Raw genomic sequence first — 57671 nt, 5'->3', positions numbered from 1 at the left:
ATGTGCTTTAACTTTAAAAGCATCTTATGCAGACAGAAAACTGGATAAAATTTCCTTTTTTAGAAAAGGTAAAAAGTTAATCGAAACTGCTATTGAGGCCGAACCCAATAATATTGAGCTCAGAATGATAAGATTGAGCGTGCAAACCAGTGCTCCCAAGATCACTAGATATTATAAAGATATAGATGAAGACAAGGATTTTTTGACTAATAATGTGGAAAAAATATCATCTCCTAAATTAAAAAAATTCATCAAGGGTTTTATGTCCACTTCCAGCGTTTTTAAGAAATGATTCAAATAAAAAAGTAGGGTTTTTTATGGGTTCAGTGTTTTAGTTTATAGATACTAATCATAACTAAAACATAAATGAAGAAAACGCCCTTTCTGATTATTGCTACTTTAAGCTGTTGTTTATTAACGGCTCAAAATTGGAGAAATTCACCGTCTCATGATGAGAGTAATTATTTTGATATTGTTCGTGAGAAACGACAAGAATATAGTTCTATAAATAAAAGCAGGACAAGAGTTGATAGAAAAAAAATAAAACAATTTGAGCGTTGGGCTTATTATTGGGAAAGACGTATAAATGAAGATGGCACTTTTCCAGACCCAATGAAAACTTATAATGAATGGGATAAGTATCAAGAAAATAATCCGATTCAAAAAAATACAAATAATGCTAACTGGACACTAGTAGGTCCCAAGGTTATTCCAGATTCTGAAACTACTTTTTATGCAGGAATGGGAAGGCTAAATGTAGTTACGTTCAATCCTAATGATTTAGATGAAATATGGGTAGGTTCTCCTGGAGGAGGAGTTTGGAGATCTAATGATTTTGGAAATAATTGGATGCCTAAAGGGGATAATATCCCTAATCTTGGAGTTTCTGATATCGTTTTTGATCCTACCAATAGCGATATAATGTATTTGGCAACTGGAGATTTTGATGGATTTCAGAACAATTCTATTGGAGTATTGAAATCCACTGATCATGGAGAATCTTGGCAAACAACAGGACTTAATTATGAGGTTAAAAGAACACGACAAATCGCACATTTATTAATTGACCCTAATAATACGAATACGATTTTTGCAACTACGGATAGAGGTATTTATAAGTCTACAGATGCAGGAGCTAATTGGGTTGTTAAAACAGCTACAGCTCGTTTTAATGATATTATGTACAAAGAAGGATCTACGTCTACGTTATTTGCAACGAACGGTTCGAGTACCAACTTTTATATTTCTACTGATAATGGAGAAACTTGGACAACATCATCTACAGGACTAACAAATGGAGGACGTTTTGATATTGCCACAACAGCAAGTAATCCAGAGTTTTTGATGGGAATGAATAATGGAACTATTTATAGATCTACAGATGGAGGAACATCTTGGTCTACAGTATCGTCACCAGCCACATTGAGTACACAAGGAGGATATAATCAAACAATTTTGATTGCACCAGATGATGCTAATCTCGTTATTGTTGGTGGAGTAGATGGATGGAGAAGCACTGATGGAGGTTCTAGTTGGGAAAAATATTTAGATGGATATTGGGTGCCTGGAACACCATTTTTTTATGTGCATTCTGATCATCATGATTTAGAATTTTTACCAGGAAGTAGTACTGAGGTGTTTTCAGCAAATGATGGAGGGTTATTCGTAGGTAATATAAGAACTAATGATCCTTGGTTAGATTTATCTTCTGGATTGTCAATTACACAATATTATAAAGTTGCTGGGACTCCGCAGAATGCCGATTTTTTATTAGCAGGAGCGCAAGACAATGATATAACACAGTATAATGGAATTGATTGGATTAACAGAAATTATGGAAGTGATGGTGTAGAAGCATTATGGAATTACAGTGATTCAAATGTAGCATATACTTGTAGTCAAGTGGGGTATGTAGAACGTACTACAGATGGTTGGGCAACTAGAACTACAGCACTTAATACACCTAGAGGAGCACGTTTTGTTTGGCCTTTAGAAATTGATCCTACGGATCCCAATACAATTTATGGAGGATTCGGAAATATTTATAGTTCTTCTAATTCGGGAGATGATTGGACAAATATGAATTCTCCTGGAGGTGCTCCAACGGCAATTACGATTGCACCTTCTAATAATCAGGTGCTTTATGTAACTGATGGAAATGGAGTTTACACTACAGCTAACGGAGGAACAGATTGGAATACATTAACACTACCTGTAGCGGGTAATGTAACCAGTATTGCGGTAAACTCAACGGATCCTACAGAACTTTATATTTGCTACGGTAGATATAATGACGGTAATAAGGTTTTTAGATCGAATAATTCCGGAACTACTTGGGAAAATATTTCTGGCACTTTGCCCAATGTTCCAATGCATAAAATTTTATTTTTAACAGGAGGAGATGGTGATCTTTTTCTTGGGTCTGATATTGGAGTTTTTCATAGAAATAATACTGGTACAGATTGGCAAATTTATGGTCAAGGTTTACCAAATGTAATATCTAATGATTTAGAAGTACATTACGGAACAGATAAGTTACGGGTGGCTACTTATGGACGCGGTGTATGGGAGGTTTCTATTGCATCTAATCAATTAGGAATTGGAGAGTTCGAAGACCCTAATGTGCTAACGATATTTCCTAATCCTTCTAATGGTGTATTTACACTAAAACTAGTGGATTTTAATAATGAGTCTGAAATTACCATATACAATATTATTGGAGGAGTTGTAAAAAGCTTTAAAACAAATGAAATTACAAATACTGTTGATTTATCGTCTTATAGCGCAGGTGTTTATCTTGTTGATATGAGAAACAATAATAAGAGGATAGTAAAACGAGTAATCCTTAAATAGTTTAAAATAAATAATTTTTAACCGGTACGAAATGTCTATTTTCGTACCGGTTATTAATATTTGTAAAAATAAAAATGAAGTATATTTATATAATACTAGGGGTAATTATATGTTTTTCAACAATATCTTGTAAAAAAGAAATCTCTCTTATTTCATCAGTAAAGGAAACGGTTATACGAGGTGTACCTTCAAAGCATCCTTATATTCAGTATAAGCTAGAGTTTGAAGTCTTACAAGAAGACGCTCAAATAAAAATACAGCAGATTACTTTTCCTCTTTTAGGAATTCAAAATGATGAATTGAAATATGATATTATGGATTTGAAATCCAACCTTATTGTTTCTGAAATTAATGGAAAGGGGAGATATGTAATAAACATTATTCCTAAAAGTAGTGCGCAAGGTATTGTTCGTACCAAGAAATTGGATGAAATAGAGATATCTTGGTTATTAAATAATGTTTTGAAAAAAACAAAAATTTCTTCTTTTGTTGAAAAAACGAAGAGAATTAGATAAGATTTATAGCAGTTTAATAGCAGCATGTCCTATTTTTGCAACTGAAAAAATAGCACTGTGACTGAAACTACTTTATATGATACTCGTTTCGAGACACTAAATTGTTGTGTTTTCATACCCACATATAACAATCAGAATACTTTGGATAGAGTTATCCAAGGAGTAATGAAATACACGGATCGTATCATTATAATTAATGATGGTGCTACAGATAATACTTCTCGTATTTTAGAAAATTACCAGAATCAATTTACTATTATAACTTTTCCAGAAAATAAAGGAAAGGGGATGGCGCTTAGAGAAGGGTTTAAGCAAGCGAGTAAATCGGGGTATGCTTATATGATTACTATAGATAGTGATGGACAACATTTTCCTAGCGATTTACCACTGTTTTTAGATCAATTAGAGAAACAGGATAAAAACAGTTCTTTGCTGTTAATAGGATCAAGAGATATGGATGATCCTTCAGTGCCAGGGAAAAGCAGTTTTGGAAATAAATTTTCTAATTTTTGGTATTATATAGAGACGGGCATAAAACTGAAGGATACACAGTCTGGATATCGATTGTATCCAATTAAAGAGATTGCTAAGCTTAAACTTTTCACTACAAAATTCGAATTAGAGATAGAAGTAATCGTTAAGTTGGCTTGGAGAAATGTAGAAGTTCGTAATATACCAGTGCAGGTGTTATACGATGAAACCGAAAGAGTATCTCACTTTAGACCATTTAAAGATTTTACGCGTATTAGTATTCTTAATACATGGTTGGTTACTTTGACCTTGTTTTTTTATTTACCAAAACGGCTTATTAATAGAGTAAAAAAAAAAGGATTTAAGCAATATTGGAGAGAAAATGTTTTAAGGAGTGATGATCCGCCAATAAAAAAATCAAGTGCAATAGCTTTGGGTCTTTTTATTGGGATAGCACCTTTGTGGGGTTTTCAAACGATTTTAGTCATATCGCTTGCTATCGCTCTTAAATTAAATAGAACTATTGCCTTTTTGTTTTCTAATATTAGTATTCCTCCATTGATTCCTTTTATTATCTATGGTAGTTATCAGATAGGAGCAGTTGCAATGGGTAAAGAAATGGATGCAACTTTAAATATTGAAGATATAAAATCAGGAACCGATGTTTTTAAAAGTTTAGGTCAATATGTCTTAGGAAGTTTTATTTTGGCAACATTAGTTTCATCAATTTCAGGAGTCATTGCGTATTTGTATTTTAGCTCTCGGAAATCTAAAAGCAATGCAATAGATGCATAAATTATTTCTCTCATTATATCAATATATAAAACAGAATAGATTAGTTGCTTGGCCAATAATTATAGGCTGTATTACAATATTTGCCTTTCTGGCAAGCCGTATAGGTTTTGAGGAAGATATTACTAGATTAATTCCTAACAGTGATAAATCAGAGGTTACACAAAAAGTTTTAAAAACGGTCTCGTTCTCCGATAAAATTGTAGTCAATATTGCTAACAAAGGGGAGAATCCTGATGATCTTACAGAATACGCTACGACCTTTATTGATTCTATAAACACGCATCTTTCTAAATATGTAAAAAAAATACAAGGCAAAGTAGGGGATGATAATGTGATGGAATTATACGATTTTGTATACGATCACCTTCCCTTTTTTCTTACTAAAGATGATTATGACAATTTAGATAAAAAGGTTAACCCAGATTCTATTGCTAGGGTTATAGAGAGTAATTATAAATCTGTGATTTCTCCAGCAGGTGTTGTTACTAGGAAGTATATTGTGAAAGATCCTTTATCGTTAACACCTATAGGACTCCAAAAGCTTGCACAACTTCAGTTAGGAGATAATTATGATCTATACAATGGTTTTTTAATTACTAAAGACAGGAAAAATTTGTTGTTATTTCTTACTCCTGCTTTAGCAACAAATGAGACAGGAGAGAATACTATTTTTGTAGAGAAGTTAAAAAAAATCACTAACAACCTTAATGAGAAGCATTCCGAAACAACCAATGCTACTTTGTTTGGAGCTACGTTGTATGCAGTAGCTAATGCTAAACAGATAAAAGGCGACATACAACTCACAGTTAGTATTGCTATGACGATACTGTTGTTGATACTAATTTTCTTTTATCGTAAGTTAGCAGTACCACTTATTATTTTTGCACCTACTATATTTGGTGCTACTGTAGCTATTGCTTTATTATACTTGATCAAAGGAAAAATTTCCGCTATATCCTTAGGTATAGGTTCTGTTTTGTTGGGAATTACACTGGATTATTCCTTGCATATTCTTACACATTTTAGGAATAATAATAATGTGAAAGAATTGTATAAAGATGTTTCTATGCCCGTAATAATGAGTAGTCTTACTACAGCAGTTGCATTTTTATGTTTAATTTTTGTAAAATCCGAAGCGTTAAATGATCTTGGGATTTTTGCAGCAATAAGTGTAGTTGGGGCATCTGTTTTTGCATTAATTTTTATACCACAGGTATATCGTTTTTCAGAAAGTAAAAAGACAAATAGAAAAACTTTTATAGATAAAATATCTCAAATAGATTTTCATAAAAATAAAGTTTTAATTTCCATTATAAGTATTGTGTTTATTGTCGGATTATTTCTTTTTCATAAAGTTGGCTTTAATACAGATTTGAGTACCATGAATTATCAACCGGAAGAGTTGGTGGCTGCAGAGGAAGACCTGGATAGAATAAACAATAACAAAGCAAAATCAATTTATCTAGTTTCTTATGGTTCTTCATTAAATGAAGCTTTAAACGCAAATAATAAATTATTTGAAACTCTTGATCAAAAGAAATCAAATAATGAATTAATAAACTTTAGCTCCGTTGGAGGAATTGTGTTATCTAAGGAAGCTCAAATAGAGAAAATAGCTCTTTGGAATGAGTTTTGGACAAAAAAACGTAAAGATTCTTTAACCAATTTATTAATAGAAAAAGGGAAGGTTCTTGGTTTTAAACCAGAGACATTCACTCAATTTTATACAGCATTAAATAAAGAAATTAACCCAATTGGTTTTAACGAATATCAAAATATTAAAGAACTGTACCTCGATGAATTTGTAACTAGTGAAAAGGATTTTTCTACTGTTGTTTCGGCAATTAAAGTTGATCATCAAAAAGCTGATGAGATTAATGCCTCACTTAATAAGATTCCCAACACCGTAGTTATTGATAGGAAACAGTTGAATGAGAATTTGTTAGGGAATCTAAAGAATGATTTTAATTCATTGATTGGGTATTCCTTAATAGCTGTAGTCCTATTACTGTTGTTGTTTTATAAAGACCCAATGCTTGCTTTGGTTACTGCATTACCTATTGCTATTACGTGGGTAATTACATTGGGAGTAATGAAAATGCTAGGAATTGATTTTAATATTTTTAATGTAATCATTTCTACATTTATTTTTGGATTGGGTGTAGATTACAGCATTTTTATAACGAACGGACTTATAAAGGAATATACGTATGGGGTTAAGGAACTTTCGACCTATAAGACCTCTATTTTGTTATCCGTAATTACTACTATTTTAGGAGTTGGGGTTTTGATCTTTGCAAAACATCCTGCTTTACGTTCTATATCTACGGTATCCTTAATTGGTATTCTATCGGCAGTGTTGGTTTCATTTACTATCCAGCCAATGTTATTTAGAGCGTTTATTACTAATCGAGCAAGAAAAGGATTAACTCCGCTTAGAATTCGTCAAACATTATGGTCAATATTTAGTTTTGGGTATTTTATTATTGGCGGATTTATAGTTTCCGTAGTGAGTAGCCTTATTATTCCGTGGTTTCCGGTGAGCAAGAAAAAGAAAATGGCTGTTTTTCATAAAGTGGTTTCTAAGTTAATGGGATCTGTATTATATTCTAATCCTTTTGTAAAAAAACGTATATATAATCCGGAAAACGAAGATTTTAGTAAGCAATGTATTATTATAGCAAACCATTCATCTTTCTTAGATATCATTTCTATAGGGATGTTATACCCTAAGTTGATCTATTTAGTGAAAGATTGGGTTTATGATAATCCAGTTTTTGGTAGGGCTGCAAAATTAGCTGGATTTTACCCAGTTTCTTCTGGTATAGAAGGAGGGGTTGAACACTTAAGAGAAAAAGTCAAACAAGGATATTCTTTAATTGCATTTCCCGAAGGAAGCAGAACAGAAACCGCTAAAATGAGTAGATTTCATAAAGGATCCTTCTATCTAGCTCAAGAGCTAAATTTAGATATACTACCAGTTGTTATTCATGGCAATTCACAGGTTTCTCCTAAGGGGGATTTTATTATTCACGATGGAGCTATTCAATTAAAAATATTACCAAGAATTCAATTAGATAATAAAGAGTTTGGAGATGGGTATACAGACAGAACTAAAAAAATAAGTTCGTATTTTAAAGAGCAATATGCCACTTTACAAAATGATCTGGAAGGAATTGATTATTATAAAAAAGCATTATTAAATAACTATAGATACAAGAGTTGTTTTGGAGAAGTAAAAATTGATTACTTAGCAAATAAGGAACAATATTATAAAACAGCGAGTTTTATAGAGCAAAAAGATCGTGTGATTTGTTATAGTGATGATTATGGTCAATTTCTTTTACACCTAGCTTTTAAAAGGCCGTATGCTAAATTAAAAGGAATTTTAACTAAACCTCAGAAATTGAGTGTGGCAAAAAACTGTTATACAACGGTTAGGAATAAAATAGAATTTGTGGCTGATGAAGATTTGACATCGACAAAATTTGATGTACTTTTGTTACATACAACTACACCATTACAACCACAACATTTAAAGAATTTAGTGTCAGAGGATATTACAAGAATTATTGTTACCTCTGAAGATAATTTGTTTTTCGAATCATTGAAAACTACATTTAAGGTAGTTGTTCAAGAGTTTGGATTAACAGTTTTGAATAGAATATAGCACATGCAAGAAAAATTTGATGTCATTATCATTGGGAGTGGATTAGGTGGATTGGTTTCTGCAAACATTCTTGCTAAAGAAGGTAAGAAAGTATGTGTATTAGAAAAGAACAATCAATTCGGAGGAAACTTACAGACTTTTGTTAGAGATAAAAGTATTTTCGATACAGGAATTCATTATATAGGCGGTTTAGATAAAGGCCAGAATCTATATCAGTATTTTAAGTATTTAGATATTATGGATGATCTAAAACTTAAAAGAATGGATATCGATGCGTATGATGTCATTACTTTTGATGATGACGAATTTGAATACCCACATGCACAGGGATATGATAATTTTGTAAAACAGCTAGTAAAGTTTTTTCCAGAAGAAAAAAAAGGGATTCAAGAGTATGTAGATAAGGTAAAAGATACTTGTTATAGATTTCCATTGTATAATTTAAATGAAGGAGATCGATATTATGGAGAAGATCTATTAACACTAAAGGCCAAGGATTATATAAATAGTATTATTAAAGATCCAAAATTAAGAGCTGTACTCGCTGGTTCTAATTTGTTATATGCAGGAGACCCAGAAAAAACACCATTTTATGTTCATGCATTATCGGTTAATTCATATATGGAAAGTGCTTGGAGATGTATTCAGGGAGGAAGTCAGATAGCTAAGTTATTAGTAAAAAGATTTAGAGCACTTGGAGGTAAAATTTACAAATACCAAGAAGTAAATAAATTTAATTTCGAAGAAGATCAATTAGTTTCTGTATCCACTACCAAAGGAGATACTTTTTATGCAGATAATTTTGTCTCTAATGTAGATCCAAAACTTACATTACAGATTGTTGGTAAAGAAAGATTTAGAAAATTATATTATAAGAGAATTCAGAATACAGAAAGTATAATTTCTTCTTTCAGTTTATATATAGTTTTCGAAAAAGGAACATTTCCTTATATCAATAAAAACTACTACCATACTAAAACATTTGATCAAGTATGGACCACTCAGGATTATGCCGAAGAGAATTGGCCAGAAGCATATATGTTTACGACCAATGAAGATCTCAAAAACCCAGGTTATGCAGAAAATTTGACTTCAATTGCTTATATGCGATTCGATGAAATGGAACCTTGGAGTCATACCTTTAATACTGTTGCAGAAAAGAATGATAGAGGAGAAGATTATGAAGCATTTAAGCAACGCAAAATTGAAGCTTATTTAAAAGAAATTGAAAAAAAATACCCAAATATCAGATCCTGCATTAAATCTATTCATACTTCTACACCACTTTCTTATAGAGATTATATAGGCTGTTATGAGGGTTCTATGTATGGTTTTGTAAAGGATGCAGATAATCCAATGAAATCCTTTTTATCACCAAGAACTCGGATTCCTAATTTGTTATTTACTGGTCAAGGATTAAATATGCACGGAGTGCTGGGAGTAACGATAAGCGCAGTAGTTACTTGTGGAGAATTAGTGGGTAAAGAACATTTATTACAAAGAATAAAAGATACTTTGGCAGAAAAAGAATTATCCGAGTCATAATGAAAAATATTTGCTATCATATTTTCTTTATATCTATTGTCATCTTGTTTTCTTCCTGTGGTGTTAAGAAATCATTGGCTGCAAAACCAGATATTTCTGGAATAGAAAATGTCGATACTACTCGGATAAAACACAGTGAAACTTTTTTTACATTAAACAATAATCTGCTTAGAAAGAATAAACAAGGATTATGGGAAATGTATTTAGAAGGTAAGCCACTCGAACGAGGAGTTGCAGCAGGAAGTTTGAGTCGAGAATTGATTAAAATTCAAGAAGATGCTTTTATCGGCAAAATAACTGAATTGATTCCTTCAGAAAGTTACCTTAAATTCTTGAGTAAAATTGTAGCTTGGTATAATCGAAAGTTACATTTGAATGTTCCAGAAGAGTACAAAACAGAAATTTATGGAGTTTCCAGATATGCATCGAATGATTATAATGATTTTGCGGAACCTTATGTAAGAATGTTATATGCGCACGGAGCGCATGATATCGGGCACGCATTACAAGATTTGATGTTAGTCGGTTGTACGTCTTTTGCCGCTTGGGATGACAAAACAGTTGATGGAAAATTGTTAATAGGACGTAATTTTGATTTCTATGCGGGAGATGACTTTTCTAAAGAAAAGTTAGTGACTTTTATGAACCCTTCTGAGGGTTATAAATTTATGACTTATGGATGGGCCGGAATGATGGGAGCACTATCAGGAATGAATGAAGAAGGACTAACGGTTACTATTAATGCAGGTAAATCTAAAATTCCATTGATAGCAAAGACCCCAATATCGATTCTAACAAGAGAGATTTTACAATATGCGTCTACTATCGATGAAGCTATCGAAATAGCAAAGAAAAGAGAAGTGTTTGTTTCAGAATCTATTATGATTGGTAGTGCTAAGGATAAAAGGGCCGCACTGATAGAAGTTTCTCCTGATAATTTTGGAGTGTATAAGGTACCAAATACAAACCAATTGATTTGTTCTAATCATTTTCAGAGTGATTCTTATACACAAGATAAACGCAATCAAAAAGCTATAGAAGAGAGCCATTCTTTTTATAGATATCAGCGAATGACAGAGTTACTATCCGAAAATGATAAGTTAACTCCTGAAAAAGCAGTAGCAATATTGAGAAATAGAGATGGTCTTGATGATAAATTGATAGGATACGGTAATGAAAAGGCATTGAATCAGATGCTAGCACACCACGGTATTGTTTTTCAACCTGAAGAACGTAAAGTATGGGTTTCTACCAATCCATATCAGATGGGAGAATTTGTAGCCTATGATCTTGATGATGTTTTTGGAAGAATGAAACAACAAAAAGAAGAAATAGTGATTGCTACAGAATCTTTAAATGTTCCCGAAGATCAGTTTATTTATACTAAAACATATGCCAATTACGAAGCATTTAGAATATTAAGTAGAAAAATTGAAAGCGCTATTGATAATGAAGAAAAGATTTCAGAAGACGAACTTTTAAGATTTCAAAGCTTAAACTCTAATTATTGGGCGACGTATTATATACTAGGAGAATATTATTATGTGCAAAAAAAATATAAGAAAGCTTTGATAGCTTTTAAACAAGCACAGAAAAGAGAGGTAACTACAGTTCCTGATGTAAAGAATATAGAGAAATACATTAGGAAGTGTGAACGAAAAATATAAGTTAATGACTCAACATATAGAACAATCTACACCAGCGGAAATATCGAATCTTCAGAATGAAAAACTTCTTGAGTTAATCGATTTTGTTATTCAGTATTCTCCGTATTATAAAAGATTGTTTGCTAATCTAGGTATTTCTAAAGAAGATATCCAAACCGTTGATGATCTTAAAAAACTTCCTATTACTACTAAGGATGATTTACAGGCGTATAACGATGATTTTTTATGTGTTCCTAAATCAGAAATTGTAGATTATGTAACTACTTCTGGAACCTTAGGGAAGCCGGTTACGTTTGCACTAACGGAGAAAGATCTACAAAGATTAGCGTATAATGAAGCAACTTCTTTCGAAACAGCAGGAGTAACCAAAACAGATGTGGTGCAGTTGACTACTACTTTGGACAGAAGATTTATGGCGGGTCTTGCATACTTTTTGGGAACCAGAAAGTTAGGAGCAGCAATGGTTCGTGTAGGATCAGGAATTCCAGAATTACAATGGGATTCTATAGAGCGTTTTCAGTCTACTTATTTAGTGGTAGTGCCTTCTTTTTTACTAAAGTTAATTTCCTATGCGGAAGCCCACGGGATTGATTATCAAAATTCTTCGGTTAAAGCTGCGATTTGTATCGGAGAACCTTTAAGAGATCAGGATTTTAATTTAAATACTTTAGGCAGTAAGATTAAAGAGAAGTGGGACATAGATTTATATTCTACTTATGCATCTACAGAAATGAGTACTGCATTTACTGAATGTGCAGAACATAGAGGAGGACATCATCGCCCAGAGCTTATTATCGCAGAGATTTTAGATGAAGATGGTAATGCAGTAGAAGAAGGTGAAGTAGGAGAGTTAGCGATTACTACCTTAGGTATTGAAGCGATGCCTTTATTACGATATACTACTGGTGATATGGTACAAGCACATCATGAGCCTTGTAACTGTGGTAGAACAACCATGCGTTTAAGTCCAGTTTTGGGTAGAAAGAAGCATATGATTAAGTATAAAGGGACTACTTTATATCCGCAAAGTGTGATCGAGGTACTCACAAGTTTTGAAGGATTGGGAATGTATATAATTGAAGTAGTTATTGGCGACTTAGGAACCGATAAATTATTGATTCATATTTCAGATTCTCTAAGTGCTTTACGACAAAAAGAGTTAAAAGAACATTTACGAGCAAACCTTAGAGTAGTACCAGATCTGGTATTGAACTCTAAAGAAGCATTAAAAGCTAAAAAATTCCCAGAGATGAGTCGTAAACCAATTTCTTTTATAGATTCTAGAGAAACTACCCATAGTTCCTGAAAGTTATTGTTATTTATTTGATTTTCAGTTAGAAGAAGGGTTTTGTTATATGAAGTAAATAATTTTTTCATATTTACTTCACGATTTAAGTTGTATTTATTATAAATTTAGGGACATTTAATTTAAATCTATTTTATTAGAGTTATCTACTAAAAGATTTTGTTAGATGTTTATTTACATACCCATACTCCATATTTTGTAAGCTTATTTTAATCATATTACTAATTTAAAAGGAAAACAAAAATGAATTCTGATTTACAAAACACAGTAACACTTGAAACTGCAAAAGAATGGACAACCGCTTGGAGAGAAAAGTACCAAGATCCTAAAAATCCACAAGTAAATCCGTGTAATGCTTTTTTAATGCCCGCAGTCGATTTGATAGAGGTTCTAAACGAAATGGGATTGCTAAGTGATAAAGTAGCAAAAAAAGCGCAGCAAAAGGCTTGTCTTAACGGTAGGAAAGTAAGAGCTTATATGGCAATTGGTAATGATAGTCCAGATGAAACTCCTGAAGAAAAGTTATTAGTTGTAGGAACTAAGTACAATCGAAAAACAAGAGTATATCAAGATATCATTAATGAAGAAATTGATGGGGATAAGGTAAAATTAAACTTTTTTGGAGATCCTATTATTAGTAGTGGAATTTATGATTTCACGAGCCCGTGTCCACCAGATTGTGATGTTGAGAGTCCTTTAAATTAAATGCCTTAGAAATTTAATTTTATTATTAATTTAAATCAATAACAAAATGAATCAAGATAACGAAAATACAATCTCTAAAGATACTGGAACACAGTGGACTGCTAATTGGAGATCTCAGCACCCCAATACAGTAAATGCTTTTTTGATACCTGCTGTAGATTTTGTAGAAGTATTAAATGAAATTGGTGTATTAGATGATGCCGCGGCTGCTCAAGCTCAAACAAATGCTAATAATTTAAATTCTAAAATAAGAGGATATTTAGCGATTGATGATAGTAATACAGAAAAAATAATTTTTGTTGGAACTGAAAATGTAGATGGAATAAATAGAGATATTATAGATGGTACTATTGATGGTACTACTCCTACTACATTAAAATCATCGGCGTCAAACTCTTCTACAAGCGGAGTATATGATTTCACTAGTCCTTGTCCGCCAGATTGTGATGAAAATAGTCCTTTAAATTAACTGTTCGATAAGAATGGATTATTTCTTGATACTTAATATATTGACTATAATTTTTCTAATGGTTAATACAATTTTATATTTTAAGAGCTTTGTACCTAGGTACAAAGCTCTTAAAATATTTACAATTTACTTACTAGTAATCTTAATAATACAAGTAAGTTCAATATTAATGGGTAAAGTGTTTCATAGACCAAATCTGTTTTTATCTCATTTTTATTTCATAATTCAATTTGTAGTATTATCATTTTTTTATGTTGAATTATTAAAAAATAAATTCATAACGTATCTATTGATACCAATCCTTTGTTTTTTAACTTATCAATATATAGATGATCCAAGTCTATTTTACAGGTATAATGCAATTGGTATATCAATAACTCAGAGTATTTTAATTATTTACTCTATAATCTATTTGTATAAGTGTTTGCAAGAACAAACTACATTTTTAATTATAAATGTAGGATTGTTTTTGTATTTGATTTCCAGCACTTTAATATTTGCTTCAGGTAATTTGATTTTTGATTTGGATATTTCTGAGTCAATGAACTATTTATTGATTAATACAAATCGTATATTATACTTTTTATTTCAAATCCTAATCTTTATTGAATGGAGAAAGAATTACTACAAGAAGATTCACAGATCATAGTGGTTATTTTGATTGCGATTATGGTATTATTATTAATGGCGGTGTCATTAGTGCTTTTCTTTTTCTTTTCTCGTAAAAAAATAGTTGCAGCAGAGCTAGAAAAAGCCAATATGGCAATCTCTTATCAAAGAGATTTAATCCACGGTACTATAGAAACCCAAGAAGAAGAGCGTAAACGTATTGCGCAGGACTTGCATGACGCTATTAGTGCCAAACTAAATGTGGTTAGTCTTAGTACCAATGTCTTAATAGATGGCAAATTAAATAAAGAAGAACAGGAACAAACATTACAGCATATATTATCAGTTACTACAAAAACTCTAGAAAGTTCAAGAAGATTAGCACATAATTTATTACCTCCAATTTTAGAAAATTTTGGATTGCAAGCTGCAATAGAAGAGCTTTGTGATGAATTTATTAGCAGCAAAAAATTAAAAGTAAATTACACTGTTGTATACCATGATTTTTTTTCTAAAAACAATGAATTGCATATTTTCAGGATTATTCAGGAGTTATTAAATAATTCAGTTCGACACGGTGAGGCGGCTAATGTAGTTTTAAATATTAATGAAGACGATAAAGAACTAATTATAGAATACTCTGATGATGGGAAAGGATTTGATATACAATCCATAAATATAAACAAGGGAATTGGACTTAAGAATATAGAAAGTAGAGTAGAAATACTCAATGGGATACTTTCTTACCAGAGTGAAGTCGGTAATGGAGCAACGTTTACTATTAGCACTAAAAAACCTAAGAAATGAAGAAAGACATTATAAAATTGGCTATTGCTGATGACGAAACATTATTTAGACAAGGGATTACTTTTATTCTGGATAAAGAGAATAATATAGAAATTTGCATACAAGCAGAAAATGGAAATGATTTAGTGAAACAATTAAATCTTTCCAAAGAATTACCAGAGGTCATTTTGATGGATTTAAAAATGCCCGATCTTAATGGAGTAGAAACAACTAAAATTGTTAAAAAGAAATTCCCAGAAATTAAGATCATCGCGCTAACAAGTTATTATAGCAAGCCATTTATCATTAACATGATACAACAGGGAGCTGTTGCTTACCTTGCCAAAAATGCAACACCTACAGAAGTTATAAATACTATAAATCAAGTGGCTATTAAAGGATTCTATTATGATGATAATGTAATGAGCATTTTAGAAGAAGCTTCTTTAAAATCAAAAAAGAAAACCAGAGATAGTGAGTATTTGACCAGCAGAGAAAGGGAAGTTCTAAAGTTGATATGTGAGCAGAAAACAACTACAGAAATTGCAGAACAATTATTTATTAGCCCACGAACGGTAGAAGGACATCGTAATAATTTATTAGTAAAAACAGGATCTAAGAATATTGCTGGTTTGGTAATTCACGCAATAGAGAATCAAATATTTGTGCGTAATGCAGAGCTTTAGTTTAGACTAAATTTTATACTTTTTTACATTTTAAAACTATTTTTTCTTCATTACAATTCGTTGTAAAAAATAGATAGATGTCTCCACCATCTTTAATTTTAAATTTTTTACGAATTTCGGAAACAGTTTCTGGAAAGTTACGTGTAGTAATATTAGCTTTTGTAATTTTTTCCTTCTTCAGTATTTTTTTTTGATAAGGGAACACAGAAAGTATTTCAAAACTCCTTCCAGGAAAATTAATAAGATTATCAGAAGTATATAAATGCGAATGTTGATGGAGTTTTTCTAGGTCAAAACTTTTTGAAACATTATAAAACCCTCCTGATTTCATAATGGCAGCATTAGGCTCATACACGTACTTTTTTGGATTAGAAAATTTAGGTAAAGTATTATTTCCTTCTTTTAATGAAAAATCGAATATCTGATTTTCATTCTTATTGATTTGTATAGTTTTAATTAGGGTATCAGTTTCGATATTTTTCTCTAATACCCAAAGCAACTCTTTTACTTCATTGTTTACCGCAATAACATGAATTTCCTTTACAAATTGTAATGATTTTAATCCAGAATGAATATCGAGTAGAGGAGAAGTTTTGATTAATATGCGATCACTTTTAGAAAATAATAGGTCTAAATTAGATGGAACATCTGGTAAACAATCTTCTAAGAAAAATACTTTTCCTTTGCTATCATGTCTTCTAGATGGATCAATGTAAATCCAATCTACAAACTCTAGTTTTTTTAAAATTTCTAACCCATCACCAGAGTGAGTTTCTATATTGTGAGCATTCAGAGCTCTAAAGTTGTGAGCTGCTATTTCGCTTAAATCTGTATTTAATTCACAATGAATAACTTGCTTTACCTTTTTAGAAAAATAATAGTCATCGATTCCAAAACCTCCAGTAAGATCTATTAAGCTATTGCCGGTAACTAAATTGCTTTTATAAAGTGCCGTGACTTCTGATGAAGTTTGTTCTAAATTAAGGGTAGGAGGATAATAGATATCCTTTGTTTTATACCATAGTGGTAACTTGTCTTTTGTCTTTTGTCTACCATTAATCTGCTGGGCTAATTCTTGTACGCTTATAGTATCATAAGGACTACCGGATAATATAAACTTAGTCAGATCTATTGGTTCGTTGGATTTTTTATAGATAAAATCCTGTACTTCCTTATGTAATACGTTGTTATTCAATCGTTACAATTCTTTAGTTAATTGCTTAACAATTTTATACTCAGATAAAAATTCTTTTGCAATTACCTTAATAGCTGTATAAAAAGGCACAGCTACAATTAGACCTCCAATTCCAAATAATGCACCAAAAATAAGTATAGCAAGGAAAATCTCTAAAGGATGTGATTTTACACTGTTCCCGAAAATCAAAGGCTGATTTAAGAAATTATCAATTAGCTGTATTACGATATATCCTATTAAAATATAGGTTAATTTAGGAAGAATAACGGATTGAAAATCGTATCCCAAATTACTTGTCGCGGCCAAGATTAATACCAAAGCTCCACCAAATAATGGGCCTACGTAAGGTATTAAGTTGAAAATAGCCGCAATTAAAGCAACTGCAATCGCATTGTGAACCCCAAAAATCAATAATAAAATAGTATATAAAACGAATAGTATAAATATCTGTAGTAGCAAGCCAACGAAGTATCTAGATAATAAATCTTTGATTTTATTAAACGCACGCATAAACCTAGTTTCATCTTCTTTTTTGGCAAAAACCATCAAACTTTTTTCCAATAACTTACTGTCTTTTAATAGAAAAAAAGAAATAAATAAGACAGAAAACAACCCGATTAATAAGGCTCCGAAACCACTTAAAAAGGTATTGATAGCATCAGGAATCGCTTTTAAGTCAAAGAACTCCATTAAATCAGTTTGCTTAATTAATTCTATAAAGTTCAGTTTTTCTACGTTAAAATAATCGCTGATCTCCTGGTTTAAACGATCTAGGTCATCTCCAACTTCATTTATATCAATTTCTCCGATCAATTGTCCTTGTTCTGTAATGATAGGCACAAACAAGAGAAATAAACTAAGAAAGAGACCAATGGTGATAAAAAGTGTAAATATTACGGCAAGTGAGTTATTGAATTTTAATCGTCTTTTTAGGAATAACACAAACGGTCTTCCCATTAAAGAAATTACCGCAGCAAAAGTAACATAGAGAAGAATAGATTGTATTTTATATAAAAACCAAAGTAAAATGACTACTCCGACAACGATTCCTAGGGCTCTTAAAATCCCATATGCGATTGTTTTTGAATTCATAATTATATTTTTAAACAAACTTTAGTTAATTGATAAACATATGATCATTTATAACTATTGATCATCAATCATCAATTGTTTTGTAATTTCATACAGTGCAATACCGGTAGCTGTAGCAACGTTCATACTGCTGTTGGTACCATACATATTGATATGTATACTTTTCATCAATTTTGTTAGTACATCTTTAGAAATTCCTGATTTCTCTTCGCCAATAACAAGTGCAATTTTATCATTCACAGAAAATAATTTTGTCGAAACCGGTACACTGTTTTCTGTAATTTCTAAACCAACAACTTTGTATCCTTCTAATTTTAAGTTGTCTATGAGCGGTAGAATATGCTCGTGATGTTGGTAAGGAATTGTTTTGTACGTTGATCTTGCAGTTCGTTCCATTCTTTTACTAACAATAGTTATGTTTTGGCCACAGAAGTAAATTTGTTCCACACCAAAACTATCTGCAATTCTAAAAATACTGCCGATATTAGCAGGAGAATTTACGCTATCGCAGATCAAAGTAATTGGGAATTGTTTTTTGATAAAAACTGTGGTTTCGTGAGTTAGTTGCGTTGGCATTTAATTAATTTTCAAAAGCATATTTGATAATATTAGCACCCATTTTTAGTGCTTTCTGACGAACTTCTTCGGAGTCATTGTGAATTTCTGGATTTTCCCAACCATCTCCAAGATCACTTTCAAAGGTAAATAATAATACAAGTCTACCTTCATAGGTAATTCCCAATGCTTGAGGCCTTTCTCCATCGTGTTCGTGTATTTTAGGGAGTCCTTGTGGAAATTTATATTTAGCAGAAAATATCGGATGTGATACAGGTAATTCTACTAATTCTTGATCCGGAAAAACTTTAATAAGTTCTTTCCTTATGTAAGGCTCCATTCCATAATTATCATCAATATGTAAAAAGCCACCACTCAATAAATAGTTTCTTATATTTTCCGCATCTTGTTCTGTAAAGAAAACATTTCCATGACCAGTCATATGGATATATGGATATTGGTAAATATCAACACTTTCTGGTTTTACCGTTTTAGGTTTGGCACTCATTGCGGTTTGAATATTCTGATTACAAAAACTAATCAAATTCGGTAATGCGGTAGGATTACTATACCAGTCACCACCTCCATTGTATTGTAATACAGCAATATCCTGTGCTAAAACAACTCCAGAGAATGCCACTAGAAAAAGAAAACTTGTAAGTTTTTTGGTCATCATCGTCTAAATAATAGAATCTAAAAGTACTAAAATAAACAAGATGAAGAGAAACCTTTTGATACTATTAACGCTCATAATTACTACAGTGGTTCAGGCACAGAGTGATAACAACTCAATTGTGGTTATGGAACTGTTTACTTCTCAAGGATGCAGCAGTTGTCCTCCTGCAGATGAATTATTAGATATGATTAATGAAAAATACGAGAATGATAATGTATTTGTTCTTTCTTATCATGTGGATTATTGGAATCGATTAGGATGGAAAGATCCTTTTAGTACAGAAGCGTTTAGTGATTATCAAAGGGATTATGCACAACAGTTTAATAGTAGATCTATATATACTCCTCAATTAGTTGTTAATGGTAGTGAACATTTCACTGGATCTAATAGCTCCAAGGCGTTGGCTGCAATACGTAATTATTCTAAATCAAAAACAACTAATGTAATTAAGTTTACTAATGTAGAACGAGATACTAATACGCTAAAAATTGATTATGGAGTCCAAGGTGATTCATTTGATCAGGTAACATTTGCATTGGTTGTGTCCGAGAGAACCACTGAGATTGGTAGAGGAGAGAATCGAAATAGAAGTTTGAAAAACACAAATATAGTTGCTAGTCGTTTGGTGAAACAGGATATCTCTGGATCTGTTACATTGTCGATTCCGGATTGGATAGCAGATAAAGATGAGTTATCGGTTATAGCATATACTCAGGATAATAAATTGGCGACTACTGGTGCAGCTAGGATAAATATTTAATAATTTACGAGCATAATATTTAAAAGCTATAACAATGAATGTTATAGCTTTTACTGTATACTGTAACAAAGTTGTTTCGTAAACGTCTGTTTTAAAACAGCCAAATGAAAACACGAGATGCCTCATTGTTAGCTTTTATAGTGTCATTAGCTATATCCGGATACAGTCAAAATTTACCAAGTCTATTAACTGATAAGAATATCAATGCTACTTTTTCTATTCTAGCTTATGACAAGAAAGCTAAAGAATATGGAATTGCTGTTGCAACCAATAATATATATGTTGGAAACTCTACGGTTTATATTGACCCAGCGATTGGAGCTTTTTCAGTTATTGCCGAAACTGAACCTCTGTACGCCATAGAAGGTTTTAAAAACTTAAAAGCTGGTAAATCAATAAAACAAGCCATTCTAGAGGTTAAAGAAAACGATAAAGGGTCGCACTATAGACAAGTATCTGGTATGGATGTAGAAGGAAATGTGTATGCTTTTACAGGAGAATCCTTAAAGTATTGGAATGGAGAAGCATCAGAGGTGTTAGGTGAGAATTTTGTAGTTATAGGTAATCAATTAGATAGAGAAGTACTTTCGCAAATGTCTAAAGCATTTAAAAATACCGAAGGAACATTGGCAGAACGACTTTTACAAAGCTTAATTGCTGGACAAAATGCTGGTGGACAAATTTCTGGAAAACAATCTGCTGCAATTGTTGTAAAGGGAGTTGATAATGCGTGGTATAACCAAATTGATTTGCGAGTAGATAATTCTAAAAAACCTATTAAAGAATTACAAATATTAATGAAGTATCATTATGGACGAATTAGGCTTAATCAGGCATTATATGCACATAGAGAAGGAAATATAAAAAGAGCTAAACAAAAATTATTAGAAGCAGAATCAATGCTTGACGGATGGGATGGTATTTATACTCGAATTGCAAAAACTAATTTTATTTTGGGTGATGAATACAAAGCGATCAAATGGATCAAAAAAGGGCTGTCAGAAAATCCAAAATGGTCGGTAAATATTCCTGCATTTTATTTTCTACGAAATAATCCAGAAATGAAATCAATTATTAAACCAGATTCATTTAACATAAATGATTGGGAGAATGCGATACAGATGCTTAGTAGTTTAGGGAGAGAACTAGAAGTTATTACCTTGGCTCAGGAACTGTTGGATAAAAAAATAGAATCCTCATATTTAAACTTTTTGTTAGGAAGAAGTTATTTCTATGAGAAAGAAGAGGATAGAGCAATTGAGTTTTTAGAAAAGGCGTTAATCCTAGATGAAGAAAATATCGAAGCAAGAATTTTACTTAGTAAAATCAAGTAAAATTTTATAAATTAATTACCATTACCAATCACTCGCGGAAAAGGATGTATAGTAAATATTGAATGTTTGTATTAACAGGTAATTTCTTACTCTAACATTTACTACCTTAGCATTAACAATATAGTATCAATCAATCAAATTCACATAAATCACTTATCATGGCAAAGAAACGCACTTGGAAATTTTGGACTTCAAGAACCTTATTAATTATTCTAGCATTAGGGGTACTCTGGTTAGTTAATCTTATCTGGTTTAAACCATTTAGCATTAATCATTTTTATGACAAAGTATTTGTAGAATTAGCTTTAGAAAGCCCTGAATTAACAACTTCGATGGGAATTCCCGTAATCTATGACTGGTCAAAAGATGAGTTAGACGATATCTCTGATAAAAAACAGTGGGAATCTTTTAATAAAATGAAAGAAGATTATGAAACTTTACAGAGTTATAATTTTGAGAATCAATCCGACGCAAACAAACTAAATACCAAGATATTAGGTTTTTATTTGGAAAGTTTAATGGAAGGGGAACAGTTTTTCTATCATGACTATCCAGTAAATCAAATGGGAGGAATACAAAGTTCTTTGCCAAGTCTAATGGAAAACTCTCATAAACTTAGGGATAAGAGCGATGCAGAAGCTTACATTACTCGTTTAACTAAATTTGAAACTAAGTTTGATCAGTTAATTGAAAATCTCAAAATAAGGGAAGATAAGGGAATTATACCTCCTAAATTCGTAATGGATCGTGTTATCGATGAAATGAATGGTTTTGTAGGAGCAAATTCGAATGAAGACTCTGCAGTAAAATCAAATATTCTTTACACTAATTTTCAAACTAAAATAGATGAGTTAGAAGATTTATCTGATGAAGAAAAAGATGATTTAAAGAAACAAGTTGAAGATAAAGTACAAACTAGTGTTTTTGGAGCATATAAAAAATTAATAGAATATTTTAAACAATTAAAAAATAAAGCTACTACAGATGATGGGGTTTGGAAACTACCAAATGGAGAAGCTTTTTATAGATATCAGTTAAAGCAAAGAACCACCACAGATTTAGATCCAGAAGAGGTACATAAAATTGGATTGTCAGAGGTCGCTAGAATAAAAGATGAAATGCATCAAATCCTTTCTGCAGAAGGATATGTAGATTCTACAAAAACATTAGGAGCGATTATTCAAGAATTAAATAAGGAAGAGCGTTTTCTTTTTCCAAATAATGATGAAGGAAGAAAAATGGTAATAGATGAGTATGATCGCATATTATCTGAGATCAGTGCAGGTTTAGATGATGCTTTTGATGTGAGACCAAAAGCAGGTTTAGAGGTTAAGAGAGTTCCAGAATTTAAGGAAGAAGGATCAGCAGGAGCTTATTATACAAGACCAGCTATGGATGGCTCACGTGGAGGTGTTTTTTATGCAAACCTTAGAAATGTCCATGAATCTGTTAAGTTCGGAATGAAAACGTTAGCCTATCATGAAGGGGTGCCTGGACATCATTTTCAGATCGCTATTCAATCAGAGTTAGAAGGAGTTCCAATTTTTAGGACTATTGGTCTTTTTACATCATATATTGAAGGTTGGGCATTATACTCAGAACAATTAGCTTGGGAGTTAGGTTTTTATGAAAATGATCCTTTTGGAAATTTAGGTAGATTACAAGCAGAAATGTTTAGAGCCGTTCGTTTGGTAGTAGATACTGGTATTCATCATAAAAAATGGACTAGAGAACAAGCTATTGATTACATGGTACAAAACACAGGAATGACTACTACAGAGGTAACAACAGAAATAGAACGTTACATTGTTTGGCCAGGACAAGCTTGTGCATATAAAATAGGAATGCTTAAAATTCTTGAGCTAAGAGAAAAAGCTAAACAACAATTAGGAGACAAATTTGATTTAAGAGATTTTCATAATGCAGTTTTAAAAAATGGAGCAGTTCCTTTAGATGTTTTAGAAGAGATAATAGATAGCTATATAAAGGATGCTAAATAAAAGAAATCGTAATTGATTTTGTTTAAAAAAACAAGTATAATTATAGAGTATGAATCTAGAGGAAAATAAAAAAAATGCTATTGCTTTTTATAAAATGGCTTATGAAGGTAAACCTAAAGAAGCCGTGGAGAAATATCTTGGTAATGAATATATTCAGCATAATCCTGATGTGGCAGATGGAACAGAGGGGTTTATATCTTATTTTGAAAGAATGCAACAAGAATATCCTAATAAATCCATAGAGTTTGTAAGATGTATTGCTGAAGGAGATCTAGTATCGCTTCATACACACCAAACTTGGCCGGGAAATGATGAATATGTAACGATGGACTTTTTTCGTTTTGACAAAAATGGAAAAATATGTGAACATTGGGACTCAATACAGCAAATTCCAAAAAAGTCAGCGAATCCAAATACAATGTATTAAGAATTTTCAATAACAATAGAATTAATTTGATAACATACCTTAAGTATTCTGATTTAGATAGCTCTCTAATAAAACAGTATAAATCTGCTATCACCGAAGCCTTTCCAGAAATTATTTTAAGATCTAGGGTTACAGAAGAATATTGGAGTAGGCTGGAAAATTATTTTCCTCACACTCAGGTTTTCATGGTTGATTCTAATAATGATCTTTTGGGTTTTATGAATGCAATCCCCATATTTTGGGACCAAATGTTGGAAGATTTACCTCAGGAAGGATGGGATTGGCTTCTTAGAAAAGGGATTTCAGATTTTGAGGATAATGTACTACCCAATATTTTAGGAGGTCTGCAGATTATTGTAACAAAAAAATATCAAGGTCAAGGATATAGTAAGTTATTAATATCTAAAGGAAAAGAAATTAGAAAGAGTCTTGGGTTAGATAAACTCATAATTCCGATACGACCAATTTTAAAGCATAATCATCCACAATTATTGATGAAAGATTATATCGACTTAAAGAAGAACAATAAAGTCTATGATCCTTGGATAAGAACTCATTTAGAAAGTGGAGCAACTCTTATTAAGGTTTGTGAAAACTCTATGAATGTTAGAGGTAATATAAGTTTCTGGGAAGAATTATTAGGTAAAAAAATTACTGAATCAGGTAGTTATAAAATAGATGGAGCTCTAAATTTGGTAGCGGTAGATCTAGAAGAGAACTATGGAGAATATAGAGAGGAAAATATTTGGATATATTATGATTAGTATTGGTTTTATTAATAAAGTTTAAAAATATAAAGGGCATTATCCGGATAGATAATGCCCTTTATATTATATCAGTTATATGTATTATACTATTCTATCACAAGCTTTTTCGTAACAGAACCACTGGTTTGATCCAATCTAATTAGATAAATGCCAGCATTGAGATTAGATACGTTAAGAAGATTGTTATTTAAAGTTTCAGAAATAACTTGCTTACCTAACATATCAAATACGCTAACAGTAGTAGCTGAATTTGATGTAGTTGTGATATTAACAAAACCTGTATTTGTTGGATTAGGAAACATATTAAAGTTTTCTAATTTTTCATCAAAATCATCAACAGATAAAGTACTAGCATTATCATTAGCATCACCTGGTGTACCGAGGTCACCACTACCAAAGGCTGTAACCGCCTCTGCCCAGTTAGCTCCATCATCATTAGCAACGCTATTTAGGTCATTGATTGATAATTCCATACTAGCTCCAGTAGGATCAGGGAAGGTAGCTCCATTATCCCAGATTACCTGATCAATAACTGTAGAACCACATTCTATAATAATACCATCTGTACTGTTTCCTAAAGAAATGTCATTTGCATATGTATAGTCAGGAGTAATTCCTCCATTTGGAGTCGCTGCATTTGTAATCAAAACGTATCCCATTGGAGGTACAATTAACGAAGATCCTATAACATGAGTTTCACCAGCTTGATTATCATCTTTAATAATCCAGCTTTGTATATCAATTGCGCTTCCAGTTGTATTGTATACTTCAAAATATTCCCCATTAGGATCATTCCCAGCGGCTGAAGGGTTTTGCATGATTTCAGTAATGATGATATCACCAACATTTGCACAAACTGCGACAGGAGAAACTGTTCCATTTAGAGAAATTGTTTCATCTGTTACACTCGGAGATGATACTGTAATGTCTCCAGTATAAGAATTTGCCGTTAATCCAGATGCCATTCGTACAAAAATTTCAGTACTATTTACAGTTCCTGTGGTTGGCGCTATACTAACAGAAGAACCAAAGCCAGTTCCTGTAGTAAGAGATACTTCAAAATTAGTAGGAGCGGTTATTGTTATATCTCCAGTAAGAAATAAACCTTCTACATTAAAGCTATCTTCAGTAGATGGACCAGATCCTTCGAAATATGAAAAGTCTCCAATAAAACCAGATACAGTGAATTGGGGATCAGCAGGAGAAACAGTTCCACTTAACATTACTGTTTGATCTGTTGCCCCAGTAGAAGAAACTGTGGCATCACCAGTGTAAGAGTTAGAAGTTAACCCGGCTACTAATCTAGTATAAATAGTAGTAGTGGCGATTGTACCCATTGCAGGAGTTATAGCAACAGAAGATGCAAAACCACTTCCTGTAGTAAGAGAAACCTCAAAATTTGCTGGCGCCGTTATTGTAAGATCGGTAGTAAGGTTTAATCCAGATACAGTAAATGTACCTTCATTAGAAGGGCCATTCGCTTCAAAATAATCTAATCCAGAAACCGCACCACTTACATTTATTGTAGGTGTTGTAGATACTGTAGTAGAATATGTACCTATACCACCTATAAGAGTTTCAAAAGTATCTGTTCCACCTTGACATGTGCCTAAATTGTTTAAGGTTCCAGATCCAGGAATGGTCCAGTTTACTTCTGTAAAACCAGCATCAGGTCCAGTTCCGTCTACACGCTTGGCATAAGAATCAGTATATTCCCATGTTGTTCCACTTCCATCAGTATTATCAACACCATATTGATCAACAGTCGCACCAGAGCTATTTAATATAATTCTGATTCTATCATCACCATTAACATTAATAGTGTTTGATGCTAAAACTGTGGCTGATGCTAAAGAAGGAAATTCAGATCCGAGTGTACTAGGATTACCATTGGTTCCATCAATACTTCCTGAAGTAGATATATATACAAATCCATCTGTAACTATTCCTAATGTAGAAAGGTCTTGGGTGTTTCCCCAAGTTGTACTGTTATTTGTTTGATTCTCTAGAGAGTATAAAGAGAAGTCGACCATACCATCGGCATAAATTTCTAAAAGTTTCGGTAGTCCTCCAGAACAGTCTCCATCAACTATAGCTGTAATAACAGGAGTTTGCCCATAAGAAGCTAGAGAAAGAGTAATAGTAAAAAATAAAAAATAAAGTTTTTTCATAATAGTAATTATAATTGAGTGAAAATAGTTTAGCAATATACAAAGAAATGGGTATCGTAAAACCATCATTTGGAACAAACTATGTATTCTTAATTATAACTTAACACTACTATTGAATAGTGATAGTTAAAAGTAAAAACATCTTAAGTTTATGTTATCAAGGAATTATTTTAAAAAGAATTACTTGATTTAGTTGCGGTAAGAAGGCATTAAAATTGTTATCAGAAATAACAATCAGAGATTTACTTCCATCAGAAAATAGAGGGCCAAAAGTTATTCCTTCAATATTATCCACAGTATTATTAGTCAATTCACTACGGATACTGTTAAATTCAAACAAAAGTGTTTTAGTCGCTTTTGTTACTGTTTCTGATAAAAGAGGACCAGTATTTAATGTATTGCTCGCGTTGGTAGCGTCAACATTATAAATTTTTACAGTGTTACCTCCATCCAAATATCCTGAAGAAAATGATCTTTCTAGAAAAAGAAATTGATTTTCATCATATTCTAAAATTTCAACCAGTCCGTTAATGCTAAATGTTGTTCCTAAAGCAGGTTCGCGATCAACAGCATCCAGCTCATATACAAACTGTCTTTCTGGTGTGCCATTTGTTTTATTAATTCGAGTAATACGAACTGGAGATTCTGTTTCTGTAGTTGTTGGTTCTGGTCCATCCTCAATTAATGGAAGTTCCATGCCAATCCAATATGCATTGGAATCAAAACTAATACACAATGATTCTAATGTACCATTATGTCTTGGTCCGGATTGATCATTTGTTGTATTGGCATTTAAATTTTCTGGTAGTACGAAACTGCGTAATTGAGTGCCATTAGGTTCTATCTCTAATAGGGCTGGATCAACGTTGTTGCTAATAGAACCTTCACTGGTATAAATGATATTACCTGTGTCAATATCGAATCTAATAGCCTCAGGGTTTATTTCATTTTCTGGAATGGAAGTTCCTATTTCATCCTTAATTTCTATTAGCGAACTGATGGAGGCATTTGAGAAACCTTCTTGGTTAAAGGCAATGTTGGCTATGTAACATCTGATAGGGTTTGATCCGTCACTTATTATGTACCAAGTATCGTTTTTATAATCAATACCAGAAAAGCCTCCTGTAGGAACATGATCAATAGGGTCATTAGTAATTATTATTTCATCGATATATTCTAAACTACTAATTGTATTGAGTGAGGGATCCGGAGAATCAGAACCTGTACTGGAATTGTCATTCGATGAACAACTTGCAAAAAAAACAATAACACAGATGGATATTCTAATTTTTACAATCATAATCTTGGTTATTAGATTTTGTAAAGATATTAATTATTTAAACTACGAATTTAAAAAAGCGACACTATGCGTTGCAACAATAGCAGCGGTTTCTGTTCTTAATCTTGTTTCTCCTAAAGTAACAGGGATAACTCCTTTTTTTAAAGCGCTCTCAATTTCTTTGGTAGAAAAATCTCCTTCGGGACCTATTAATAATGTAGTGGCACTATGTAATTTAAGAATATCCTTTAAAGATTGTTTCTTAGTTTCTTCACAATGTGCAATAAGTAACTGGTCCGAAGTATCTTTTTTTAAAAATTCCTTAAAAGAAATAGCTTTGTTTAATATAGGCAAATACGATTGAAGTGATTGTTTCATAGCACTTTGTAATATACGTTCAAATCGTTCTGGTTTGATTATTTTTCGTTCACTGTGATCACAAATAATTGGAGTAATTTCATCAACGCCAATTTCTGTAGCTTTTTCTAAAAACCATTCATAGCGATCATTCATTTTAGTAGGAGCAACTGCAAGATGTAATCTATAATCCTTAGACGGTTGATGATGTCTTTCTTCTAATTGAATAATACATTTATTAGGGCTTGAAAATGTAATAACCCCTTTACATAATAGACCTAACCCATTGGTGATTTGTACTAAATCACCTTCTTTTTTTCGTAAAACTTTAGTGATGTGTTTGCTTTCTTCTCTTGAAAATTGAAATTCTTGAGTGGTTTCTGTAATATCCTTATTATAGAATAACTGCATAAGTGAAAAATTAAAACTTAATTCGGGCTTTAGCAACAATACTCATATCAGTAAAATCCTTTTTTAAATATTTTAGATAACCAACAATACCGATCATGGCTGCATTGTCTGTAGTGTATTCAAATTTTGGGACAAAAGTTTTCCATCCGTATTTATGTTCCCCTTCTTTTAATGCTTTTCGTATTCCAGAGTTCGCAGAAACTCCTCCACCAATGGCAATGGCCTTTATTCCTGTTTCTTTAGAAGCTTTCTTTAATTTGTCAATAAGAATATTAATAATTGTATATTGAATTGAAGCACAAACATCTTCAAGATTCTCTTTTATGAAATCAGGGTTCTCTTTAACTTGTTTTTGAACAAAGTATAATACAGCAGTTTTGAGACCGCTAAAACTAAAGTTTAAACCATCGACTCTAGGTTTTGTAAAAGGAAACGCTTTTGGATTTCCTGACTGCGCTTTTTTATCAATTAAAGGGCCTCCTGGATAAGGAAGTCCTAATATTTTTGCACTTTTATCAAAAGCTTCTCCAACTGCATCATCGATTGTTTCACCAATAATTTTCATATCAAAATGATCAGTAACTTTTACAATCTGTGTGTGCCCTCCACTAATAGTTAAAGCAAGAAATGGAAACTCTGGTTTATCAAAATCCTCTTCATCAATAAAATGTGCTAGTATATGAGCTTGCATATGATTAACATCAATAAGTGGAATTTCTAGCGAAAGTGCTAATGACTTAGCAAAAGAAGTGCCTACCAATAATGATCCCATTAGACCAGGACCTCTGGTAAAAGCAATTGCACTAAGATCGGATTTATTGATGTTCGCCTGTTTTATGGCTTGATCAACAACAGGAACAATATTTTGCTGGTGCGCCCTAGAAGCTAATTCTGGGACAACACCACCATATTGTTCGTGAATTTTTTGTGATGCTACAACATTTGATAGCACGCGACCGTTGCATAATATAGAAGCAGAGGTGTCATCGCAAGAAGACTCAATACCTAGGATGTATACATTTTGTGAGCTCATTATGAGGAAAAGGGCATAGAAATTGTTAATATTGTCAGCAAAGTTAAAACAATAAAACGTATCAAAAAATTCGGGAAAATATTGAAAAGGATATTCCTTATCCTTATTTCGCTATTTGTGCTATTAGTGATACTATTTTCCATTCCTGCAGTTCAAACTTTTTTAGGTAAAAAAATCACTAATTATCTTAATGATGAGTATGATGTAGATATCAATGTGGGTAGAGTAGGTTTGACTTATTCAGGAGATGTAAATTTAAAAGAAGTTTTTGTAAAAGATCATCATAAGGATACATTAATATATGCTAAAAATATCGCCACTTCAATTCTGAATATAAGAGAGATTTCCAAAGGACAACCGGAATTAGGAAGTGTTTCTATTGATGATTTAACCTTTAGAATGAAAATGTATAAAGGTGAGCGTAGCGACAACCTTATGACTTTTATTAGAAAATTTAATACAGGTAAGACTTCCACATCTAATACTAAGTTTTTACTCACTACAGGAAATGTGACTATGGAGAATAGTAAATATAGTTACATTGATGAAAATCTTAGTTCTCCAAGAATAGTTGTGATAAGGGATATTTTATTAGATGCAGAAAGTTTAAAAGTTGATGGAGAAGATTTTTATATAACCACAGATTTGTTGTCATTTAAAGATCATAGAGGATTAAATGTTTCTAATTTAAAAACGGGTTTTTCCATTACTCCTACAGAAATGCGTTTTCGAGAGTTATTATTGGAAACTATTGATTCTAAAGTAGAGGGAGAGATAGTATTCTCATATGAACGCGGTGGATTGGTTGATTTCGAAAACAGCGTTAATATCTCGGCTAATTTTAATAAAGCTACTGTTTCTACGAATGATTTAATTCCTTTTTATAAGGAGTTTGGTAATGACGAAGATTTGATTTTAAAAAACACCAAACTAAAAGGTAAGCTAAACGATTTCGAAATACTAGATTCAGATATTTCAGGATTAGATCGGTCGATCATTCAAGGAGATATTAGAATTAGAAATGCGGTAACAAATGTTTCTAAGTTTAGATTAGATGGTGATCTAAAGAATTTGACTACGAACTATTATGACTTGGTCAATTTATTACCTAACATCTTGGGAGAATCATTACCAAAGCAACTTTATCAATTAGGAAGTGTAAAAGGTGTGGGTCAAACAATAGTAACGATTAAAGATGTTGATGTCGATATGGACTTCTTTTCTCAGTTAGGAAAAATTAATGTTTTTGTTTTATTAGGTGATCTAGATAATGTAAAAAACGCCACTTATAATGGAAATGTAATTTCTAATAATTTTAATGTAGGTCAATTATTGAGTAAGAAAAATCTTGGAAATGCAGCATTCGATATACATGTAGACGGAAGAGGTTTTACGTTAGATAATCTTGATACTAAATTAGAAGGAGATATCAGGAAATTCGAATTTAACGGGTATACATATACCGATTTGAATGTATTTGGGAACCTAAAAGATCCTGTTTTCGACGGAAAATTAGTTTCCGACGATCCAAATATGAAGTTTAGTTTTAATGGTGTAGCGGATATATCTAAGGAAATTAATAATTATGATTTTACTGCCAATGTGGATCATATAGATTTACATCGCTTGAACTTTTTTACCAGAGATAGTATTTCTGTTTTCAACGGAGATGTAAAAATGAAAATGAAAGGAACGGGTATTAACGATGCTTTTGGTACCATTTCATTTGAGAAGACATTATATAAAAATCAAAATGCTAGTTATTACTTTGATGATTTTGATATTACTTCAAGTTTTGATGATAAGAATGTACGAACAATTACCGTAAATAGTCCTGATATTATAGAAGGTAATGTAAAAGGGATATTTAGATTTGAAAATGTATATGACTTATTTAGAAATTCTATAGGAAGTCTATATGCTAATTTTGAACCTACAGAGATTACGGACAATGAATTTATGGAATTCAATTTTAAAATTTATAATAAAATTGTAGATGTCTTTTTTCCAGAAATTGAATTTGCTCCAAATACCTCGATAAAAGGGAAAGTAGAAAGTAATGATTCCGAATTTAAATTAACATTTAAGTCACCATCTATTAAGGCGTTTGATAATTTAATGAAAGAAGTGGATATTCAGGTAGATAATAAAAACCCATTATTTAACACCTATGTGGCTATCGATAGTATAGATACGAAGTATTATGATGTATCTAAGTTTAGTTTGATTAATGTAACACTTAATGATACATTGTTTATGCGCTCAGAATTTAAAGGAGGTAAAAATAATGTAGATGATTATAACTTAGAATTTTACCATACTATTAATGAAGATAATAATTCGGTTTTAGGGTTTAAGAAATCTGATTTTACCTTTAAGGGATATACTTGGTATGCTAATCGAAATAAGAGTAAAAGTAGTAATAAAATAATTTTTGATAATAATTTTCAGAATATAGACATTAGAGCTATTCGGTTAAGTCACGAAGGGGAGGAGATAAATGTTTCTGGAACTGTTACCGGTAAGGATAATAAGGATATTAAAGCTACTTTTAAAGATGTAGATCTTAATAAAATTACGCCTTATATAGAAAATTTAAAGCTATCAGGAGTAGTAGATGGCGATCTTAAGGTGTTTCAAGACAAAGGAGTGTATTTTCCAAGTTCTACTGTAATAATTGATAAGTTAGCAGTAAATGATTCAAAATTAGGGGAACTCCGAATGAATGCTTCTGGAAACGAATCGTTGACCGAGTTTACTGTAAATACGAGGTTGGTAAATGAAGAAAATGTAAAAATACTTTCTGCAATAGGATCAATTGATGTTTCTGGTAAGGATCCGGATATGAATATAGATGTAGATTTAGAGCGATTCAATATGTCTGGGTTTAGTCAATTAGGAGGAATTGTAATATCTGATCTTAGAGGTTTCGTAAGTGGTAGTGCTAAGGTTACTGGGGATTATGTGAATCCATCGATTGATGGTTTACTAAGGCTTAACGAAGCAGGTTTAAAAGTACCGTATTTAAATGTTGATCTTGATTTTGATGATGATTCTAGAATTGTACTCAGTAAGCAACGTTTTAATTTTGATGATGTCTCTATTACAGATACTAAATATAAAACCAAAGGTGTCTTAGGAGGGTATATTGGTCATCAACGTTTTTCTAAATGGGATTTGGGTCTTACGTTAAATGCAAGTGAGCGATTGTTGGTTTTGGATACCGAAGAGGATGAAGAATCTTTGTATTACGGAACTGGTTTTATCAGTGGAGATGCAACCATTGAAGGTCCTACGGATGGTTTGGTCATTAATGTGAATGCAACTACAGAAGAGGGAACGATATTTAAAATACCCTTAAATGAATCCGAATCGATCGGGGATAACTCATATATTCATTTCTTGAGCCCAGAAGAAAAACAAGCACGTTTAGCCGGGAAAGAAATTATATTAGAAGAGATAAAAGGTTTAGAACTTAATTTTGATCTTGATGTTAATAATAATGCATTAGTAGAAGTTGTTGTCGATAAAAAAACAGGAAGTTCTTTAAAGGGGAGAGGAGCCGGAACCTTACTTATAGAAATTAATACAAATGGAAAATTTAATATGTGGGGGGATTTTGTGGCTTATGAAGGAAGTTATAATTTTAGATATGGAGCTTTAGTTGGTAAAGATTTTACTGTAAGATCTGGAGGTAGTATAAACTGGGATGGTAGCCCAACACGAGCTAAACTTAATCTTAGTGCAGTATATAAAACGGAAGCAAATCCAGCGGTGCTATTAGAGAATGCAACCATTAATCGTAAAATACCAGTAGAGGTAGTAGTAGATCTTAATGGAGAATTAATACAACCTGATCTTAATTTTAATATAGAATTACCTAATTTAAGTTCCGTTGCAAAAAGTGAGTTAGAGTATCAATTAGAAGATCAAGCAACGAAAGAATTACAAGCACTGTCCTTAGTAACACAAGGACAATTTTATAGCGGAAACTTAGATCCAACCTTTATTACAGGGAATTTGGTAGAACGTGCAGCTGGATTGGTAAATGGTATCTTTTCTGGTGATGATGATAAATTTACAGTCGGTGTAAATTATGTTCAAGGAAATAGAAATGTTGATCAAGAAGCTGCTGATCAATTTGGAGTAACAGTTTCTACTCAGATTAATAATAGAATCTTAATTAATGGACGAGTGGGAGTTCCAATAGGAGGCGTAAGTGAATCCGTAGTAACTGGAGATGTGGAAGTAGAATACCTTTTTAATGAGGATGGAACTTTAAAAGGAAAGATATTTAATCGACAAAATGAAATTCAGTACATAGGAGAATCCCAAGGCTATAAGCAAGGATTGGGACTTTCTTATTCAGTAGATTTTAATAATTTTGGAGAACTTTGGGATAAAGTATTTAAGTCTAAAAAAGTAAAGGATTCTTTGTCTCAAAAAACAAAAGATACTATTGATATAGAGAAACCAGAATTTATTAATTTTACAGATAAGAACAAGTAATCGGATCTAATTTATACACAATAAATGGCTAAACAAATTAAAACTATTGGGGTAATGACATCAGGAGGAGATTCTCCTGGAATGAATGCTGCTATTAGGGCAGTAGCACGTGCTTGCTCTTATTATAATGTAAAATGTATTGGTTTTTATAGGGGCTATCAAGGAATGATAGAAAATGATTATTGTGAAATGAATGCCCGTAGCGTTCGTAATATTATTAGTGCGGGAGGTACCATTCTTAAGTCCGCTCGCTCTGCAGAATTTAAAACTCCTGAAGGAAGAAAAAAAGCTGCAGAAAACCTTAAAAAGGCTGAGGTGGATGCGATGATATTGATTGGAGGAGATGGAACTTTTAAAGGAGGAAAGATCTTTAGTGAAGAACATGATATACCTGTTATCGGAGTTCCAGGAACTATAGACAATGATATTGCAGGAACTAACTTTACAATAGGATATGATACGGCTTTAAATACGGTAGTTGATGCGATAGATAAAATTAGAGATACAGCAAGTTCGCATGATCGATTATTTTTTATTGAAGTAATGGGGCGGGATGCAGGTTTTATAGCATTAAATAGTGGAGTAGGAGCTGGAGCAGAAGAAATCTTAATCCCTGAAGAAAATTTAGGATTAGATAGAATGCTAGAATCATTAAAAAGAAGTAAAAGATCCGGAAAATCTTCAAGTATAGTCGTAGTCTGTGAAGGTGATAAAATTGGAAAAAATGTGTATGAACTTGCGGATTATGTAACGGAAAACATGCCAGATTACGATGTAAGGGTTACGGTTTTGGGGCATATGCAGCGAGGAGGTTCTCCTTCTTGTTTTGATAGAACACTGGCAAGTAGGCTTTGTGTTAAAGCAGTTGAACTGCTGTTAGACGGAGAACAAAATGTGATGGTTGGATTACTTAATAATAAGATTGTAGCTACCGATTTTGATAATGGTTTAAAAGAAGATCATAGTATCAATAAAGAACTTCTTCGTATTTCGGATATCCTTTCAGTATAATTACAATGATTACAATAGCAATTATAGCACACGATGGTAAAAAAGCAGAAATGGTTCAATTTCTGAATGAACATCAAGAAATCTTACAATCTAAAAATGTATCGCTTATATCTACGGGTACCACTGGAGAGAAAGCAAAGCGCGCAGGTTTTGATGTAGAAGCATTATTATCTGGTCCTCTTGGAGGTGATGCACAAATTGCCGCTGGTGTTGCAGAAAAAAGAGTGGATATGGTTATTTTCTTTAGAGACCCTTTGGCAAAACATCCTCATGAGCCTGATATTTTTATGTTGATGAGGTTATGCGATGTGTATGACGTTCCGTTGGCTACAAATCCTGCTACTGCACAGTTATTACTAAAGGGACTATAAATTATTGGGATAAATTTCGGATACATTGCTCTCTAATTCCCCAGATTTTATCAAATGAAAAATTTAATTCTTCTTCAATAATCCAAGATTTGATATACTCTTGGTGATAATGGATTTTAAAATCTCCTACTTGAAGAGGTTTTATGTTTTTTTCAACTATTACGTCATTTTCGATTTTGTAAAAATCCGATATACTAGATGTCGCATCTATAGTTTGATTTTTGTACCGTAAATAGGTGTGAGCTTCAGGAATGTAGTTTAAGTTATTTTCTAAAAGGATGTTTCCAATATTGGGAGTATTTATACTATTCATTCTATAAATGCCAATAATAAGATCTATATCATTTCTTCCATTTAAATTAGCTACTCGTTTCAATAATGCGTGTTTAGAACTACAAGTACCCTTTTGTTCTAAGATAACCAATTTAGAGTCTATTCTATTGGCATTTCGACCATAGGGGAGATCTTTGATAAATTGGATTAGTTGAACCCAAGAGCTAATACCTTTTCTTATAATAAGATTAGATAATTCATCATTAGAGGTAATTTCGAAATCGGTCATATTTAAAAATAGAAAAACTCAAACAAATTTTGCTTGAGCTTTTAATATATTTTTTGAAATGGATATTATTTCACCGCAATTACCGAAATTTCTACATTTACAAATTTTGGTAACGCAGCAACAGCTACAGTTTCTCTGGCTGGAGCAGTATCTTCATTAAAATAGCTTCCATAAACTTCGTTTACCTGAGAAAAATTATTCATATCACTTAAGAAAATAGTAGTTTTTATAACGTGTTCAAATGTCATACCTACTTCATCTAGAATTCCTTTAAGGTTTTTCATTACCATTTTTGCCTCAGTTTTAATATCATCCATAACCAGTTTTCCAGTTTCAGGATTGATAGCTATTTGACCAGAAGTGTAAAGTGTATTACCATTAAGAATAGCTTGGCTGTAAGGGCCTATCGGAGCAGGAGCATTAGTAGTAGTTATTATTTTTTTCATAATGTGTGTTGTGTTATTGTTTGTTTTGATTTTATAAACCTAGTATAACTTAAGTATACAGATTTAAGATACTAACTTAACTTATAATTGTCTGTCCGGTTCACGTCTTTTATCATACTTAATATCACTAAGAACAGAGGATTTGATACCTATAAAGAAGTTCCATGATGTTCTTTCACTAAAAGGAATCCAATTAAAACTCAAATTCCAACTGTCTAAGTCTCTTTGGAACCTTAAATTGGTATATGTGAATCCAGGGTTTTTAAGATCATACCCAGAGGATACTCCAACCGACCATTTAGGAGCTAGTTCTACATCTCCAGAGAACATAATTGAGTGTGATGAAATTTCATTTTGCCTAGCATTATTACTGTAATTGACGGTATATGATAGGCGTAAGGACCAAGGGATTTTGTAATTATAGTTCTTGATATCCCTTTTTTCTTTATTGTCATTAGTTGGACGATTTGACTGGTCATCTCTAAAATCTGTTCCACCACCAAATAAATTATCGGGTCGTCCACCATTTTGTAAAGTTTGATTGGATAAAGGATCTTCATTAGACTGGCCTTTTTCAAAATCTTTACTAGAAAAGGAATATCCAAAATTAGCACTGGCTCTAGTTAATCTAAATAGACTACCTCCGTTATCAATGTTCCAAACATCTATTTTGCGATTGTTGTTATCTAATGCATAAGGATCTAACTCTGCACTAAAGTTAATGTCTAGTTTGTTCTCTATTATAGGAATATTTCCGGTAATAGATAGTGGGCTCAATTGCAGAGAATCACCAGCAATATTATATGCGGTTCTAAAATTTAAGTTATTTAATAAAACCACCTTTCGGGGTTCTAAATCAGTGGTATCCTTACTCTTTACCTTAGCTTCAAGGTTATTGCTTAAAGAAAAGCCAATGCTACTAGAAAAAGTATTACTTGGGGCACCGAAGAACCCACCTTCGAATCTAGAGTATTCAACTACTTCTGTTTCGTCAATATCTAATGTATTCGGGTCATCGGTTATTGTATATTCATCATAGAATTGATCAAAAGCCGGATTGATACTATAACTAATTGATGGTCTCATAGTATGACGTATTGCCTGGATTTTCTTATCTTTCTTAAAGTTAAAAGTTCCATATATAGTAGTTCCTAAACTTGTTGAAAAATTATAAGTTCTATAAGCATCAAAACCAGCAATGGTATCTCTAACAACTTCTCCTGCACCGTCGTTAGCATCTGGATCATAACTCTGATCAATAGTTTCAAAAACCCAATTTTCCTGAAAACTTGTACCCATAGTGGCACTTAAGTACTTAAAGATCTTAAAATTCGTGCTAATAGGTATGGAATGCTGCATACCGATTCTTGCATCGTTGAACATATCTCCTGTAAAAAGATCATCATCGGTAGTAGTAATTCTGTTTTCTCCTCTAAAGTTGTACTGCGTATTAATATTTTGTATGATTCCTTTCTTAACACCTACTTTTGGAGCAAAAGGAAATATTCTAGAAACACTAGCATTTACATTAGGAAGCGATAAATTCACTTCTTGCGTATTGGTATTGGAGTTGTGATTGGCAGCTACATTTAGGTTTACTTGTGGATCTCCTTGAAAAGTTTTCGAATAAGAAATTGAAGAACTAAGTTGATTATTTAAGAAGTTACCAGTATTAAGTTGATTTGTTGACTGCTGGAAAAAATCACTACTACCAAAATTCACAGAAGCAGAAAATCTTGAATTAGGATTTGCTTTTGCATCCTGAGAATGAGTCCATTGTATGTTGTAAGTAGTTCTCTGAGCAAAATCAGGGAATCCTCTTTCACTAGTTAAATTATTTTCGAATCTAAAACGGAGATTTCCTCTATATCGATATCTTACGGCATATGCGGATTCAGTAAGAAGGGTATAACTACCATTGGTATAGTAATCCCCTGTAATTGTTAAATCGGCATAATCACTTACTGCAAAGTAATAACCACCATTTTGTAAAAAGTATCCTCTGTTATTTTCTTCTCCATAACTAGGGATAATAAAACCAGAAGTTCTTTTATCTTGCAAAGGGAAATAACCAAATGGTAATCCAAGAGGAGTTGGTACATCTGCGATAAACATATTTACCAAACCAGTGACAATTTTTTTCTTAGGTACTAGTTTTATTCTACGAGCGTAAAAATAGTAATCAGCGTTATCTACATCTTCTGCAGTTGTAAATTTTACATTACTCATATAGATTACAGAGTCATTTACCCTTTTAGAGACTTCTCCTTTAACATTCATTTCCCCTTGTTTCGTTCGGGAATTATATATTAAAGCTTTTTCTGTATCAAAATTAAATCTAATAGAATCTGGCTCCACTACATTTTGAGCTTGTTTAAAAACAGGTGTTTGAGTATAATCTCCCACAGAATCTTTAATACCGTAGGCATACACTTCATTTTTAGCATTGTCTACTATGATAAGCCCTGCGTTTATTTGCATTTCGCCATATATAATTTCAGCTTCATTATAGAGATACATTTTATTTTCTCTACGGCTTAGTCTCATATAGTCTTTAGACTTATATTTGACCTTATCAGTTAATAATTGTGGCGGAGCAACTGTGGTATCCTTCTTTGTTGTGTCTTGATCTTTTTCGTTTTCCAGTAACTCAGTTTTAGATTCGGAACCTTTTTTTGGTAAAGAAATAGAATCCTTTTGCGCTGGAATAGGTTTTTTGGTCGTTTTATCGAACTCTTGTGCAGTTGTATAACAAATACAAAATAGTGAAAAACTTAGTGAATAAAGTATGTTACGTACCGTTGTTTGCAATGGTTTATATCCTATTTTTGTAAAACTATGGCTTAGTTTTTGAAGTGCCAAAATTACATATATTTTTTATGTAGAGATTGTAATTGGTAAAAAAATAAATATTTATATCAAATACTTTGCTCTAACGTTATTTTTAAATGAAACCTGTATTCTAATTTCTAAGGTCATAACCATATGATTTTAGAATTATTATACTAAATACGGAAACAATTTGGTAATGTTTCAAGCTAAGTGATAATTTTGCATAATTATGAAAAAGAAAATAATATACAGTTCACTTTTAATTGCATCGGTTTTTATCCTATCAGCATTTACATTATCTGTTGTGAGTGAGAGTAATAAAGAGAAGTTTGTGGTGGTTTTAGATGCCGGGCATGGCGGGCATGATCCTGGAAATAGGGGAAATGGTTACAAGGAAAAAGATATTGCTCTTAAAGTAGTTTTAGCAGTTGGTACGGCCTTAGAGAAAGATGATCGTTTTAAAGTGGTTTATACCAGAAGTACGGATAAGTTTATAGAATTACATGAAAGAGGGAAAATAGCAAATAAAGCTAAAGCGGATTTATTTGTGTCCGTACACTGTAATTCTCACCGTTCACAAGCATATGGAACTGAGACTTTTGTATTGGGATTACATGCGAATAATGAGAATTTTAATGTTGCTAAAAATGAAAACTCAGTTATTTTATTAGAAGATAATTATGAAGCGAACTATGATGGGTTTGATCCAAATTCTCCAGAATCAATAATAGGATTAACTTTAATGCAAGAAGAATATCTAGATCAAAGTCTTACTTTGGCTAGTTTCGTTCAGAATGGATTTAATAAAAGCTTAAAACGAAAAAGTAGAGGAGTAAAACAAGCCGGTTTTGTTGTTTTACATCAAACCTATATGCCTAGTGTGTTAATAGAACTAGGATTTCTTACCAATAATAAAGAAGGTAAATACCTCAATTCTAAAAAGGGTCAGGATGAGATGGCAAAATCTATTATTTCTTCTATTATAGATTATAAAGAGAGTCTAGATGCGATATATTATGTTCCTGATGCTCCTGAACCAGAAGTTCCGGAAGTGGTAGATAGCGATTCTATAACAAAGGTTGTAGGACAAAAAATGTATGATGGAATAACGTTCAAGGTACAAATAGCAGCAGGATCTAATGACATAGAACTTGAGCCGAAAAACTTTAATGGATTAGATCAATTATCAAAGATTCAGTTTGAAGGATTGTATAAGTATTATTTCGGAAGTACTTCTAATTATAATTTAATCAAGGAGTTGAGAGGTGTAGCTGTTGATAAAGGATATACTTCATGTTTCGTTGTAGCATTTAAGGATAATGATTTAATTCCTCTTACAGAGGCTTTAAAAACTGATGCTACATCGAACTAATCTAAATAAATACTAATAAATCGTTCGTTAATAATCTTTGGAAGTATATTTTTTATTCTAAATTTGTGTCCTAAACATATGCTATTTTGAAATTTACTCGCGAAGTTAAAACAGGAATTTTAGCACTGTCTGCTATAGCACTTTTAATTTTTGGATATAGTTTTCTAAAAGGTAAAAATCTTTTAGAAAGTGACCGAACTTTTTATGCTGTGTATGATAACGTAGAAGGTTTGATACCTTCATCACCAGTTACTATAAATGGTTTGGTAGTAGGAAAGGTAGTTTCGATCAAGTTTGCTGACTCTAAAGGAAATCTTGTAGTGGAATTTAATGTTAGTAGTGATTTTACTTTTTCTAAAAACAGCGAAGCCATGGTATATGGTGGAGATTTAATTGGAGGAAAGTCATTGGCAATTAATCCAATATATGAAGCTGGTTTAGAAGCAAAGGACAAAGATACATTGCCGGGGAGAGTTAAAGCTGGTTTATTAGAATTAGTAAATGAACAATTAACTCCGCTGCAGTTAAAATTAGAATCTGCTATTAAAGATGCTGATACTTTATTGACTTCTGTAAACGGAATTTTGTCCGTTGATAACAAAAATAATTTAAATTCCATTTTTGCAGATCTTAGTGTTACTGTTCGAAACTTTAAAGGTGCATCAGGGTCTTTAAATAATATTTTATCGGGTAATGAAAAAAAATTAAATACTACGCTTTCTAACCTTGATGAAATGTCTACGAATCTTAATCAGTTTTCGGATTCATTATCAAAGGTTAATATAGGTAAACTAGTAAAAGACCTAGATGGGGTTTTGGCTAATTTTGAGAAAATCTCTAAAGATTTAGAAGTAGGAAAAGGAACGGCAGGTAAATTATTAAAAGATGATAAGCTTTATAATAATCTAGAGGATGCTAGTAAAGAATTAGAATTACTACTTCAGGATCTTAGATTAAATCCTACGAGATATGTAAATATTTCGGTTTTTGGAAAAAAGAACAAGCCATACGTAAAGCCTACAGATTCAATAAACTAACTACTTCAAATGATGCAATATATTCCTAATATCATATTTATAATTGCTTTAATAGCAGGAATTGGATATTTCACAAAAAACATTCGTAAAGTCATTCGAAATATTCGATTGGGTAAAGATGTAGATCGAACGGATAACAAAAAAGAACGTTTTAATAATATGATGATGATTGCTTTTGGGCAATCAAAAATGGTAAGAAGACCTATTGCAGGGATATTACACGTGGTCGTATATATAGGTTTTGTTATTATTAATATCGAAGTGCTAGAGATTATTATTGATGGTATTTTCGGAACGCATAGAATTTTTGCATTCTTAGGAGGGTTATATGATTTCTTAATCGGTTCTTTTGAAATTCTTGCGCTTTTAGTTTTGGTAAGTGTGTTTATCTTCTGGATCAGAAGAAATATTGTTAACATTAGGCGTTTTAAAACCTTAAAAGGTTGGCCTAAAAATGATGGTAATATTATTCTTTATTTTGAGGTTGTGTTGATGACACTATTCCTTACTATGAATGCTGCCGATTTACAATTACAAAATTTAGGAGCTGAACACTATATAAAAGCGGGATCTTACCCTGTTAGTCAGTTTATAACTCCTTTGTTTAATGGGATGTCGGAAGGAGCACTAATTATTCTTGAGCGTAGCGCTTGGTGGATGCACATTATTGGGATTTTAATATTCTTGAATTACTTATATTTTTCAAAACATTTACATATCCTATTAGCTTTTCCAAACACTTATTACGGAGATTTAAGGCCTAAAGGACAGATGGACAACCTAGAATCTGTTACTAAGGAAGTAATGTTGATGATGGACCCTAATGCTGATCCATTTGCTGCACCAGCAGAAGACGAAACCGAAGGAGAACCAGAAAAGTTTGGGGCTTCTGACGTTACTGATTTAAATTGGGTGCAATTGCTTAATTCTTATACTTGTACAGAGTGTGGGCGTTGTACCAGTGAATGTCCTGCAAACCAGACAGGCAAGAAGTTATCACCTCGAAAGATAATGATGGATACCAGAGATCGTCTTCAGGAAGTGGGAGATAATATAGATAAGAATGGTAGTTTCGTAGATGATGGAAAGCAATTGTTAAATGATTATATAACACAAGAAGAATTATGGGCTTGTACAAGTTGTAATGCCTGTGTAGAAGCTTGTCCAGTTAGTATAAGTCCGTTGTCTATTATTTTAGATATGAGAAGATATTTAGTAATGGAGCAAAGTGCTGCACCAACAGATCTAAATAATATGATGTCTAACATAGAGAATAACGGAGCTCCTTGGCCATTTAACCAGATGGACAGACTAAACTGGAATAAAGAATAAAATTTGATAATATTAACCATAACTATTAACCATAAACTTTTAAAAATTAAGAGAATTTAGAAATTATGAAGAAGGAAGAAGTAGAGAAATTATTGCATGATAAGGTAGAAGAAGGGGAACACATTAGTCCAGTATTACCAGAAGGTATTAAGAATTACCTTATTGATATTGATGGTACGATTACAGAAGATGTTCCTAATGAAGAGCCAGAAAGAATGGTTACATGTGAACCATTTCCAGATGCTTTAGTTACATTAAATAAATGGTACGATGAAGGACATATTATTTGCTTCTTTACATCAAGAACAGAGGAACATAGAGAAGTTACTGAAACTTGGTTAAAAACCCACGGATTCAATTATCATAGTCTTTTAATGGGAAAACCAAGAGGAGGGAATTATCATTGGATAGATAATCACTTGGTAAAAGCAACTCGTTATACTGGTAAATTTACAGAATTAGTAGAGAGAGTTGTAACTATCGAAGTTTTTGATGACGGTAAACACGATTAAATAAGTTTTTGTTCGAGATTTTTTCTAACAAAAACCAAGGATATAAATAGTATAAACATATGAATGAAGCAATAAAGGTGCCTACAATGGCAGAGTATATGGCTGAAGGTAAAATGCCAGAAATATTATTTTGGGTAGGATGTGCTGGAAGTTTTGATGATAGAGCTAAGAAAATCACAAAAGCCTTTGTGAAGCTTCTTCATAGTTCTAAAGTAGACTTTGCTGTATTAGGAACCGAAGAAAGTTGTACAGGAGATCCAGCTAAAAGATCTGGGAATGAATTTTTGTTTCAGATGCAAGCAGTTACCAATATTGAGGTAATGAATGCATACGAGATTAAAAAAGTTGTTACCGCCTGTCCTCATTGTTTTAATACATTAAAAAATGAATATCCTGCTTTGGGAGGGAATTATGAAGTAATGCATCATACACAATTCCTTAAATCACTTTTAGATGAAGGAAGATTAACAGTAGAAGGTGGTAAGTTTAAAGGTAAGAGAATTACTTTTCACGATCCTTGTTATCTAGGTAGAGCTAATAATGTATATGAAGCGCCAAGAGATCTTCTAAGAAAATTAGAAGTAGAACTTACAGAAATGAAACGTAGCAAACGTAATGGATTATGTTGTGGAGCTGGTGGAGCACAGATGTTTAAGGAACCAGAACCAGGTAATAAAGATGTAAATATTGAGCGAACGGAAGATGCTTTAGAAACAAAACCAGATATTATTGCTGCGGGTTGTCCATTTTGTAATACAATGATGACTGATGGTGTGAAAAATAAGGAAAAAGAAGATAGTATTGATGTGATGGATGTAGCAGAACTGATTGCAAATGCTCAAGATTTGTAAAAAAAGATTTTAAAGATTAAGCAGACTAATAAAAGAGTTGATATGTTTGTTCATATTAACTCTTTTTTGTTGCAACAATTAGGAATACTTTTTGTTATTTTAGAAAATAAAAAGAAAGAGGATGTTAGTAGATTTTAAAGAACTCCCGGATACGTCAAGAATTTGGATCTATCAAGCCAATAGATCATTTACTTTAGAGGAGTTGGATGAGATAAAGAATAAATTAGAAACTTTTATAACACAATGGACTGCACATGGATCGGATCTAAAGGCAGGATATGATATAAAGTATAAAAGATTTATAACAATTGCGTTAGATCAAGATATGAATCAAGCAACAGGTTGTTCAATAGACGCTTCTGTTCGTTTCATACAACAGTTAGAAACGGATTATAAGGTTGATTTAATGGATAAAATGAATGTTTCCTATAAACAAGGGGAATTTGTTGCGTATAAAACACTTACAGATTTTAGAAAAATGGCCAAGAATAGATCTGTTTCTCCAAACACGATAGTGTTTAATAATTTGGTTACTAATATTGCTGAGTATAAAACTGATTGGGAAGTTCCTGCTAAGGATAGTTGGCATAACCGTTTTTTAAATTAGTTTTTGTGCGATATATTTTTTCTAAATACTTTTCTTATATAATTTTTGTTTTTACGCTATCAGGTCTTTCTCAAGAGTCTGATACTTTAAATATTAAAGATTCTATTGTTGGAATTCAGGTTGATTCTCTTGTAGAGCAGTTAGCCGAAAATAAAGCACCATTAAGTCCACTGATTGTTAAAGATGAGTATGATATTCAAAGATTATGGGTAGATAGTATTTATAACAAAATGACTTTAAAAGAAAAAGTCGGACAGTTATTTATGGTAGATGTTTTCTCTTCTAAACCAAAGAAAGAAACAGATAAAATAAAAAGGCTTATAGAAGAATATCATATTGGAGGAATTATTTTTTCTAAGGGTGGACCGCAACGCCAAGCAAAACTTAATAATGAATATCAAGAAATTTCTAAAATACCATTATTAATTGGTATGGATGCAGAGTGGGGATTAGCTATGCGATTAGATTCTACCAAAGCATTTCCTTGGAATATGACGTTAGGAGCTATTCAGAATAATGATCTTATAGAAGAGACAGGGCGGCAAATAGCGAAACACTGTAAACGACTTGGGGTTCATATTAATTTTGCTCCAGTTGTGGATATGAATACCAATCCCAAAAATCCAATTATAGGAAATCGTTCTTTTGGAGAAGATAAAGATAATGTTACGGAAAAGGCATTAGCTTTTATGAAAGGAATGCAAAAAGAAGGTGTTTTAGCAAGTGCAAAACATTTTCCCGGACATGGTGATACAGATAGTGATTCTCATAAAACCTTGCCTACCATTAATTTTGATGAAAAAAGAATTGATAGTATTGAGTTATATCCCTACCGTAGGTTAATAGCTGATGGATTATCTAGTGTTATGGTGGCTCATCTTAATATCCCTAGTTTAGAACCGAGATCTGGATACCCTTCTTCAATATCAAAAAATGTTGTCACGAATATATTACAAGATAGTTTAGGTTTTGAAGGGTTGGTTATTACTGATGCTTTAAACATGAAAGGTGCATCAGATTTTAAAGCTCCTGGAGACATTGATCTTGCAGCATTAAAAGCGGGTAATGATATTCTTTTAATTTCAGAAGATGTTCCCTTAGCATCCCAGAAAATTGTTTCTGCTTATTACTCCGGTGAGATCACAGAACAACGTTTAGCACATTCGGTTAAAAAAATATTATTCGCTAAATATAAAGCAGGTCTTCATAAATATGAACCTGTAAAGACAGAATATCTTTTTGAAGAGCTTAATAGTACTGCTAATGAAGTGTTACATCATAAACTAGTAGAAAATTCACTTACGTTAGTTAAAAATGATAGAGCAATTCTACCTGTTAAAAACTTAGATCTTAAAAAAGTAGCTTATGTGTCATTGGGAGATGATTCTGGAGAAGTGTTTTTAGAAGAACTAAATAAATATACGAAGGTGGATTGGGTAAAAGGAAACCAACTTCCTGAAATATTAGATCAATTAAGGAACTATAATTATGTAATCGTAGGATTGCATAAATCAAATAACAATCCTTGGAAAGATTATAAGTTTAAGGATAAAGAATTAGTTTGGTTATATGAGATAGCTAGACTTAATAATACAGTTTTAAGTGTTTTTTCTAGACCTTATGCTATGCTGGATCTTCAAACGACTACCAATTTCGAGGGAATCTTAATGGCTTATCAAAACAGTCCTGTTGCGCAGCAAAAAGCTGCTCAATTATTATTTGGTGCTATTGAGGCAAAAGGAAAACTTCCGGTAAGCCTAGGAGTTGATTTTCCTTTAGGAACAGGTCAAGAAACAAGATCTTTAAAACGATTAGCTTATGGAATACCAGAAACAGTTGGTATGAATTCTCATAAACTAGAAAGGATTGATTCTATTGTTAATATAGCAATAAGAGAAAATATGACTCCTGGCCTACAATTAATTGTAGCAAGAAAAGGGAAAGTAGTCTACAATAAGAATTATGGATATCACACCTATGCTAAATCAAGGAAAGTAAAAGGTTCTGATATTTATGATCTAGCATCGTTGACAAAAATTCTTTCAACTTTGCCTTTAACTATGGAGCTAAAAGATAAAGGGATTTTATCATTAGATACTCGAGTAGGAGAGATGTTACCATCATTTAAGGAATCTAACAAGAAAGATATTACAATTAGATCTATGCTCTCTCATTATGCTCGATTAAGAGCTTGGATTCCATTTTATTTAAAGACTTTAGATACTGTAACATCTAGGCCAGATAAAAAATATTATAGAACTAAACGTACTGATGATTTCAATATTAGGGTAACGGGCAATTTATATCTGCGAAGTGATATGAAAGATTCGTTGATGTTACGAATTAAGGATAGTGAATTAAGAAGTAGACTTAGTTATAAATACAGTGATTTACCTTATTATTTGATGAAATCTTTTATCGAAGGGCATTATGGGAATGATTTAGATGCATTGACCCAGCAGCATATTTACAAAGCCATGGGAGCGAGCAATATGGGGTATTTGCCTTTAAATAAATTTGATAAGAAACGTATTGTGCCTACAGAAAATGATCAGGCCTATAGGAAGGAGATCATTCATGGATATGTTCATGATCAAGGTGCAGCTATGTTTGGAGGTATTGGCGGGCATGCAGGTTTATTTGCTAATGCAAATGATGTTGCTAAGATGATGCAGATGTATCTTAATGGAGGATATTATGGAGGTAAACAATTTATAAGTAGTCAAACAATTGATGAATTTAATACGTGTACATATTGCAATAAGAGGGTTAGAAGAGGAGTAGGTTTTGATAAACCTCAACTTGGAGATGTTGGACCTACCTGTGGTTGTATATCTATGAACAGCTATGGGCATAGTGGTTTTACGGGAACATTTACTTGGGCAGATCCTGATGAAGAGATTATTTATGTTTTCTTAAGTAATCGGACGTTTCCCGATTCTGCGAATCGAAAATTGATTTCTAATGATATTCGATCAGAGATTCAGAGATTAATATATGAAGCAATAAATTACTAATATTGGTTTAAAAATTTAAATTAAATGAATATCAAAATATCAGAAAAGGGACCTTTGTTTTCTAGAATAGTTGCTGGATGTATGAATTGGGGCGAATGGGGTGCAAATCTAACAACTGATGAGTCACAGAAATTAATTGAAGACTGTTTAGAGATTGGAGTAACGACGTTTGATCATGCTGATATTTATGGACATTATACAACAGAATCATTGTTTGGTAATGCTATAAAAGGTAAGAGTTCATTAAGAGAACAAATGCAATTGGTTACCAAGTGTGGCATTCGATTAATAACTCCTAATCGACCGGATAATCAAATTAAATCTTATAAAACTACCAAAAAGTATATTATAGAATCTGTAGAGCAATCACTAGTGAATTTACAAACAGATTTTATCGATATGCTATTAATTCATAGACCTAGTCCGTTAATGAATCCTTTGGAGATTGCAGAAGCTTTTGAAACCTTAAAATCTAGTGGTAAAGTGTTGCATTTCGGAGTTTCTAATTTTACTCCTTCTCAATTTGATATGTTGAATGATGTTTTTCCTCTACAAACCAATCAAATAGAAATTTCACCATTACGATTAACACCATTTATTGATGGTTCTTTAGATCAGTGCATAAAACATGCTATCAAACCTATGGCTTATTCTACTCTTGCTGGAGGAAAGTTTTTTTCAAAGCAACCAAATGAAAAAGTTGTTAGAATTAACGAAGTAATAAATCCTTTAATCCAAAAATATGAAGTTCCTGCTGATCAAATATTAACCGCTTGGTTACTAAAACATCCTTCTGGAATATTACCGATAATGGGTTCTACAAAAATTACTCGTATTCAATCTGCAGTAAATTCTTTATCCATCGAAATTACAGATGAAGAGTGGTTTAGAGTATGGGAGGCTTCTACGGGAACAGAAGTTGCATAATTTTTTATTTAAATATTCTAATAGTATATATTTCTAAGTGTCAAATAAACAAAAGATTAGTCTTAGTTATAGTATTTGTTTTTCGATTCTAGTTAAGTTTTCTTTCAAAAAAAATAAAAAAATACAAGAAAGTGGGGTAACATATTTCCTTCTAATGACACTTATGTATAGTGAAAGTTTGGTTTATTAAATAAGGTAGGCACTTAATTAAACAAACAATTACTGAGAAATCAATGGCTACGGTTTCATAGGGGTATGTGTACCGTAGTCAGATTTTGTAAATTTAAAAACATAAAAGCTACTTCATAAGAGGTGGCTTTTTATATATATATTAGAATCTATTCTATCTTCCAACTATGCTCCAAATGCTTTATTGTATTTAAAAACTTCGCAATTAGATTTTAGTGCATAGCTAAAGTTTAATAATGTTAGTAAAGTTATTGTTTTCTAATCTTTTTATATTCTTTGGTTCTTTATAAATTGTGAATAACTATGCGTGCATTGTTAATAAATTATTGCTAAACTGTTTTTGTATTAAATTTTTATGTACATTTAGCAGGCTTAACGATTGGACCCTAATATGATTTATTTCACATAATAATTAGAAATTGGTCATAATGTATAAAGAAAACATATCAAATCACGCGAATATTAAAACTCATTACCCCCTATAATGAACAACTACAAACTCACTATTATCGGATTTGCAATATCCGCATTCCTGTATTTTTCATCGATTTTTTTAGAACTTGATCTTTTCGAACTGGTATTAGCTTTTTTAGCGAGTATTGAGAAATTTAATTTTGGCGAATTTATTCTACCACTTATCATATTTTCAATCTTTTTAATTTTTGATATGCGTAGGCGTGTTAAGAAAATTAAATTAGAAAATGCAAAATTAAAGATTTACAAAGCTATGTTGTCTTCTAGTCATCATATCCTAAATAATTTTATTTATCAGATGGATATCTTTAAAATTACGGCAGAGGATACACCCGGTTTTGATGCAAGAACATTGGCTTATTATGAAGATATTATAAGTAATACCTCTAGTCAGATTCATTCACTTAGTAACCTCTCTAGTATTGATGAGTATTCTATCAGAACTTCGGTAATGACTGGATAATTTATGATATGTTATTTACCCAATAACACTACTTAATCTAAACATTGGTAAATACATTGCTATAAGTATAACTCCAACAATAATACCAACAAGAATTGTAAGTAAAGGGTTAAGCACATTGGATATAACTTGTGATTGATGTTTTACCTGTTGATTGTATTGCTCATTAAGCTTTTGGAATATAAATTCTGTTTGATTGGTCTCTTCTGCTACTCGAATCATTGCTATTAATTTTTTATCAAAAATAGAGCTTTTTGCAAATGAAGTACTTAATTTATCTCCAGCAATAACGGCTTCGTTAGTTTTTTGTAGACCTTGTTGAAGTGGATAAAAATTAATCATATTTTTTACCAAGTCGATACTATCTACCATAGGAACTTTAGCATACGTTAATAAAGAAAGTGCCTGCGTAAACTGCGCCATGTAAATTCTTCTAAAGTAATTACCAAGTATAGGAATCTTAAGTTGTAGCTTCCCTAAAAATTTTCGGTACCATTTCTTTTTGGACACTAAAGAAACACCGATTAGTGTTAAAATGATGCATCCTAAAATAAGAAAGCCATGTTCTCCTGTGAAATTAGAAAAGCTAATAATAGCTTCCGTAATACCTGGAAGATCTACTTTATTTTGCTTAAATATATCCACAAACATGGGCACTACGTACCGTAGCATAAAAAAGATAACAATTAGAGCAGTGAGTAATACTATAATAGGGTATGTAAGTGCAGAAATAATTTCTCGTTTTAGATCATTTTTTCTTTTATAAAATTCACTGAGTTCTAGTGTGATCTGGGCTAATTGACCCGTTTGTTCACCAATTTTGACTGCATAATACTCGTAATCAGTAAAATTTTTATCTGCTTTTAGAATTTCAGAAAAAGCATTACCATCGATTAATTTTAATAACATGCTGCTCATTAACTTTTGATCTTTTTCTTTTTTCTGTGTTTCTGATAACAGTTCTAAACCGCTTTTTAAATCAATTCCAGATTTTAATAAAACACTAAGTTCCGCATACCACTGTTCCTTTTTTTTGCTATTAAAAGCATTTCCGAACAAGGTGATTTCTTTTGTTAATATTTCTGAAATATCAAAAGAAGTATTCTCCTGCTTTGCCTTTTTAGTATTTTCAATTTTGATTCCCATATTCAGAAATAGATTGTCGGATCATTATGTTTATAAACAAAAATACGATGTAAATCGGTAGTGTTATCAAATGTGAGTTTGATAGCATCAATAGTTCCAGAGGTTACTTCTTTACCTTCGAAATAATATTTTATAGCTTTGGTTTTTAATATAAATGAATTAATACTAGTATAGATACTATCAGAATTGAAATTATAGATTTTTTCTTCATTCGGAGAAGAGCACAGTAAAGTATTATCTTTTGGGTTCCACTGTAGTTTTGGATATCTATTAAAATCTATCGTCAAAGCAACCTCTAAAGATTGTATTTGAGATTGGTGATTATAATTAGCCTCGATACCTCTCATGTTTTTTTGGACAATACCAAGAATTGTAAATGCTAAACCAACAACTATAGCAGAAATTACTATTACCACCATCATCTCGGTCAGCGTAAACGCTTTTATTTTATGAGAAACATTATTCATGTATACTTAGTTGTTTTTCATGACTGATATTACCATTGTTATACATAATGATATTGCGGTTGTTCTTAGTAATGATTTCAATTTCCCAAGAATCAAAATCTTCAGCATATGGTATCTTTAGCTTAGCATGAATTACAAGATATTCTAGTTCTTTTACTCTGTTTTCTATTGCACCTTGATCTCTTTTGATATGATTTGTAAAAATGTTATTAAAACTTAAGCTGGCGATCATAAATACGATTATGAGCAGTACCGAAGCTGTTAGCGTTTCGATTAATGTAGCAGCACGTATTTTTTTTAATATAACCATGTCGCTATATTTTTTTTTACATTCTTAAAAGGTAATCCTGCATATTTAGGAATAGGGTTCACAAGGATTTTACCATTATACAAATGATTCATATATACGGACCCTGATTGATTAGCAATGAATTGTTGTGTATATAATGAACCTTTTATAGTTCCCATAAATTCAATATTCCCTTGGCAATATATTTCTCCAATGACCTCTGTTCCAATTGCTATGTTTAAGTTCGTTTTTATACGGTTTTTAGTAGCTGACTCGTTTTTTAAATACACTATAGAACCTTGGATAACAGTATTTTTATCTATGCTAAAATCTGGATTTCTGTTTTGTGATGTATTTCCTGTATTTGATCTAGAGATATTTTTTTTATCTAAAAGTGTCGCAGACGAAGGGTAGGAGAGGTAACAGTTTTTTCCAATTTCAATTTTTTTGCTAGCAATAAGCTGAAATCTACCCTTTACATAATCTTCAACAATTATTATTGGTGCAATAACCACCACATCGGTTAATTGAGAAGCAGAAGTAATTGTAATTTTTGATGATGATTGTATAACAACGTTCCCAGATATTTTTTCGTTCCCAAGAACTATTGATTCATTTGTATAGATAATTTTTGCGGTATCATAAAATGAGTTTTTTACCTCTTTAGCAATAGGAATTGTGCGTGCTTCATCAATATAACCTCCTTTAATAATAGATTCTATATAGGAAATCCATTGATTATCTAATTCAGGAATTGTTGCCTTACTTTCTATAACACTACCATAGTATAGACTGCTACCTTGATAATAATTACCTGATATATTACCAGCTTTAATGCCTTGTTCCGGAAGATAGCTGTTGCCTTCTAGTCTTGTATTACCTACAACCACCAAAGGAGCATTTTTATTAGCAAGATATAAATTTGGTGTTTTTAGAGCTAAAGCAGCTCCAGTAAAAGCGATTTTACGGATCTTACTTTCCTTTACAGCAACTTCCGAAAATGTTTTTGTCCAGGCACCATGATAATTGGTAGCTAGTTTTATGGTTTTTGTGTCTATCGAACTATTAGTAGTATCTTTTGATGCTGTAGTAGCTAGTAAGGATCCGAATATTTGATTATTTGCTATATCAGAAGCCTCTATTATTTCTTTAGATTTAATTCTAAAAAACGACTGAACATGAGTAAGTAATAAGAAAGTGCTGAGTAGTATCGCAATAATAACTGAGATTAGCAATGCAAACTGCATGGCTTGTGCTTTTATTTTATATACTATCTTCAATTCAAAATCTGAAATTGCTTAGTACTGCCTTTATATTTTAGCTTTATTGCGCTAGAAGAACCTTTTATAAGTTGCACCTCGGAAAAAGAATCTTTGATTTTCATTAATTGATCAGTTCCGTTAATTTCTACTAAAAATATTGCTGAAGAATTATTTTGAGCAGAAACCAAGCCTTTATAACGAATCGAAGGCCAAATCGTTTCTTGTTTTTTACTTTTTGTTTTTCCTTTTTTAGGAGTCGTTTTTTTAGGACGATATATAGTTCCTAAAAACGGATCTCTATCCACATCACTAATAGAGAATTTTTCTCGTTCCTTAGTTTTTATTGTAGCAAAAGAAACATTAGTAATAGTAGACATCACAGGATCTTCATCAGAAAAGGCATCTACCACCTGAAAAATAATAGCACCCCAAATAAAGACTACTAATGGTAATAATATATATAATCCTTTTTTTCCTTTTAACATCGTATTAATTTATGGTAAAACTAAAGGTGTCGCTAGCTTCACTTTGATTACCAGCTTCATCAAAAGCTTTTATAAACCAATAATAAGTTTCTCCAGTATCTAAAGTAATATCTGCAGGAGAAGTTACACGGTCTTTTGTAACTAGATCTGTTAATTGATCATTACGATAAACATATATACTGTCAAATTCGGTACTTCCTTCTACAGCTTCTCTAGTCCAAGAAAAAGAAATCATGGCATCTGTTAGTATTGCTTGATTTGCAGGTGTAGTGGCAACTGGTTTCAGTGGATTCATACTATCTACAGTAAGAGTCCTACTAAAATACAAGGTATTTTGCGTATCATTCTCCGCACGAACTTGCCATGTAGTTACACCTTCGGGAAATGTAAGTTGAATAGAATTAGCAGTACTTGTATTTTCATCAATAACTTGATCACTCTCGTCTAATAATTGAATTCTATAAGCAGTAGCGTCAGTAACGGATTGCCATTGTAATGTAACAGCTGTATTATTAACAATCGCATTGTCTTCTGGGGATGATAACAGCACTTCTCTAGCAGAAAAATCTTCACTTTCGATAATACTAAAACTAGCAGTGGTATAGGCAGTTTCTGATCCAGAGTTCTGAGCACGTACTCTCCACTGATAATCATTTTTTACTAGTGTAGTATTAAAATTAGTAAGTGTAACCGTAGTATCTTCTATAATTTGAGTAGCATTTTCGAATGTAGGTCGCGCAATCTGAAGTCTATATGATGTAGCTTGATCGACAGCATCCCAACTAAAAGAAACAGATGTGTTTTCTACTTGTGACCCATTAGAAGGTGCAATAATAGTAACAAGATCATCTGTAATATCCTCTTCAAACAAAATTTCTTCGCAGCTAAATAAAGTAAGTAGGAAGATAGTTATATATAAGAATTGTTTTTTCATAGTATTCATTTTCATTATCTCCTTGTTTCCTTAGTTTTAATTAAGAAAACACAATTCAGAACTATACTTATTTTTTATAATAAGTACTAGTCATTTGAAGATGCTTTTATAATTTCAAGTAATTTATTTTTTCTTTTGCTTTTTCAGCATTTTTATATGTGTTTTTTGGGCAATTATCATTTTCATCGACAATGTCAAAAAGTGCGACTCTTCTTTTATTATTTTCCCCCCAACAGAAATAAGATAATCGATAACCGAATATCGTAGTATCCGAAAAATCTATGGTTTTATAATTTCTTCCATCGTTAACCAGCGATAATTCATATTGTTTGTAATTTTTATTCACTAAAAATACAGCTTCAGCCGCTTGAATTTCTTTGATAATTTGTGGAGATACAGACATAGAAACAGATGATATTATTTCTGCATCTTGTTGACGTTTTAGATATTCTAAGGTTTGTTGATTGTATCCTTGTTCTAGTTCCGAAATAATAGACACCCAGTCAATCAATTCTATTTTTAGAAATTGAGGTTTGGTATCTACAGAGTCTATATAAGTAATTTGCTGTTTATTAGTAGGAGACGAATTAATATATGACTTAAACGTAGTTTTATCAAAAGTAGTAGGAGTAACCCCCACACGAATTCCTTTTTTATAGGTTGGTATGGTAGTTACCTGAAAATCTGTATTGAGTATATGATTTTCATGTATACCGATAACCCCTAAAGCTACTGGTGTCGTAGTTGCTGTATGCATTGCAGATTTGTTGACCGAAATACTGCGACAGCCAAGGAAACAAGCAAAGCTACATACTATAAAAAAATATTTTTTAAACTGCATAAATTATGTTTTGTATCTACCACAAAATGAGCCGCCAAAGATAATAGAAGCCAGCAAATTATACTAATGAGCTGCTGATTATTATGAGCCTTACACACGTACTTATGGTTTCTTATAGTATAGTGTCGGTTAGAACAGATTTGTTACCACGATTTTGGTAATTTTTTTGGTTGGGTGTCAAGAGTCAGGTGTCGGATGTCGGATGTTTGATGTCAGGTGTCGGATGTCGGATGTTTGATGTCGGATGTCTGAGGTCGGATGTCGGATGTCGGATGCTTGATGTCGGATGCTTGATGTCGGGTTTTTCATTGTTAGGTATTTTAAGTCCGGGGTATGCCTTTTTCTAACCTTTAGCTTTGTTTCAATTACAATCATTATTATAATACTCAACCACTTCTCTGATATGTCTTTTTTTAAACTCTTTATTTTGTATTTTTTCTATTAACGAAGCACAATCTGCAAAATAAGAAGATGCTGCTTTTTTAAAGTTCTTACTGAATAGTTGATTAGATCCTAAATGGGTAACTTCTTCTTCATTACCTCTTTGTACATAATAGTTATTAATCGAATAATAATTACCAGCGCCAAAACCTACTCCGGCACCCCCAAAACCACCTGTACCCATATTTGCATTTGCAACGTATCCTTCGCTATGTTTTCGGTAAAGCGTAACTTTGCCTTTTTCTATAAGTTGTAAAACTTTTGGGAATTCGCTGTCTTTTACAGGTCGATATACATATGTATTTATTTCACCACCTTCATAAATTTTTACTTTTTCTAGTTCTTCAAAACTGTATTTTATAGCCTTTTCTTTTCTAGCTTTTCTGAATTTTACTTTGCCAAAACTTTTTAATTTTCCTAACCCTTCTAAAACTGTTCCGTTCTTAAAAGTGAGAATTGCTTTGGTTTTTTGTGCTTGCAACTGTACCGTAGAAAAAGCAAGTAGTAGGAAGAGTATGTGAGCCGTATATTTCATTTTTATGTTTTCGTTTTTGTTATATACATAAGTGTCATAATGTGGTAGAATGTTACCGTATGGTTTCTGTTTTTTTTACAAAATTACAGTTCTTAATGTGTGAAAGTAACAATACACGGTATTGTTTAAGTTAACTAAAGCATATCACTCTAAATAATTTGTTGATTATATGATGCGTAAAAGGGGCGGAGCTAATTATTTTTAGTACATTTAGAATGATTCAATACATACATAAGAACGATGAAAAAAGTAAAAAGTATTACGACATATAAGAAATACCAAATAGAAATTGGTGCTACACGAAAAATAAAAGGAGGAACTGCTACTGATGATCTTGCCAAATGGAGAAAAAATATCGAAGATGGTATGATCGATCGTAGATCAACTATAGGTGGCTAGATTTATTTATTCTTTCTTTCTACTGTCAATTATTTATTATTAGTTCGAAATAAAAAGTTGCTTTACGATATGGAACACAACAGCTATAAATTATCAAGCTTATAGCTGTTGTGTTATCGCTTACTCATACGCTTCCAATCTTTACCGCCACTAGTTACAAACTAGCGGGAGCGGGGATCCCTTAGAAAATGCAATAGCAGAAAGAGTGAATGGTATTATAAAGGAA

Annotated in this window: 49 protein-coding genes (1 of these 49 running past the window's edge); 30 read left to right on the top strand and 19 right to left on the bottom strand. The window is 32.1% G+C overall.

Going from position 1 to position 57671, the window contains the following annotated elements; translation table 11 throughout:
- The 12 genes from J8L88_RS15980 to J8L88_RS15925 form a co-directional block, all read left to right on the top strand.
- Window positions 1-292: the 3' portion of a hypothetical protein gene (locus J8L88_RS15980; protein ID WP_211061253.1), read on the top strand. 179 nt of this gene lie to the left of the window's left edge; the window shows 292 of its 471 coding nt (coding positions 180-471); the start codon falls outside the window, past its left edge; its stop codon occupies window positions 290-292.
- A 74-nt stretch (window positions 293-366) separates the two neighbouring features.
- Entirely contained in the window at window positions 367-2853 is a 2487-nt protein-coding gene (locus J8L88_RS15975; protein ID WP_211061252.1) for a T9SS type A sorting domain-containing protein, read from the top strand.
- Between the two features lie 74 nt (window positions 2854-2927).
- On the top strand, window positions 2928-3368 hold the full coding sequence (locus tag J8L88_RS15970; RefSeq protein ID WP_211061251.1) for a hypothetical protein: 441 nt from the start codon (window positions 2928-2930) through the stop codon (window positions 3366-3368).
- Between the two features lie 57 nt (window positions 3369-3425).
- Window positions 3426-4634: a DUF2062 domain-containing protein gene (locus tag J8L88_RS15965; protein WP_211061250.1), complete on the top strand. Its 1209-nt coding sequence runs from the start codon at window positions 3426-3428 to the stop codon at window positions 4632-4634.
- On the top strand, window positions 4627-8304 hold the full coding sequence (locus J8L88_RS15960; RefSeq protein ID WP_211061249.1) for an MMPL family transporter: 3678 nt from the start codon (window positions 4627-4629) through the stop codon (window positions 8302-8304). The genes J8L88_RS15965 and J8L88_RS15960 overlap by 8 nt, the downstream gene beginning before the upstream one ends.
- A 3-nt stretch (window positions 8305-8307) precedes the next feature.
- Window positions 8308-9849, top strand: coding sequence for an NAD(P)/FAD-dependent oxidoreductase (locus J8L88_RS15955; RefSeq protein ID WP_118386499.1), 1542 nt, complete (start codon window positions 8308-8310; stop codon window positions 9847-9849).
- Entirely contained in the window at window positions 9849-11516 is a 1668-nt protein-coding gene (locus J8L88_RS15950) for a C45 family peptidase (protein ID WP_211061248.1), read from the top strand. The genes J8L88_RS15955 and J8L88_RS15950 overlap by 1 nt, the downstream gene beginning before the upstream one ends.
- A 4-nt stretch (window positions 11517-11520) precedes the next feature.
- Entirely contained in the window at window positions 11521-12822 is a 1302-nt protein-coding gene (locus tag J8L88_RS15945; protein WP_211061247.1) for a phenylacetate--CoA ligase family protein, read from the top strand.
- A 243-nt stretch (window positions 12823-13065) separates the two neighbouring features.
- Window positions 13066-13527, top strand: a complete 462-nt coding sequence (locus tag J8L88_RS15940) for a hypothetical protein (RefSeq protein ID WP_211061246.1) — start codon at window positions 13066-13068, stop codon at window positions 13525-13527.
- A gap of 46 nt (window positions 13528-13573) precedes the next feature.
- Window positions 13574-13996 carry a hypothetical protein gene (locus J8L88_RS15935; protein WP_211061245.1) on the top strand — a complete coding sequence of 141 codons (423 nt, stop codon included), beginning with the start codon at window positions 13574-13576 and terminating at the stop codon, window positions 13994-13996.
- Window positions 13997-14605: 609 nt separating this feature from the next.
- On the top strand, window positions 14606-15412 hold the full coding sequence (locus J8L88_RS15930; RefSeq protein ID WP_118386493.1) for a sensor histidine kinase: 807 nt from the start codon (window positions 14606-14608) through the stop codon (window positions 15410-15412).
- A complete protein-coding gene (locus J8L88_RS15925) occupies window positions 15409-16077 on the top strand; it encodes a response regulator (RefSeq protein WP_211061244.1) in 669 nt (222 codons plus the stop codon). The genes J8L88_RS15930 and J8L88_RS15925 overlap by 4 nt, the downstream gene beginning before the upstream one ends.
- A gap of 13 nt (window positions 16078-16090) precedes the next feature.
- On the opposite strand, the gene J8L88_RS15920 is transcribed toward J8L88_RS15925, so the two are convergent.
- From J8L88_RS15920 to J8L88_RS15905, 4 genes are read right to left on the bottom strand one after another with little or no spacing between them, the layout of a single operon-like run.
- Window positions 16091-17272 carry a class I SAM-dependent methyltransferase gene (locus J8L88_RS15920; RefSeq protein WP_211061243.1) on the bottom strand — a complete coding sequence of 394 codons (1182 nt, stop codon included), beginning with the start codon at window positions 17270-17272 and terminating at the stop codon, window positions 16091-16093.
- A 3-nt stretch (window positions 17273-17275) separates the two neighbouring features.
- Window positions 17276-18364: an AI-2E family transporter gene (locus J8L88_RS15915; protein WP_211061242.1), complete on the bottom strand. Its 1089-nt coding sequence runs from the start codon at window positions 18362-18364 to the stop codon at window positions 17276-17278.
- A 54-nt stretch (window positions 18365-18418) separates the two neighbouring features.
- Window positions 18419-18940 (bottom strand): TrmH family RNA methyltransferase, encoded by a 522-nt coding sequence (locus J8L88_RS15910; RefSeq protein WP_118386489.1) that lies wholly within the window; start codon window positions 18938-18940, stop codon window positions 18419-18421.
- Window positions 18941-18944: 4 nt separating this feature from the next.
- On the bottom strand, window positions 18945-19592 hold the full coding sequence (locus J8L88_RS15905; protein ID WP_211061319.1) for a DUF4159 domain-containing protein: 648 nt from the start codon (window positions 19590-19592) through the stop codon (window positions 18945-18947).
- A gap of 43 nt (window positions 19593-19635) precedes the next feature.
- Between J8L88_RS15905 and J8L88_RS15900 the strand changes: the two genes are divergently transcribed.
- The 5 genes from J8L88_RS15900 to J8L88_RS15880 all read left to right on the top strand — a co-directional run bounded on the left by J8L88_RS15900 (window position 19636) and on the right by J8L88_RS15880 (window position 24880).
- Window positions 19636-20355, top strand: coding sequence for a thioredoxin family protein (locus tag J8L88_RS15900; RefSeq protein WP_027392723.1), 720 nt, complete (start codon window positions 19636-19638; stop codon window positions 20353-20355).
- Between the two features lie 104 nt (window positions 20356-20459).
- Window positions 20460-21689, top strand: a complete 1230-nt coding sequence (locus J8L88_RS15895; protein ID WP_211061241.1) for a DUF1028 domain-containing protein — start codon at window positions 20460-20462, stop codon at window positions 21687-21689.
- A gap of 158 nt (window positions 21690-21847) precedes the next feature.
- Complete coding sequence (locus J8L88_RS15890) at window positions 21848-23689, top strand: DUF885 family protein (protein ID WP_211061240.1); 1842 nt, start codon at window positions 21848-21850, stop codon at window positions 23687-23689.
- 49 nt (window positions 23690-23738) lie between these two features.
- The gene (locus J8L88_RS15885) at window positions 23739-24116 is read left to right on the top strand and encodes a nuclear transport factor 2 family protein (RefSeq protein ID WP_027392721.1); all 378 of its coding nucleotides are present in this window, start codon (window positions 23739-23741) and stop codon (window positions 24114-24116) included.
- Between the two features lie 26 nt (window positions 24117-24142).
- Complete coding sequence (locus J8L88_RS15880; RefSeq protein WP_051336074.1) at window positions 24143-24880, top strand: hypothetical protein; 738 nt, start codon at window positions 24143-24145, stop codon at window positions 24878-24880.
- Between the two features lie 89 nt (window positions 24881-24969).
- On the opposite strand, the gene J8L88_RS15875 is transcribed toward J8L88_RS15880, so the two are convergent.
- The 4 genes from J8L88_RS15875 to tsaD all read right to left on the bottom strand — a co-directional run bounded on the left by J8L88_RS15875 (window position 24970) and on the right by tsaD (window position 30134).
- A complete protein-coding gene (locus J8L88_RS15875; protein WP_211061239.1) occupies window positions 24970-27054 on the bottom strand; it encodes a lamin tail domain-containing protein in 2085 nt (694 codons plus the stop codon).
- A gap of 157 nt (window positions 27055-27211) precedes the next feature.
- On the bottom strand, window positions 27212-28354 hold the full coding sequence (locus J8L88_RS15870; protein ID WP_211061238.1) for an esterase-like activity of phytase family protein: 1143 nt from the start codon (window positions 28352-28354) through the stop codon (window positions 27212-27214).
- Window positions 28355-28396: 42 nt separating this feature from the next.
- The gene (locus tag J8L88_RS15865) at window positions 28397-29101 is read right to left on the bottom strand and encodes a 16S rRNA (uracil(1498)-N(3))-methyltransferase (RefSeq protein WP_211061237.1); all 705 of its coding nucleotides are present in this window, start codon (window positions 29099-29101) and stop codon (window positions 28397-28399) included.
- Between the two features lie 10 nt (window positions 29102-29111).
- The gene (gene tsaD, locus J8L88_RS15860) at window positions 29112-30134 is read right to left on the bottom strand and encodes a tRNA (adenosine(37)-N6)-threonylcarbamoyltransferase complex transferase subunit TsaD (RefSeq protein WP_118386482.1); all 1023 of its coding nucleotides are present in this window, start codon (window positions 30132-30134) and stop codon (window positions 29112-29114) included.
- Between the two features lie 81 nt (window positions 30135-30215).
- Between tsaD and J8L88_RS15855 the strand changes: the two genes are divergently transcribed.
- From J8L88_RS15855 to J8L88_RS15845, 3 genes are read left to right on the top strand one after another with little or no spacing between them, the layout of a single operon-like run.
- The gene (locus J8L88_RS15855; protein WP_247666500.1) at window positions 30216-34643 is read left to right on the top strand and encodes a translocation/assembly module TamB domain-containing protein; all 4428 of its coding nucleotides are present in this window, start codon (window positions 30216-30218) and stop codon (window positions 34641-34643) included.
- A gap of 24 nt (window positions 34644-34667) precedes the next feature.
- On the top strand, window positions 34668-35654 hold the full coding sequence (gene pfkA / locus J8L88_RS15850) for a 6-phosphofructokinase (protein ID WP_118386481.1): 987 nt from the start codon (window positions 34668-34670) through the stop codon (window positions 35652-35654).
- A gap of 8 nt (window positions 35655-35662) precedes the next feature.
- Window positions 35663-36025, top strand: coding sequence for a methylglyoxal synthase (locus tag J8L88_RS15845; protein ID WP_027392716.1), 363 nt, complete (start codon window positions 35663-35665; stop codon window positions 36023-36025).
- A gap of 1 nt (window position 36026) precedes the next feature.
- Here J8L88_RS15845 and J8L88_RS15840 read toward each other — a convergent pair whose 3' ends face one another.
- The 3 genes from J8L88_RS15840 to J8L88_RS15830 all read right to left on the bottom strand — a co-directional run bounded on the left by J8L88_RS15840 (window position 36027) and on the right by J8L88_RS15830 (window position 39895).
- Complete coding sequence (locus tag J8L88_RS15840) at window positions 36027-36587, bottom strand: hypothetical protein (protein WP_027392715.1); 561 nt, start codon at window positions 36585-36587, stop codon at window positions 36027-36029.
- Window positions 36588-36652: 65 nt separating this feature from the next.
- On the bottom strand, window positions 36653-37033 hold the full coding sequence (locus J8L88_RS15835; RefSeq protein WP_211061236.1) for a RidA family protein: 381 nt from the start codon (window positions 37031-37033) through the stop codon (window positions 36653-36655).
- 81 nt (window positions 37034-37114) lie between these two features.
- Window positions 37115-39895 carry a putative LPS assembly protein LptD gene (locus J8L88_RS15830; protein WP_027392713.1) on the bottom strand — a complete coding sequence of 927 codons (2781 nt, stop codon included), beginning with the start codon at window positions 39893-39895 and terminating at the stop codon, window positions 37115-37117.
- A gap of 199 nt (window positions 39896-40094) precedes the next feature.
- Between J8L88_RS15830 and J8L88_RS15825 the strand changes: the two genes are divergently transcribed.
- From J8L88_RS15825 to J8L88_RS15785, 9 genes are all read left to right on the top strand, one after another.
- Window positions 40095-41237, top strand: a complete 1143-nt coding sequence (locus J8L88_RS15825; protein WP_211061235.1) for an N-acetylmuramoyl-L-alanine amidase — start codon at window positions 40095-40097, stop codon at window positions 41235-41237.
- Window positions 41238-41323: 86 nt separating this feature from the next.
- Window positions 41324-42274, top strand: coding sequence for an MlaD family protein (locus tag J8L88_RS15820; protein ID WP_118386479.1), 951 nt, complete (start codon window positions 41324-41326; stop codon window positions 42272-42274).
- A gap of 12 nt (window positions 42275-42286) precedes the next feature.
- Window positions 42287-43606, top strand: a complete 1320-nt coding sequence (locus tag J8L88_RS15815) for a (Fe-S)-binding protein (RefSeq protein ID WP_118386478.1) — start codon at window positions 42287-42289, stop codon at window positions 43604-43606.
- 65 nt (window positions 43607-43671) lie between these two features.
- The gene (locus tag J8L88_RS15810; RefSeq protein WP_027392709.1) at window positions 43672-44118 is read left to right on the top strand and encodes a phosphoheptose isomerase; all 447 of its coding nucleotides are present in this window, start codon (window positions 43672-43674) and stop codon (window positions 44116-44118) included.
- A 59-nt stretch (window positions 44119-44177) separates the two neighbouring features.
- Window positions 44178-44969, top strand: a complete 792-nt coding sequence (locus J8L88_RS15805; protein ID WP_211061234.1) for a (Fe-S)-binding protein — start codon at window positions 44178-44180, stop codon at window positions 44967-44969.
- 121 nt (window positions 44970-45090) lie between these two features.
- Window positions 45091-45576, top strand: coding sequence for an ABC transporter ATPase (locus tag J8L88_RS15800; RefSeq protein WP_211061233.1), 486 nt, complete (start codon window positions 45091-45093; stop codon window positions 45574-45576).
- 113 nt (window positions 45577-45689) lie between these two features.
- Window positions 45690-48593 (top strand): glycoside hydrolase family 3 N-terminal domain-containing protein, encoded by a 2904-nt coding sequence (locus J8L88_RS15795; protein ID WP_371813679.1) that lies wholly within the window; start codon window positions 45690-45692, stop codon window positions 48591-48593.
- A 24-nt stretch (window positions 48594-48617) separates the two neighbouring features.
- On the top strand, window positions 48618-49520 hold the full coding sequence (locus J8L88_RS15790; RefSeq protein ID WP_108803161.1) for an aldo/keto reductase family oxidoreductase: 903 nt from the start codon (window positions 48618-48620) through the stop codon (window positions 49518-49520).
- A gap of 673 nt (window positions 49521-50193) precedes the next feature.
- The gene (locus J8L88_RS15785; RefSeq protein WP_027392705.1) at window positions 50194-50646 is read left to right on the top strand and encodes a hypothetical protein; all 453 of its coding nucleotides are present in this window, start codon (window positions 50194-50196) and stop codon (window positions 50644-50646) included.
- Between the two features lie 15 nt (window positions 50647-50661).
- On the opposite strand, the gene J8L88_RS15780 is transcribed toward J8L88_RS15785, so the two are convergent.
- The 8 genes from J8L88_RS15780 to J8L88_RS15745 form a co-directional block, all read right to left on the bottom strand.
- On the bottom strand, window positions 50662-51792 hold the full coding sequence (locus tag J8L88_RS15780) for a type II secretion system F family protein (protein ID WP_211061232.1): 1131 nt from the start codon (window positions 51790-51792) through the stop codon (window positions 50662-50664).
- A gap of 2 nt (window positions 51793-51794) precedes the next feature.
- On the bottom strand, window positions 51795-52259 hold the full coding sequence (locus J8L88_RS15775) for a prepilin-type N-terminal cleavage/methylation domain-containing protein (RefSeq protein WP_211061231.1): 465 nt from the start codon (window positions 52257-52259) through the stop codon (window positions 51795-51797).
- Entirely contained in the window at window positions 52252-52569 is a 318-nt protein-coding gene (locus J8L88_RS15770) for a hypothetical protein (RefSeq protein ID WP_211061230.1), read from the bottom strand. The genes J8L88_RS15775 and J8L88_RS15770 overlap by 8 nt, the downstream gene beginning before the upstream one ends.
- Window positions 52557-53828, bottom strand: coding sequence for a hypothetical protein (locus tag J8L88_RS15765; RefSeq protein WP_211061229.1), 1272 nt, complete (start codon window positions 53826-53828; stop codon window positions 52557-52559). Before J8L88_RS15765 ends, J8L88_RS15770 begins: the two co-directional genes overlap by 13 nt.
- The gene (locus J8L88_RS15760; protein WP_211061228.1) at window positions 53825-54295 is read right to left on the bottom strand and encodes a hypothetical protein; all 471 of its coding nucleotides are present in this window, start codon (window positions 54293-54295) and stop codon (window positions 53825-53827) included. Before J8L88_RS15760 ends, J8L88_RS15765 begins: the two co-directional genes overlap by 4 nt.
- Window positions 54296-54299: 4 nt before the next feature.
- Window positions 54300-55229, bottom strand: a complete 930-nt coding sequence (locus tag J8L88_RS15755) for a hypothetical protein (RefSeq protein WP_211061227.1) — start codon at window positions 55227-55229, stop codon at window positions 54300-54302.
- Window positions 55230-55335: 106 nt separating this feature from the next.
- Window positions 55336-55986: a hypothetical protein gene (locus J8L88_RS15750; RefSeq protein ID WP_211061226.1), complete on the bottom strand. Its 651-nt coding sequence runs from the start codon at window positions 55984-55986 to the stop codon at window positions 55336-55338.
- Between the two features lie 445 nt (window positions 55987-56431).
- Window positions 56432-57046 carry a hypothetical protein gene (locus J8L88_RS15745; RefSeq protein ID WP_211061225.1) on the bottom strand — a complete coding sequence of 205 codons (615 nt, stop codon included), beginning with the start codon at window positions 57044-57046 and terminating at the stop codon, window positions 56432-56434.
- Window positions 57047-57286: 240 nt separating this feature from the next.
- Between J8L88_RS15745 and J8L88_RS15740 the strand changes: the two genes are divergently transcribed.
- Entirely contained in the window at window positions 57287-57445 is a 159-nt protein-coding gene (locus J8L88_RS15740; RefSeq protein ID WP_211061224.1) for a hypothetical protein, read from the top strand.
- Window positions 57446-57671: the final 226 nt, after the last annotated feature.

Source organism: Aquimarina sp. MMG015 (assembly GCF_018100855.1).
GTDB classification, from domain to species: Bacteria; Bacteroidota; Bacteroidia; order Flavobacteriales; family Flavobacteriaceae; genus Aquimarina; species Aquimarina latercula.
The sequence above is the reverse complement of the archived record's forward strand: the minus strand, read 5'-3'. Positions and strand labels throughout refer to the sequence as shown.

What these genes read in the sequence shown, in the direction of transcription:
- J8L88_RS15975 (WP_211061252.1), top strand. Translation starts at nt 367, where the DNA reads ATGAAGAAAACGCCCTTTCTGATTATTGCTACTTTAAGCTGTTGTTTA.
- J8L88_RS15970 (WP_211061251.1), top strand. Translation starts at nt 2,928, where the DNA reads ATGAAGTATATTTATATAATACTAGGGGTAATTATATGTTTTTCAACA.
- J8L88_RS15960 (WP_211061249.1), top strand. Translation starts at nt 4,627, where the DNA reads ATGCATAAATTATTTCTCTCATTATATCAATATATAAAACAGAATAGA.
- J8L88_RS15955 (WP_118386499.1), top strand. Translation starts at nt 8,308, where the DNA reads ATGCAAGAAAAATTTGATGTCATTATCATTGGGAGTGGATTAGGTGGA.
- J8L88_RS15950 (WP_211061248.1), top strand. Translation starts at nt 9,849, where the DNA reads ATGAAAAATATTTGCTATCATATTTTCTTTATATCTATTGTCATCTTG.
- J8L88_RS15945 (WP_211061247.1), top strand. Translation starts at nt 11,521, where the DNA reads ATGACTCAACATATAGAACAATCTACACCAGCGGAAATATCGAATCTT.
- J8L88_RS15940 (WP_211061246.1), top strand. Translation starts at nt 13,066, where the DNA reads ATGAATTCTGATTTACAAAACACAGTAACACTTGAAACTGCAAAAGAA.
- J8L88_RS15935 (WP_211061245.1), top strand. Translation starts at nt 13,574, where the DNA reads ATGAATCAAGATAACGAAAATACAATCTCTAAAGATACTGGAACACAG.
- J8L88_RS15930 (WP_118386493.1), top strand. Translation starts at nt 14,606, where the DNA reads ATGGAGAAAGAATTACTACAAGAAGATTCACAGATCATAGTGGTTATT.
- J8L88_RS15925 (WP_211061244.1), top strand. Translation starts at nt 15,409, where the DNA reads ATGAAGAAAGACATTATAAAATTGGCTATTGCTGATGACGAAACATTA.
- J8L88_RS15915 (WP_211061242.1), bottom strand. Translation starts at nt 18,364, where the DNA reads ATGAATTCAAAAACAATCGCATATGGGATTTTAAGAGCCCTAGGAATC.
- J8L88_RS15910 (WP_118386489.1), bottom strand. Translation starts at nt 18,940, where the DNA reads ATGCCAACGCAACTAACTCACGAAACCACAGTTTTTATCAAAAAACAA.
- J8L88_RS15905 (WP_211061319.1), bottom strand. Translation starts at nt 19,592, where the DNA reads ATGACCAAAAAACTTACAAGTTTTCTTTTTCTAGTGGCATTCTCTGGA.
- J8L88_RS15900 (WP_027392723.1), top strand. Translation starts at nt 19,636, where the DNA reads ATGAAGAGAAACCTTTTGATACTATTAACGCTCATAATTACTACAGTG.
- J8L88_RS15895 (WP_211061241.1), top strand. Translation starts at nt 20,460, where the DNA reads ATGAAAACACGAGATGCCTCATTGTTAGCTTTTATAGTGTCATTAGCT.
- J8L88_RS15890 (WP_211061240.1), top strand. Translation starts at nt 21,848, where the DNA reads ATGGCAAAGAAACGCACTTGGAAATTTTGGACTTCAAGAACCTTATTA.
- J8L88_RS15885 (WP_027392721.1), top strand. Translation starts at nt 23,739, where the DNA reads ATGAATCTAGAGGAAAATAAAAAAAATGCTATTGCTTTTTATAAAATG.
- J8L88_RS15875 (WP_211061239.1), bottom strand. Translation starts at nt 27,054, where the DNA reads ATGAAAAAACTTTATTTTTTATTTTTTACTATTACTCTTTCTCTAGCT.
- J8L88_RS15870 (WP_211061238.1), bottom strand. Translation starts at nt 28,354, where the DNA reads ATGATTGTAAAAATTAGAATATCCATCTGTGTTATTGTTTTTTTTGCA.
- J8L88_RS15865 (WP_211061237.1), bottom strand. Translation starts at nt 29,101, where the DNA reads ATGCAGTTATTCTATAATAAGGATATTACAGAAACCACTCAAGAATTT.
- tsaD (WP_118386482.1), bottom strand. Translation starts at nt 30,134, where the DNA reads ATGAGCTCACAAAATGTATACATCCTAGGTATTGAGTCTTCTTGCGAT.
- pfkA (WP_118386481.1), top strand. Translation starts at nt 34,668, where the DNA reads ATGGCTAAACAAATTAAAACTATTGGGGTAATGACATCAGGAGGAGAT.
- J8L88_RS15840 (WP_027392715.1), bottom strand. Translation starts at nt 36,587, where the DNA reads ATGACCGATTTCGAAATTACCTCTAATGATGAATTATCTAATCTTATT.
- J8L88_RS15835 (WP_211061236.1), bottom strand. Translation starts at nt 37,033, where the DNA reads ATGAAAAAAATAATAACTACTACTAATGCTCCTGCTCCGATAGGCCCT.
- J8L88_RS15825 (WP_211061235.1), top strand. Translation starts at nt 40,095, where the DNA reads ATGAAAAAGAAAATAATATACAGTTCACTTTTAATTGCATCGGTTTTT.
- J8L88_RS15815 (WP_118386478.1), top strand. Translation starts at nt 42,287, where the DNA reads ATGCAATATATTCCTAATATCATATTTATAATTGCTTTAATAGCAGGA.
- J8L88_RS15810 (WP_027392709.1), top strand. Translation starts at nt 43,672, where the DNA reads ATGAAGAAGGAAGAAGTAGAGAAATTATTGCATGATAAGGTAGAAGAA.
- J8L88_RS15805 (WP_211061234.1), top strand. Translation starts at nt 44,178, where the DNA reads ATGAATGAAGCAATAAAGGTGCCTACAATGGCAGAGTATATGGCTGAA.
- J8L88_RS15800 (WP_211061233.1), top strand. Translation starts at nt 45,091, where the DNA reads ATGTTAGTAGATTTTAAAGAACTCCCGGATACGTCAAGAATTTGGATC.
- J8L88_RS15790 (WP_108803161.1), top strand. Translation starts at nt 48,618, where the DNA reads ATGAATATCAAAATATCAGAAAAGGGACCTTTGTTTTCTAGAATAGTT.
- J8L88_RS15785 (WP_027392705.1), top strand. Translation starts at nt 50,194, where the DNA reads ATGAACAACTACAAACTCACTATTATCGGATTTGCAATATCCGCATTC.
- J8L88_RS15780 (WP_211061232.1), bottom strand. Translation starts at nt 51,792, where the DNA reads ATGGGAATCAAAATTGAAAATACTAAAAAGGCAAAGCAGGAGAATACT.
- J8L88_RS15775 (WP_211061231.1), bottom strand. Translation starts at nt 52,259, where the DNA reads ATGAATAATGTTTCTCATAAAATAAAAGCGTTTACGCTGACCGAGATG.
- J8L88_RS15770 (WP_211061230.1), bottom strand. Translation starts at nt 52,569, where the DNA reads ATGGTTATATTAAAAAAAATACGTGCTGCTACATTAATCGAAACGCTA.
- J8L88_RS15760 (WP_211061228.1), bottom strand. Translation starts at nt 54,295, where the DNA reads ATGTTAAAAGGAAAAAAAGGATTATATATATTATTACCATTAGTAGTC.
- J8L88_RS15755 (WP_211061227.1), bottom strand. Translation starts at nt 55,229, where the DNA reads ATGAAAAAACAATTCTTATATATAACTATCTTCCTACTTACTTTATTT.
- J8L88_RS15750 (WP_211061226.1), bottom strand. Translation starts at nt 55,986, where the DNA reads ATGCATACAGCAACTACGACACCAGTAGCTTTAGGGGTTATCGGTATA.
- J8L88_RS15745 (WP_211061225.1), bottom strand. Translation starts at nt 57,046, where the DNA reads ATGAAATATACGGCTCACATACTCTTCCTACTACTTGCTTTTTCTACG.
- J8L88_RS15740 (WP_211061224.1), top strand. Translation starts at nt 57,287, where the DNA reads ATGAAAAAAGTAAAAAGTATTACGACATATAAGAAATACCAAATAGAA.